The organism is Tenacibaculum sp. SG-28, assembly GCF_002954385.1.
GTDB lineage: Bacteria > Bacteroidota > Bacteroidia > Flavobacteriales > Flavobacteriaceae > Polaribacter.
Genome location: NZ_MQVY01000002.1, coordinates 167,690 through 225,360 on the forward strand (window position 1 = coordinate 167,690; position 57,671 = coordinate 225,360).

The 57,671-nt window shown below is 35.1% G+C and carries 48 protein-coding genes, 2 tRNA genes and 6 pseudogenes; 16 read left to right on the forward strand and 40 right to left on the reverse strand.

What is annotated here, in order from left to right; genetic code table 11:
- The 10 genes from BSU00_RS05705 to BSU00_RS05750 all read right to left on the reverse strand — a co-directional run.
- Positions 1-2,707, reverse strand: a 2,707-nt coding sequence (locus BSU00_RS05705) for a DUF11 domain-containing protein (RefSeq protein ID WP_105003533.1), incomplete at its 3' end; no start/stop codon positions are given.
- A gap of 894 nt (positions 2,708-3,601) precedes the next feature.
- Positions 3,602-4,138 (reverse strand): hypothetical protein, encoded by a 537-nt coding sequence (locus BSU00_RS05710; RefSeq protein WP_105003534.1) that lies wholly within the window; start codon positions 4,136-4,138, stop codon positions 3,602-3,604.
- A 54-nt stretch (positions 4,139-4,192) separates the two neighbouring features.
- Positions 4,193-5,089 (reverse strand): hypothetical protein, encoded by an 897-nt coding sequence (locus tag BSU00_RS05715; RefSeq protein ID WP_146104807.1) that lies wholly within the window; start codon positions 5,087-5,089, stop codon positions 4,193-4,195.
- Between the two features lie 1,139 nt (positions 5,090-6,228).
- Complete coding sequence (locus tag BSU00_RS05720) at positions 6,229-8,160, reverse strand: OmpA family protein (protein WP_105003536.1); 1,932 nt, start codon at positions 8,158-8,160, stop codon at positions 6,229-6,231.
- A gap of 15 nt (positions 8,161-8,175) precedes the next feature.
- A complete protein-coding gene (locus BSU00_RS05725; RefSeq protein WP_233188609.1) occupies positions 8,176-9,066 on the reverse strand; it encodes a type IX secretion system membrane protein PorP/SprF in 891 nt (296 codons plus the stop codon).
- 579 nt (positions 9,067-9,645) lie between these two features.
- Positions 9,646-11,244, reverse strand: coding sequence for a S41 family peptidase (locus BSU00_RS05730; protein WP_105003537.1), 1,599 nt, complete (start codon positions 11,242-11,244; stop codon positions 9,646-9,648).
- Positions 11,231-11,659 carry a dCMP deaminase family protein gene (locus tag BSU00_RS05735; protein ID WP_255402298.1) on the reverse strand — a complete coding sequence of 143 codons (429 nt, stop codon included), beginning with the start codon at positions 11,657-11,659 and terminating at the stop codon, positions 11,231-11,233. The genes BSU00_RS05730 and BSU00_RS05735 overlap by 14 nt, the downstream gene beginning before the upstream one ends.
- Before the next feature lie 57 nt (positions 11,660-11,716).
- A complete protein-coding gene (locus tag BSU00_RS05740) occupies positions 11,717-12,298 on the reverse strand; it encodes a HupE/UreJ family protein (RefSeq protein ID WP_105003538.1) in 582 nt (193 codons plus the stop codon).
- Positions 12,299-12,748, reverse strand: a complete 450-nt coding sequence (locus BSU00_RS05745; protein WP_105003914.1) for an Lrp/AsnC ligand binding domain-containing protein — start codon at positions 12,746-12,748, stop codon at positions 12,299-12,301.
- A gap of 158 nt (positions 12,749-12,906) precedes the next feature.
- Positions 12,907-13,317, reverse strand: coding sequence for a BrxA/BrxB family bacilliredoxin (locus BSU00_RS05750; RefSeq protein ID WP_105003539.1), 411 nt, complete (start codon positions 13,315-13,317; stop codon positions 12,907-12,909).
- A gap of 233 nt (positions 13,318-13,550) precedes the next feature.
- On the opposite strand from BSU00_RS05750, the gene BSU00_RS05755 reads away from it, so the two are divergent.
- Positions 13,551-14,306, forward strand: coding sequence for a TerB family tellurite resistance protein (locus BSU00_RS05755; RefSeq protein WP_105003540.1), 756 nt, complete (start codon positions 13,551-13,553; stop codon positions 14,304-14,306).
- A 24-nt stretch (positions 14,307-14,330) separates the two neighbouring features.
- Here BSU00_RS05755 and BSU00_RS05760 read toward each other — a convergent pair whose 3' ends face one another.
- The 15 genes and pseudogenes from BSU00_RS05760 to thiL form a co-directional block, all read right to left on the reverse strand.
- The gene (locus BSU00_RS05760) at positions 14,331-14,897 is read right to left on the reverse strand and encodes an MOSC domain-containing protein (protein WP_233188610.1); all 567 of its coding nucleotides are present in this window, start codon (positions 14,895-14,897) and stop codon (positions 14,331-14,333) included.
- Between the two features lie 266 nt (positions 14,898-15,163).
- The gene (locus BSU00_RS05765) at positions 15,164-16,660 is read right to left on the reverse strand and encodes a GH3 auxin-responsive promoter family protein (protein ID WP_105003541.1); all 1,497 of its coding nucleotides are present in this window, start codon (positions 16,658-16,660) and stop codon (positions 15,164-15,166) included.
- Complete coding sequence (locus BSU00_RS05770) at positions 16,661-17,524, reverse strand: M23 family metallopeptidase (protein WP_105003542.1); 864 nt, start codon at positions 17,522-17,524, stop codon at positions 16,661-16,663. It lies immediately after the preceding gene.
- 137 nt (positions 17,525-17,661) lie between these two features.
- A complete protein-coding gene (locus BSU00_RS05775; protein ID WP_105003543.1) occupies positions 17,662-18,534 on the reverse strand; it encodes a hypothetical protein in 873 nt (290 codons plus the stop codon).
- Between the two features lie 71 nt (positions 18,535-18,605).
- Positions 18,606-19,055, reverse strand: coding sequence for a hypothetical protein (locus tag BSU00_RS05780; protein WP_105003544.1), 450 nt, complete (start codon positions 19,053-19,055; stop codon positions 18,606-18,608).
- 53 nt (positions 19,056-19,108) lie between these two features.
- A complete protein-coding gene (locus BSU00_RS05785) occupies positions 19,109-19,486 on the reverse strand; it encodes a hypothetical protein (RefSeq protein ID WP_105003545.1) in 378 nt (125 codons plus the stop codon).
- A gap of 6 nt (positions 19,487-19,492) precedes the next feature.
- The gene (locus tag BSU00_RS05790) at positions 19,493-20,056 is read right to left on the reverse strand and encodes an RNA polymerase sigma factor (protein WP_105003546.1); all 564 of its coding nucleotides are present in this window, start codon (positions 20,054-20,056) and stop codon (positions 19,493-19,495) included.
- A gap of 119 nt (positions 20,057-20,175) precedes the next feature.
- A complete protein-coding gene (locus BSU00_RS05795) occupies positions 20,176-21,051 on the reverse strand; it encodes a hypothetical protein (protein WP_105003547.1) in 876 nt (291 codons plus the stop codon).
- Positions 21,052-21,115: 64 nt separating this feature from the next.
- The gene (gene nadD / locus BSU00_RS05800; protein ID WP_105003548.1) at positions 21,116-21,709 is read right to left on the reverse strand and encodes a nicotinate (nicotinamide) nucleotide adenylyltransferase; all 594 of its coding nucleotides are present in this window, start codon (positions 21,707-21,709) and stop codon (positions 21,116-21,118) included.
- 1 nt (position 21,710) lies between these two features.
- A pseudogene (gene gmk / locus BSU00_RS05805) lies at positions 21,711-22,309 on the reverse strand (guanylate kinase).
- A 1-nt stretch (position 22,310) separates the two neighbouring features.
- Positions 22,311-23,176 (reverse strand): annotated as a pseudogene (locus BSU00_RS05810) (YicC/YloC family endoribonuclease).
- A gap of 37 nt (positions 23,177-23,213) precedes the next feature.
- Positions 23,214-24,107 carry a DMT family transporter gene (locus tag BSU00_RS05815; RefSeq protein WP_105003549.1) on the reverse strand — a complete coding sequence of 298 codons (894 nt, stop codon included), beginning with the start codon at positions 24,105-24,107 and terminating at the stop codon, positions 23,214-23,216.
- Between the two features lie 118 nt (positions 24,108-24,225).
- The gene (gene lysM / locus BSU00_RS05820) at positions 24,226-24,696 is read right to left on the reverse strand and encodes a peptidoglycan-binding protein LysM (protein ID WP_105003550.1); all 471 of its coding nucleotides are present in this window, start codon (positions 24,694-24,696) and stop codon (positions 24,226-24,228) included.
- Positions 24,697-24,778: 82 nt separating this feature from the next.
- Positions 24,779-25,588 carry a hypothetical protein gene (locus BSU00_RS05825; RefSeq protein WP_105003551.1) on the reverse strand — a complete coding sequence of 270 codons (810 nt, stop codon included), beginning with the start codon at positions 25,586-25,588 and terminating at the stop codon, positions 24,779-24,781.
- Positions 25,589-25,651: 63 nt separating this feature from the next.
- Complete coding sequence (gene thiL, locus BSU00_RS05830; protein WP_105003552.1) at positions 25,652-26,698, reverse strand: thiamine-phosphate kinase; 1,047 nt, start codon at positions 26,696-26,698, stop codon at positions 25,652-25,654.
- A 181-nt stretch (positions 26,699-26,879) separates the two neighbouring features.
- On the opposite strand from thiL, the pseudogene BSU00_RS05835 reads away from it, so the two are divergent.
- From BSU00_RS05835 to sufD, 9 genes and pseudogenes are all read left to right on the forward strand, one after another.
- A pseudogene (locus tag BSU00_RS05835) lies at positions 26,880-28,018 on the forward strand (choice-of-anchor B family protein); the annotation flags it as partial.
- Positions 28,019-28,117: 99 nt separating this feature from the next.
- Entirely contained in the window at positions 28,118-28,342 is a 225-nt protein-coding gene (locus BSU00_RS13230) for a T9SS type A sorting domain-containing protein (RefSeq protein WP_233188663.1), read from the forward strand.
- A 6-nt stretch (positions 28,343-28,348) separates the two neighbouring features.
- Positions 28,349-29,674, forward strand: coding sequence for a hypothetical protein (locus BSU00_RS05840; protein ID WP_105003553.1), 1,326 nt, complete (start codon positions 28,349-28,351; stop codon positions 29,672-29,674).
- A 2-nt stretch (positions 29,675-29,676) separates the two neighbouring features.
- Entirely contained in the window at positions 29,677-30,432 is a 756-nt protein-coding gene (locus BSU00_RS05845; protein WP_105003554.1) for an MbnP family protein, read from the forward strand.
- 3 nt (positions 30,433-30,435) lie between these two features.
- Positions 30,436-31,491, forward strand: coding sequence for a cytochrome-c peroxidase (locus tag BSU00_RS05850; RefSeq protein ID WP_105003555.1), 1,056 nt, complete (start codon positions 30,436-30,438; stop codon positions 31,489-31,491).
- A gap of 114 nt (positions 31,492-31,605) precedes the next feature.
- Entirely contained in the window at positions 31,606-31,935 is a 330-nt protein-coding gene (locus BSU00_RS05855; RefSeq protein WP_105003556.1) for an iron-sulfur cluster assembly accessory protein, read from the forward strand.
- A gap of 21 nt (positions 31,936-31,956) precedes the next feature.
- Positions 31,957-33,405, forward strand: a complete 1,449-nt coding sequence (gene sufB, locus BSU00_RS05860; protein ID WP_105003557.1) for a Fe-S cluster assembly protein SufB — start codon at positions 31,957-31,959, stop codon at positions 33,403-33,405.
- Positions 33,406-33,470: 65 nt separating this feature from the next.
- Positions 33,471-34,223: a Fe-S cluster assembly ATPase SufC gene (gene sufC, locus BSU00_RS05865; RefSeq protein ID WP_105003558.1), complete on the forward strand. Its 753-nt coding sequence runs from the start codon at positions 33,471-33,473 to the stop codon at positions 34,221-34,223.
- Positions 34,224-34,292: 69 nt separating this feature from the next.
- Positions 34,293-35,605: pseudogene (gene sufD / locus BSU00_RS05870) on the forward strand (Fe-S cluster assembly protein SufD).
- A gap of 228 nt (positions 35,606-35,833) precedes the next feature.
- Here sufD and odhB read toward each other — a convergent pair.
- Entirely contained in the window at positions 35,834-37,039 is a 1,206-nt protein-coding gene (gene odhB / locus BSU00_RS05875; RefSeq protein WP_105003559.1) for a 2-oxoglutarate dehydrogenase complex dihydrolipoyllysine-residue succinyltransferase, read from the reverse strand.
- A gap of 71 nt (positions 37,040-37,110) precedes the next feature.
- A complete protein-coding gene (locus BSU00_RS05880) occupies positions 37,111-39,840 on the reverse strand; it encodes a 2-oxoglutarate dehydrogenase E1 component (RefSeq protein WP_105003916.1) in 2,730 nt (909 codons plus the stop codon).
- Between the two features lie 265 nt (positions 39,841-40,105).
- Between BSU00_RS05880 and BSU00_RS05885 the strand changes: the two genes are divergently transcribed.
- Together BSU00_RS05885 and BSU00_RS05890 are read left to right on the forward strand one after the other, a co-directional pair.
- A tRNA-Asn gene (locus BSU00_RS05885) sits at positions 40,106-40,179 on the forward strand.
- A gap of 49 nt (positions 40,180-40,228) precedes the next feature.
- A tRNA-Asn gene (locus BSU00_RS05890) sits at positions 40,229-40,302 on the forward strand.
- Between the two features lie 241 nt (positions 40,303-40,543).
- Here BSU00_RS05890 and BSU00_RS05895 read toward each other — a convergent pair.
- A complete protein-coding gene (locus BSU00_RS05895; RefSeq protein ID WP_233188611.1) occupies positions 40,544-42,487 on the reverse strand; it encodes a putative porin in 1,944 nt (647 codons plus the stop codon).
- A gap of 91 nt (positions 42,488-42,578) precedes the next feature.
- Between BSU00_RS05895 and BSU00_RS05900 the strand changes: the two genes are divergently transcribed.
- Entirely contained in the window at positions 42,579-43,163 is a 585-nt protein-coding gene (locus BSU00_RS05900; RefSeq protein ID WP_233188612.1) for a ribonuclease HII, read from the forward strand.
- Between the two features lie 15 nt (positions 43,164-43,178).
- Here BSU00_RS05900 and BSU00_RS05905 read toward each other — a convergent pair whose 3' ends face one another.
- Entirely contained in the window at positions 43,179-43,706 is a 528-nt protein-coding gene (locus BSU00_RS05905; protein WP_105003561.1) for a hypothetical protein, read from the reverse strand.
- A 58-nt stretch (positions 43,707-43,764) separates the two neighbouring features.
- Between BSU00_RS05905 and BSU00_RS05910 the strand changes: the two genes are divergently transcribed.
- On the forward strand, positions 43,765-44,814 hold the full coding sequence (locus BSU00_RS05910; RefSeq protein WP_105003562.1) for a nucleoid-associated protein: 1,050 nt from the start codon (positions 43,765-43,767) through the stop codon (positions 44,812-44,814).
- Between the two features lie 67 nt (positions 44,815-44,881).
- Here BSU00_RS05910 and BSU00_RS05915 read toward each other — a convergent pair whose 3' ends face one another.
- Positions 44,882-45,472, reverse strand: coding sequence for an alkylphosphonate utilization protein (locus BSU00_RS05915; RefSeq protein WP_105003563.1), 591 nt, complete (start codon positions 45,470-45,472; stop codon positions 44,882-44,884).
- A gap of 62 nt (positions 45,473-45,534) precedes the next feature.
- Between BSU00_RS05915 and BSU00_RS05920 the strand changes: the two genes are divergently transcribed.
- Positions 45,535-46,038, forward strand: a complete 504-nt coding sequence (locus tag BSU00_RS05920) for a GNAT family N-acetyltransferase (protein WP_146104808.1) — start codon at positions 45,535-45,537, stop codon at positions 46,036-46,038.
- 61 nt (positions 46,039-46,099) lie between these two features.
- On the opposite strand, the gene rimM is transcribed toward BSU00_RS05920, so the two are convergent.
- The 3 genes from rimM to BSU00_RS05935 all read right to left on the reverse strand — a co-directional run bounded on the left by rimM (position 46,100) and on the right by BSU00_RS05935 (position 47,480).
- Positions 46,100-46,627, reverse strand: a complete 528-nt coding sequence (gene rimM, locus BSU00_RS05925) for a ribosome maturation factor RimM (RefSeq protein WP_105003917.1) — start codon at positions 46,625-46,627, stop codon at positions 46,100-46,102.
- Between the two features lie 15 nt (positions 46,628-46,642).
- Positions 46,643-47,146, reverse strand: coding sequence for a 30S ribosomal protein S16 (locus BSU00_RS05930; protein WP_105003918.1), 504 nt, complete (start codon positions 47,144-47,146; stop codon positions 46,643-46,645).
- 142 nt (positions 47,147-47,288) lie between these two features.
- Positions 47,289-47,480 carry a cold-shock protein gene (locus BSU00_RS05935; protein ID WP_105003565.1) on the reverse strand — a complete coding sequence of 64 codons (192 nt, stop codon included), beginning with the start codon at positions 47,478-47,480 and terminating at the stop codon, positions 47,289-47,291.
- Between the two features lie 226 nt (positions 47,481-47,706).
- Here BSU00_RS05935 and dnaE point away from each other — a divergent pair.
- A pseudogene (dnaE, locus tag BSU00_RS05940) lies at positions 47,707-52,034 on the forward strand (DNA polymerase III subunit alpha).
- Positions 52,035-52,371: 337 nt separating this feature from the next.
- Here the strand turns inward: dnaE and gldA are convergent.
- The 7 genes and pseudogenes from gldA to BSU00_RS05970 form a co-directional block, all read right to left on the reverse strand.
- Positions 52,372-53,265, reverse strand: coding sequence for a gliding motility-associated ABC transporter ATP-binding subunit GldA (gene gldA / locus BSU00_RS05945; protein WP_105003566.1), 894 nt, complete (start codon positions 53,263-53,265; stop codon positions 52,372-52,374).
- A 2-nt stretch (positions 53,266-53,267) separates the two neighbouring features.
- Positions 53,268-53,756, reverse strand: coding sequence for a dihydrofolate reductase (locus BSU00_RS05950; protein WP_105003567.1), 489 nt, complete (start codon positions 53,754-53,756; stop codon positions 53,268-53,270).
- 223 nt (positions 53,757-53,979) lie between these two features.
- Positions 53,980-54,165 (reverse strand): hypothetical protein, encoded by a 186-nt coding sequence (locus tag BSU00_RS05955; protein WP_105003568.1) that lies wholly within the window; start codon positions 54,163-54,165, stop codon positions 53,980-53,982.
- An 87-nt stretch (positions 54,166-54,252) separates the two neighbouring features.
- Positions 54,253-55,077, reverse strand: a complete 825-nt coding sequence (locus BSU00_RS05960; RefSeq protein WP_105003569.1) for a thymidylate synthase — start codon at positions 55,075-55,077, stop codon at positions 54,253-54,255.
- A 158-nt stretch (positions 55,078-55,235) separates the two neighbouring features.
- Positions 55,236-56,585, reverse strand: a pseudogene (locus BSU00_RS05965) (NupC/NupG family nucleoside CNT transporter); the annotation flags it as partial.
- 257 nt (positions 56,586-56,842) lie between these two features.
- The gene (locus BSU00_RS13235) at positions 56,843-56,989 is read right to left on the reverse strand and encodes a hypothetical protein (protein WP_233188613.1); all 147 of its coding nucleotides are present in this window, start codon (positions 56,987-56,989) and stop codon (positions 56,843-56,845) included.
- A 19-nt stretch (positions 56,990-57,008) separates the two neighbouring features.
- On the reverse strand, positions 57,009-57,620 hold the full coding sequence (locus tag BSU00_RS05970; RefSeq protein ID WP_105003570.1) for a bifunctional nuclease family protein: 612 nt from the start codon (positions 57,618-57,620) through the stop codon (positions 57,009-57,011).
- Between the last annotated feature and the right edge of the window lie 51 nt (positions 57,621-57,671).

Genomic DNA, 57,671 nt, shown 5'->3' on the forward strand with positions numbered 1-57,671 from the left:
CCACTGGCAAATCATTGATGGTCAAAAGTACTTCCGAAGAAATAGCCTCAGTACATACGTTTTTAGTGCTTGTTAATACCAAACGATATTTATTAGAGGAGGCACTCAACGGTGGATTTGTGATAGATAATTCCGCAGTTGTAGCATTACTGTATATACCTCCATTAGTGATTGCACTCCAAGATCCAGTTCCGCCAAGCTGCACTTCCCATTGGTATTGCAATCCATTTGTTGTTTCCGTACTAATACTATAATCTGGTGTCGTGGTAGGGGGAACTCCCGTAAAAACCGTAGTACTCAAAGAGGAAGATATGGATGCAAATAAAACTTCTTCTCCCAAACAAATTTCAGCTGAACTGGGCTCTGTGTCAATTTGTATTTTAGTGGCCTCTATTTCATTTCCGGTCGTTCCATTATAACCTCCAGTCCCTCCAGTAACTTTACCATCAGAATCGTAGCCCGTGCCATCTAGAACACCATCAGAATTTGCATCTACTCCACCAGACTCTGAGGCATCAAAACAACCATCATTGTCAGAATCTAAATCTAAATAATCTGGAGTACCGTCGCCATCAGTATCCCGATTGGAAACTCCGTTCTCCTCAACGGTATCTAAAATTCCATCATTATCGTTATCTAAATCAACGCTATCTTGAATTCCATCGCCATCGATATCTCCAAAAATATTAAGTACTTCTATTGGATCATCTGGGGTATTGTTAGAATCTATTTGATCTTGTGTATTGGTTATGGTATTTGTTATGGTACTAAAAAAGGCAGGACTATCAACAGTTGCAGTAATGTTTAGCGTATGTAGATCTCCAGCATCCATAGATCCAATTATCCATTCCGAATTTGTAGTAGACCAAGTACCATGACTTGGAGACGCACTTACAAAAGTTAAACCGGCAGGAAGATTATCGGAGATTACTACATTGGTAACCTGATTTACGCCTCTACTCTCTACAGAAATATCAAAATTGACCACATCTCCTGCATTAAAAAATGTCGCGTCAGCAGATTTATTGAGAACAATATCTGGATTACAATGATATAAAGTAACTGAGTTAGAATCAAACTCACAAGTTCCTTGTGTTACCCTGAGAAAAATTTCTGCATACGATATATTTGCAGGTGGTGTATACGAAGAAGAAGTAGCTCCTTGTATTTCTTGACCATTCATAAACCACTTATAACTATCAAAATTACCTGTTGCCTCTTCAATTGTCCCTCCTGGTAAACATCCTCCATTGGTAATATTCAAATCAATAATTGGAGCGGTATCAAATCCCGAAAAATATCCTGCAATTCCAGCGGCTCCACTAAATCCTAAAAACCCAACAGATATTGGGCCAGAAGAATTTACTGTTACATCTCCATTTAACCCAGAGATATAAAATGTTTTCCAATCGTTAGTTCCGGCTACGTTAATTGGTGCAGGAAGCGTGACTGGTCCGTTATCATCGGTAACGATAATATTTCCATTCGGGGTCGAAGTTGAGGCGATAATTGTAACTCCACCATTAAAAGGTAGTCCTGCTACATCGCGAATATTCGGAATTCTATCCAATACTTTTGGCATTAAACAATTTACTGGAGCTATAAAATTTAAACCTCCTGTCGGTTCTGTAGCAGCTCCCGCAAGGGCCTGATAGGCATACACGCTTTTGGAAGTATTTATATACATATTTGCTCCAACACTATTTCCTGAGTAGTACGCAGAGGAAACTTCATAATAATCGCCATTGTTTATAGTAGTAACATAATTTCCTCCAATGTTTATATCTGTATTATTTTGTGTGGCTATAATTATAGGCTTTTCCATAGAACTGAGTCCGTTTCCTCTAACAAACACATATTCTCTACCTATAATATCTTCCGGTACTGGTTGGTCGATACCTCCATCTCTTGATGGAGAATTAGCCAAAATCATATTTAATAAGCCTCCATTACTGATAACAATATCTTTATCCGATTCGATAGAGGCTCCTAACCAGCCATCTTCATTTGCAGCTGCTGCATCAAGCACTGCCTCAAGCACATAGGATTCACCAAAATCTAGAGTAATCGTTATTTGATTTGCAGTAATTCCAGCATTATTAGTTCCTTGACGGAAAACACAATTTTGATGGTAACCAGATATCGTTATCGAGGTATTGTTTTCAGTAGCCATGATACCTAATGTTGCGGATTGTGAATTTGTGGAGGTTGACCTGAGAGGAATTCCTCCCCATTTGAATTTTTTACCCATCGCTTTTCTTCCTTTAGAGGTTAAGGATACTGCTTGCGCAGGTTGTCTTCCTCTGTAGTTCACATAAAATTTTTCACCTCCTGAAGATTCTATTCGTAATCCACTGTTAGACAAAACATTTCCAGTATTATTGTCGGTAACTAGAGAAATGTTATTATCTCCATCGGGTAAATTATAGGTTATGGAATTCGCGTTGGATAAATTTTGTAAAGTAGCATAGGGCACATTGCTATTACCTCTATATAGAGTCACCGTGAACGAATTAGTCTCTGGTGTAGAAAGATAAATTGCTTGCTCTCGAACTGCTGTTCCGTCACCGACCTGCTTTAAAGGTGGTAGATAATGTAAATCACTTAATTGTGCATATGCATTGGGTAAACTTAATACCGAAATAAGGAATAAAAGAAAGTAAAACTTTCTTGAACTCTTCTGAGAATTATGGAGATTAATAAACATAGTAACTTTGATATTGGTTAAATATTCACAAGGAAACTCATCTAAATTCGATAATTTTGAAGATGCTTACAGTCAAATATGGATAAAGTGTAAAAACCTTTCGGTGAATCTCCTAATGAGAAAGACAACCAATCAAATCCCTTAAAAGAAGAATAATTAGATTAAAGTGTTACCAGTGCGCATAAGGTAGCCCTTAAAAAAATGTATATCCTTATTAGTATTTCTAATGTAAGTTTTTGTTGTCTTAATAAACAGTACCAAGCATATGATTATATCCAAAACTTATACTTGTAATTCTAAAAAACGTAAATTTTACAATAGGTAACTTCTTTGAAAAATATTTTCATTCTTCACAAGGTATTTTAAAGAAGAAATGTAGAGGTCTTTTATCACTAATTATTGAAAAAAAGATTGTTGTATATGAAATAAAACCTATGATAGCCTCTTTGAGATTAAGGGTAAGATTTTAGAGGATATAAATTGAAAACTTAGTGATATTTATACAGGGTAAATATTCCGTTAAAAATAGTACCACTTGCCTTATCCATTCTAAAAAGCTGTTTAGGTTTTTGTATTGTACTAAAGCAATTATGAGTTATTAGCGCATTAAAAATATATTTTTAGACAGAGAGTCCCATTTCGTTCTGTGCTTTAATTAGACCACAAAATTAAGAAAATATGGAATAAAAAAACCACCTATTCAGATGGCTGGAGTTTTATTGTTAAAAATGAATTGCTCTAGAACATACATTAGCTATTTACTATAGGCGTTATTATGTTCTAGAGCAATTCATTAGTAACTCTATTGTTTATTAAGAGAGGATAGCTTTGGTTTGATATATGTATAAAACTATTCGTGTTAGTACATAGTATAAACCAAAATAAACCATAAATCTATAAATGGTTCCAACTAACCCCGATACCAAAGGATACAGATTCAGAATTGAATTTAATGGTAGGTGCAAAAAACCAGTTTTTGACACCGATAAAATATTTAACTCCAAAATCAATAAGCGTAGTTCTAAACTGCGAAACTTTATTCCTATTAATTTCACTTATGTGATTGTAGGATGTAATACCTGTTAAAAGATAAAAGCCTTTGTATGCTTCTATCCCGAAATTTAAGGAAACCCCACGCACTTGTCTCCGTAAATACTTCCTCTCACTACCTAAATTATGTTGTGTGTGAACACAATCGCAATCCTCGAAAACCTCTTCATAGCTTCCCTGGCCCTCTGACAAAGGTAATTTGTCAGAGTAGTAACCAGAGTGCTCCATTCCGAATAATATTCTGTTGGCCCATTCTCTTCCCTCTCTTTGGTTCATGTCCATAATAAAGTTAAAGCCAGCCATATACCCATTACCTAGATCCTTATCTTTGTTGGAGGATAATCCAGTATATAATTCAAAACGTTGCCCAAATGAATCCATTGTAAATAATAGAATTATAATAAGGAACAATTTCATCAATTTATTTTCCATATTTTAGCAATCCGTACAGTTTATTTCAACCCATTCTTGGAAAGTTAAATTCACTTTAGATTCTCTAAATAATTCATCATCTTTTATGATATACGAACAAGTAGTTGATGTTGAAGCTGTAACTTCAATTTTTCTTGTAAATGTGTCAATAAGTGTCCCATTTGCAGAATAAATTTCGGCTTTGATGGTAATTTCATTTCCATCTACAGCATCGTCATTTGACCAATAGTTAAAAGCCACATCATTTTCTTCTAATTTGTACTGTGTGCTCTCTACACCATTTACATCAATAAAACTAACCATGGCATAACCTTCGGTTTTATAGATAGCATCGTTTGCCCATTTTAAAGAAGAAATTCTTCTTCCGTGTTGTGTAGTTAAATCCACATTAACAATATTTGGCCCGGCTGCTTTAATTTCTTGTGTAAATGGAGTATTGTTATATAACACGTAAGGATTTATGGTCTTATAATCCTCTAATTTTTGTGTAATATTACTACTTGTAGCACCATTTTTTTCAAAATCCGTTTGAAACAACTGATCGCTGTCTGTTTTAGTAGTAACTACAACTTCATTAGGTCCAAGCGCAATATCTTTTACTACAAAGTTAGAAGCAGCTCCTGCTTTATTATTTTTTACAAGTTTAAAATTTTCAGCTTTAGCATAGGCAGAAACAGTTTGCGTGAAGGTCATGTCTACTTCACTTACCCAAGGGTAAATACTTCCTCTTTTAACATCTTTGTTAGAAGCACTAGCTCCCTTACCTGCTGTTTCTGGCGTTTGATTTACTATTGCAACAATTTCAGCTTTTGGAATTGCATTTATTCCAGTTTCATCCTCAGATTCAGAACAGCTAAAAAATAGAACTGACGCAAACGATAGTAATAATAATTTTTTCATTTTTCTTAAATTAGTAGTGGTTAACATTGTCACTTTTAGCAAATTGCAAGGCAGCAACCTAACCTTTAATGTTTATATCTTATTATTTTACAGGAAGACAAAAACCTTCCGTTACGATTTCTTGCATTTCAAAAAACCGATTTACATAATTTAAAAAATCAAGTAGTAAGCAGATATAAATATCTGACTACCAGTTAATAGTTTAATTTCGAATAAAAATAATGTTGAAATATAAATTCTAACAAACTAAGCCTAGTGCAAATAATTTTCATTTGTACTAATGGATAATAATTTTGTTTGAATATCTGGATATAAAAAGCTTGATCAAGCATATACTCCCCCCAATTATTACAAGTAGTTTTTAAAATCTAAAAAAACAATTTGAATAATTTAATTTCCCCAATTCAAAGTTAGATACTATTTTAAGTACTTTTTAAAGAAATCCTTTGATGTAAAAAAATTAAGTCATAAACGTTAAATCTTAAAGCCTAAAAGTTTGTTTTTTGTGCATTACTTTAGTAATATTTATCCTATTATATCATTTTATTGGAATACCTCTTAAGCAAAAATCCTTTGAAGTATGGAGGTATAAATCTAACGTGTGTGTTTTCTCAACACAAGTTTGTATTCCTAAAGCATCCGAATTGTAATACCACATATAGTGTTAATAATGGGAATAAAAGAATAGTAGTACATAAGTCAAAAATTAATAGAGAGAATATTTAGGCGCTGAAAATGCATCTTACTTACCTTAATTTTAAAATACAATACAGTAAATCTAACAACCTACTTCGAAGAGATAATTTTAATACGATCACTTATATAAGGAATTATGGTTTGTAAAAATTTATTAAGAATACAACTGTATTGTATACTTACTCAAGAAACAATTTTACAATTGTTTTAGAAATTGGTATAAGAGATGATGATAAACCTAACATATGATAAAAGAGTACCATAATTAGAAGAAAGTGGAAGTCTAGAAAAAGAGCGGTTGAAATAAAGTACTAGATGAGCACAAACCAATCGAAAACATAAATTACTACCTAAGTCCTAAAAATAAACACTGGTTAAAAAATCTGCCTAAAGATAATGGGCATAGGTTATTTTTCTATAGCCTAAGCGTAAAAAACATCCTATTATTTTATAGTATCACTAACTATAATAAAGTATGATCTTCTGTTCTTTGCATGTTCCTCTTCAGAGCATTTGCTCTGATTATCATCTCCACAGTCATTCAATAATTGAACCTCTCCATAGCCAATAGCACTTTCTATACGATCTGCGGATATTCCTCTAGAGACTATATAATCACGTGTTGCCTTTGCTCTTTTGTCGGATAGTGTTTTATTATAAGATCTAGACCCCCTGCTATCTGTATGAGACTCTATCTTAATGATCATATTTGGATGATTATTCATTACAGAGACAATATGCTCTAATTCATATTCTGCTTCCTCTGTGATAGTATGTAAATCATATGCAAAATAAATGGGATTAATAACAATTTGATCGTCTACAACAAGCGGAGTTATTGTAAAATCTTTTTTAACTTTTACATTCTCTTTACTTACGTATTCATTCAAATGTTGAATAGATTTATAATCCTCTTTGGAGGCTGTAATATTGTAATATTTGTCGCAATCTACATTTGAAAAAAGATAAGATCCATTATTTTTGGAATACGATTGTGCAAGAATCACTCCACTTTGATCCATTAAATTGATAGTAGCACTTTTCAAAGGTAAACCTGTTTTTGCATCGGTAACTATACCACGTATAGAAGCATTACAATAATATATTTTAAAACTATAAATATCGTCATCTCCCTTACCTCCCTCTCTGTTAGAGGAGAAAAAGCCAACTAACTTTGCCTCATTACTTACAAATCCAAAGTCGTCTCGTGGTCCGTTAATTGGAACTCCTAAATTTACAGGCCCTTTGTTATTTTCCTCCAAGGATACCTCAAAAATATCCAAACCACCCAAGCCAACATGCCCGTCGGAAGCAAAATATAACATGTTATTCGCCCCGATGAAAGGGAATAATTCTTTGCCTTCGGAATTGATAGCTTTCCCGAGATTTTCAGGTTCGGAATAACTTCCATCAGAATTTATGGATACTTTGTACAAATCTGTCTCTCCAAAACCTCCTGGTTTATCGGAAGAGAAATAAAGAGTTTTCTCATCTGCGCTAAGGGCTGGATGACCTGATGAATATTCGTCATTATTGAAGGGTAACTCTTCCACACGCCCCCATCCTTTAGAACCTTTTTTAGCCTTGTAAATTTTTAGATTTGCAACACGCCTTTTCCCACCTTTCAAGCGTTTACCATCGTTGTTATCTCTTGTAAAATAAACTGTACTTCCATCATTTGTGAAAACAGGATTAGATTCGTGAAATTTGGAACTTAAGGTTGTTACTTTTTTGACATCACCCGCGTCCAGTATAGAATTATCATTTACATATATCTGTCGCGACTGGTAAATATTCAAAAATGGTTGGTTATTCCAAGCATATAGTTTCTTGTTCTGAGCATCTGGTCTAGTAGAAGAAAAATAAAAAAAATCGTTTTGCATAAACCCACTAAACTCAGAAAATTCTGTATTGATAGACAAGTTATGGATATTGATATATTTTTTAGAGGTATTAGAGAGTTCCTCAAAATAATTGGAATTCTTTTCCAAATCAGCAACTCGGCTATCTTGGTTGTCAATCGCTTTTAGTTTTAGTAACCATTGGTCAGATAATGCAATTTTACCATTGGTTTTTAAAACCTGTGCATACCTAAAAACATGCTCTGAAGAGGCTATGTTTTCATACTTACGCATCAATTCAGCGTATGCCTTCTCTGCTTTTTGATAATCTGAAATAAAATAATACGAATCTGCTAAGCGACTCATAACCACATAAGAATTATCGCCTTTATCGTGAATAATTTGATAAAGCTCTGCTGATTTTTGATATCCAAACTCTTTAAAATATCTATCCGCTGCATACCGGCGTTGGCCATGGGTATTAGAAATATTGATTACTACCAATAAGACGAGTAAAATATATCTGGTGTTCATAAGGTCTCAAACTTTTTAAAAAAATCTTGGGGACTTCATTGGCATACCTCTAAAAATCTCATAACGCATCATGAGTTCGTGTGTTCCCGAATTGTAATTACTGTAATTAGAGGTAGTTAAATCATACGCATAACCAATTTGAAATGTATCGCTTACTTGAAATCCTAACAAAGCACTTATAGAGTCTCCCCAACGATAGGCTATTCCTGTTCTAAATTTATCATTAAACAAGAAATTGGCGGAAATATCAAGCGACAAAGGAGCTCCACTTACTATTTTGGATAAAATTGCTGGTTTAAATTTGATACTTTCATTTAAGTCAAAGACAAAGCCAGAAATTAGAAAAAAGTGGGTTCTCTCTTTGGCAACGGTCCCTCCTGTAGAATCATCATAGTGATCTGTTCTTAAAAAGTTAGGAATAGATAGCCCTACATACCAATTAGGTTGATAATAATAAATACCTGCACCTATTGTTGGTAAGAGCTCATTAATAGGAGTGGCTAATTGGTTATCGTCTTGGTCTTGGTATATTCCCTTTGTCCAATCTACGTTTAACAACCTTCCTCCTAATTTTAAACCCAAAGCAAGATTTCCCTCTTCACTCGTTCGAATCGTATACGACACATTCGCGTCTAAATAGGTTTCTGTAGCAGGGCCTATAGCATCGTTAACTAAATTAAACCCAAGCCCAACACCGCTGTAACCTAATGGCGTATCGTAACTTAATGTTTGTGTATCAGGAGCACCTTCTACACCTACCCATTGGGTTCGGGCAAGTAAATTAAAAACACTATGTCCTTTTGAACCAACATAGGCAGGATTAATACTCATAGTATTAAACATATATTGGGTGTATTGTGGGTCTTGTTGAGAATAAACTGCACTACTTATAAGTATGATAAGCATAAATACTTTTTGCAAATTTTGCCTCATTTCTTGTCTATTTTTTTTTAATATAATAACATTAAGTCTTGTAAAAAACATACTTGAAAACGTAAATAGTTGATTCATTATAGGTAATATACAAAATATTACAACACAATCTATCTAATTTATATCGATTGAATGATACTGTCGATAAAGAGTTCGAATTATGTATAATTTACCAAGGTAAATTTAGTTTGTGTGTAAACTCTAAAGTATCCCTCTAATAAATTACGTTTATAAACTTTATAACTCTCTTTTTTGGCTCTCTTAGAAAACTATCTTACAAAATACGGTGATGAATCGCTTACATTCTCAAGCTGCGAAGATACAATTATTTGCCATAATTGTAAAAATCAATTAGGGTATCGTAAAAAGCTAATAATATGGTTTTAAACTGTTTGTACTATAAAAAATATTTGTAAATCTGGAAGTAGGCGTTCCACTTCATTTCCCAAAACAAATCGAAACAAAAGAAATCATAATTTTTAACTTTGAAATTAATTTCAAAGTTACACTGCACTAACTTCCAAAGGAAAAATTCTTGGCTTAAAACTGCACTTACTCTACCTGTTCTAGACTAAAAACCTTCTGTATTACCTTGTCATATTGCTCATTAATCTTGTACAATCCTTCCTCATTAAACAAGTTTCTTCCAATTAATGTTTTCACATTTTTGCGCAATTGCTTTTTGGTCTTTTCAGATAAATCATCCTCTTTAAATTTCAATAAAAAAGCATCCGATACAGCTTGATTTTTATCAAAATTCGAAATAAAATCATCAATAGTTAAGCTTTGGAGTTCTTTTCGATTCTTGTCTACATAATCAAAAGCATAATCATCCAACGGTCCAAAGAAATATACTGGTAAATACGAGGTTGTATCTAATGGAACAAATACATCTGGAATAATGCCACCTCCTCCAAAAACAATTTTTCCCTGCGGAGTTTTATACTGTAAACTATCGTTTATTTGTATACTGTCTTTGTGAAAAAGTTCTCCATTTTCATATCGTTGGTTAACTTCATCTTGATAAGAAAAGTTTAGATTCTCTTGACCAGTTGTATTAGGAGAAATACCATTGGACCCAGACACATAGGGTTTCTGGATAGAACGTCCTGTTGGTGTGTAGTATCGGGCTGTGGTTAATCGTATTGCTGAGCCATCGCCCAAATCCATTTCTTGCTGCACCAAACCTTTTCCAAAAGACCTTCTTCCAATAATTGTACCTCTGTCATTATCTTGTATGGCACCGGCAACAATTTCAGAGGCTGAAGCTGAATTTTCATCCATTAAAACGTAAAGTTTTCCATCTTCAAATTCACCTCTGTTGGTCGCAAAAGATTCGTTTACATCCCCTTTGTTATTTTTTGTATATACTATTAACTGGTCCTCTTTTAAAAACTCATCGATAATTTTATTTGCAATATCAATAAAACCACCACCATTTCCTCTTAAGTCGAGTACTAAGCTGGTCATTCCTTGGGCAATTAATTGATCTAGTGCCGACTTAAATTCTCTATACGTATTTCTAGCAAAACGATCTAACTTAATAAACCCTATACTATCCTTCAAAATATAGGCAACTTCAACACTTTTGATATTAACTTTTCCTCGAGGAATCACTACATTGAATAAACTATCGTTTGTCTTTCTGTATATTTGAAGAGCAACTTCTGTATTTGGTTGTCCTTTCAGACGTTTCAGTATCGCATTATTTGTAAGATTTTTACCAAATAATGTATCGTTATCTGCCATCAAAATCCGATCTCCTGCTACAATACCTTTTTTAATACTAGGCCCCCCCTCGATAGGATGGATAACTGTGATGGAATCGCTTTCAATGCGAAACTGAACTCCAATACCAACGAAATTTCCTTGCATACTTTCTGTAACCAATGCCAAGTTTTCTTTTGGTATATACACCGAATGAGGGTCTAACTTCTCAAGCATTTCAGCAATAGCTCCGTCGAGCAATTTATCCGTATCTACAGCATCGACGTAGTCGCTTTGTATAAATCGAATTAAACGTCTAATCTTACGCTCATTAGCTGAAGAGGTATTTACGATGCTATCATCTCCCTTGCTGAAAAGGGTTCCTATACATATTCCGAATACTACGGCCAAGGAAAAATATATGGGTAGATTATTTTTTTTCATATGGTAAATAGGTCAATTCTACACCCGCTTTTTCTAAAAACTCCAAACCGGAAGGATCTTTATAAGCATTGGAATATACTACGCGTTTTATTCCTGCTTGATGGATTAATTTGCTACACTGCTGACATGGAGATAGTGTTATGTACAAGGTAGCTCCTTGGCAGGATTGGGTCGAAGATGCAACTTTTAATATCGCATTTGCCTCAGCGTGTAAAACATACCACTTCGTATACCCTTCTTCATCTTCACAAAAGTTTTCAAATCCAGATGGAGTTCCGTTATATCCGTCGGATATAATCATTCTATCTTTCACGATTAAAGCACCAACTTTTTTTCGTTCACAATGAGACAATTGACTCCATTCCTCTGCCATTTTTAAATAGGCAATATCATATTTACGTTGTTTTTCGTTCAAAGTCAAAATATTTAACACTTGCTAAGTTAATCAGAATAATAAAGTTGCACTAAATTTTTACCAAAAAACTCGGTCGATCATCATTTGCAGAGCAAAGCCTATTACTATGGAAGAGCTAACTAAAATCCAGTCTCTTCTATTCACTCCCAAAATACCTTGTAATAGAGACCCAATTACTAAAATTACTAAAACGATAATCACCTGAGCAACCTCAATACCCAGTGCGAATTCGAATAAGGGAAGTAATTTATCCGAAGACTTTCCTATCATCATCTTAAAATAATTTGAAAATCCTAAACCGTGAATTAGACCAAAAAATAAAGCGAATAGTAAATTTTGATTCTCTTTTCCAACGGAGGCTTTTTTTGCCGTTAAAACATTCGCAGCACCGGTTATAAAAATAGTTAATGGTATTAAAAACTCCACCAAATCTGCTCTAACGTTTATAACCCCATATGCCGAAAGCGCAAGTGTTATAGAATGCCCTATAGTAAACAGGGTGATTAACCAAAACACCTTCTTCCATTGCTTGAACTGGTATACTACCGCAAGAACAATAAGGAATAAAATATGATCGTAGGCATTTATATCTAAAACATGATATAAACCCATTTTAAAATACAGTAAAAAGTCGGTCATTTAAATTTTAATTTGCCTGTTAATTTGTTGGTCTAAAGAAATAAAAGTTTCTGTTCTCGATACCCCTTTTATGGTTTGAATATCTTTGTTTAAAAGGTGCATTAAGTCTTCGTTATTTTTACACATTATTTTAATAAATACTGCATAGTTCCCAGTAGTGTAATGACTTTCTACTATTTCTGGTATTTCATTTAAACGCTTAATTGCTGAAGAATACAAACTAGAAGAATCTAAAAAAACTCCAACAAATGCAGTGGTATTGTATCCTAATGATTTTGGGTTTAGCACCATTTTATAACCACTTATCAAATCCGATTCTTCAAGTTTTCGCAATCTTTGGTGAATCGCGGCTCCTGAAATACCCACTTCTCTGGCAATACTTAAAACAGGTGTACGGGCGTCTTTAACCAAACGTTTAATGATTATCTTATCGATTCCGTCAATTTTCATTTTTTTAGTCATGTCACAAAAATAACGAAACTATGTTAAATAAAAGACAGTCTTTTAATACCGTAAAGAAATTAAAGTGTTAAAAAAATCTTATAATCCTAAAAAAATAAAAAAACCACTCTTACGAGTGGTTTTAAGTAATTTTTATTCTCTGAAATCTAGCAGAAATCTTCGTATGCTGCTGCCAAATTTTGAGCGATCGCTTGCGCTGACCTTCCTTCAATGTGATGGCGCTCTAACATATGCACCAATTGCCCGTCTTTAAATAAAGCAATTGCTGGTGATGATGGTGGAAAAGGAATCATGTACTCTCTTGCTTTTGCAGTAGATTCTTTTTCAACTCCAGCAAACACTGTCGTTAAATTCGTAGGTGTCTTTTCAGCTCCCAAAGAAGCAATAGCACCTGGTCTTGCTGTACCTGCAGCACAACCACATACAGAATTTACCATTACTAATGTAGTTCCTTCTTTAGCTAAGGCATTGTCTACGTCTTCTGCCGTATATAGGGCGACAAAACCAGCATCGATTAATTGATCGCGCATTGGTTTTACTAATTCTTCTGGATACATGTTTAAAAAATTTTAGGCAAAGATAGTTCTTTTCATGTATTGTAACAAGAATCCAAATTCTCAAAAATAATAACCCTATAATTGTTTTCTATAGCACAAAACATTGCGCCCTTCGTTTATGACAACCTTTTGTAAACACCTTGATTTTAACAAAAAACAAAGAAGTATTTTGTTTCTTTTGAACGCAGACTTTAGTACTTTAGCATGTTATAATGAAGTTAAAATAACTAAACATGGGGAAATTTGCAAAATGGCTTGGAGCAGGTGCTGGGTTTACTTTAGGAGGTCCAATTGGTGCATTGATTGGCTTTGCTGTAGGAAGTTTTATTGACGGAGTATCTGTGGAAGACCTTTCGCAAGAACAACGAGAATACCAAAAGAGAAGACAAAGTTCAGGGCGCGAATATGTGAAGTCAGGGGACTTCGAAATTAGCTTACTAATTTTAGCCTCGATTGTAATTAAATCGGATGGAAAGATTGATAAAAGAGAATTGGATTATGTTCGTAAGTATTTTGTAAATCTATATGGAGTAAATAGGGCAAACAATGCCTTTAAGCTATTTAAAGGTATTGTAAAAAGTAAAATTTCTACTCGACAAGTATGTATGCAAATACGCCAATACATGCCACACGCTTCAAGATTACAATTACTCCACTTTCTTTTCGGAATTGCCCAGGCAGATGGTACTATCGCCATTGAGGAAGAAAACGCGATACACCAAATAGCTGGATATTTATACATTAATGACAGTGATTATACCTCTATAAAAGCAATGTTTATAAAGGAAACGGAGAGCGCCTACAAAATTTTAGAAATAACCAAAGATGCCTCTGACGAAACCGTTAAGAAGGCGTATCGGAAAATGGTAAAGAAATACCACCCAGACAAGCTAGTTGGATTGGGAGAGGAACATGTAAATGTAGGAAAACAGAAATTTCAAAAGGTACAAGAGGCCTACGAAAGCATTAAAAATTCAAGAGGGTTTTAAGTTGTACTAGACGAGACTAACAAATCACTTTTTATTACTGAACACCTCAGCAATTGTTGGATTGTCAGAACAAGTTTTTACGAGCTGCAATACATCCCCTACGTTAACATATCCGGTTTTTACTACCCTAAAATATACGCCTGAATAGGTTTCCTTTAAAAATTGCTTAACAATTTTCATAGTACCAAAACGAACCCCAAGTTTCATACATGGCTGTCGGGGTTTGGTAACTTCCAAAACTGCTTCTCCAACGGAAAAGGTATCGGCGACATGTAGTTTTGTTTCGTCTAAAGCAGAGATGGTTAAGTTTTCACCGAACATTCCATAATTCCAGTTTAGTTTTGGATATAGACTTTTCCAGTACGAATAATGTTCCTTGGAATATCCGTATACCGCCTGTAATACTCCACCGTGATATTTTCTATTACAAATTGCATCTCCCGCTACTTCCTCTTCTCCTAAAAAGATTATATCCTTTACAGGAAACTTAAATATTCCTGTAGTGATGGTTTTCCCTTTCCATAGTATTTCCTTCTGTTCTCCTATACAAGTTGCAATAATTTCCATATCCAATGCATTTATGTAAGCCATTTTATCAATTGTCTTAACGAATAAAAAGTAAAATATATTACAAAAAGCTAACACTGTAAAATTTTTACCTATTAAGTGTAAAATTGCTTCATGTAATTTGTTAGCCAAGATATCTAATTGGGAAATAAAAAAAGCCCCCCATTGGAGGCTATGTAATCAATTGTTATGACTCCCCTTAAAAATCAAAACATACTAAAATAATCATTTTTAAAAAAACAGCAAAAGGGAAAAACACCCAAAAATTAGATCTTGAAAAATAAACATAATTATATCTCTAGGAACTCTTTCAATTCTTCCGCGATTTTACGATTATCCGAGAGCTTTGGAATTTTATTTTGCCCGCCTAATTTCCCAATAGACCTCATGTAATTTTGAAAACCGCCTTTTTTAACTTTTCGAATAATCAAAGGTTGCAGAATGTTTCCTTCAATAAGATCTCTGTAATAAATGTTTTGTTTTTGCATCGAAAGGTCCATTTGCTTCGCCATTTTGTCCAGCTCTTTTGGAGCTTTTTCAAACTCGATAAACCATTCGTGATACGGCAATCCCATTTCAGGATTTACTTGTGGTGCGACAGTGAATTCACTTACAGATATAGAGGTTCCTTCTACGGCATTTTTTAAGGCATTTTCCACTTCCTTACCTATTACATGCTCTCCAAAAGCGGAAATAAAATGTTTAATTCTTCCGGTTACGCGAATTCGGTATGGCTGCAAAGAAGTAAACTCAATGGTGTCTCCTATATTGTAACCCCATAAACCTGCTGAAGTATTTAATATAATTACATAGTTAACACCCAATTGTACATCCTGTAAACAAATACGAGATGGATGTTCGTTAAAAAATTCATCGGCAGGAATGAATTCATAAAACATTCCCGAGTTAAGCTGTAACAACATCCCATCTGCTGTTTGAGAATCTTGGTAGGCAATAAAGCCCTCTGAGGCAGGATACAACTCCACAGAATCTATCTTTTTACCAATTAAAGTTTCAAATTTGTTCTTGTACGGTTCAAAATTGACACCACCGTATACAAAGAGTTCGAAATTTGGAAAAACTTCAGCTATTGGTTTTCCTGTTTTCTCCCTGAGCTTCTCAAAATACATTTGCACCCAAGATGGTATTCCACTTATGACCGTCATGTTTTCAGGCAAAGTTTCTTCTACAATTTTAGAAACTTTTATTTCCCAATCTTCAATACAATTGGTTTCCCAACTTGGCAATCTATTTTTCAATAAGTAATTCGGAACGTAATGTGCTGCAATACCACTCAAACGACCGAGTTTAATGCCATTTTTATCCTCTAGCTCAGGACTCCCTTGCAAAAAAATCATCTTCCCATCTACAAAAGTAGCTCTATTCATTTCTGCGATATACAACAATAAAGCATTCCTTGCAGATTTAATATGTGTCGGCATAGATTCTTTACTTATTGGAATGTATTTAGCTCCGGAAGTTGTTCCGGAAGTTTTCGCAAAATACAGAGGCTTTCCTTTCCATAACACATTTTCTTCACCTGCAATAATTCTATCAACATAAGAACGAATTCCTTCATAGTCATTAATGGGAACTCGCTTTTTGAAATCCTCGTAGCTATTAATCGAAATAAAATCATGATCTTTTCCAAAAGCTGTTTTACAACCTTCAGTAACTAAATACTCAAATACCTTTCGCTGGGTTTTATGAGGAGTATTCGCCCATTTGTAAACACGTTTTCTCACTTGCTTTGCAAACGGCAATGCTAGTTTTGACTTCACACTCATTTAATGAAAATCTATATAGTTAATAGGATCGACGGGATAACCATCACTCCAAAGCTCAAAATGTAAATGTGGTCCAGTAGAGAGCTCTCCTGTGGAACCTACATTGGCAATGACCTCACCCGACTTTATCATTTCTCCTTGCTCCTTCAAAAGCGTGCCGTTATGCTTGTATACAGAAATAAATCGATCAGGATGTTGAATTATAATTACATAACCTGTTTCTGCTGTCCACTCAGAAAGTATTACGGTTCCGTCTGCTATGGCTTTTACAGGCGTCCCAATTGGGGCCACAATATCTACTGCAAAATGTTTATCATTAAGGTTATACGATTGTGATATATTCCCAATTAACGGAGAAAAAAATACATTCTTTGCTCTTTCTGAACTGGCTGCTGAAATTGGAAACCTATCTTTACTTTCGATTTTTTCTCTAAAAATACTATCATTTTTTGTGGCTTGTAGTTTTCGCTGATCAAAAATAACATCTTTAGCTTCGGTAAGAATGGAATCTATTTTTTCTTCTTTTACCTCACCTGTCAATACTGGTTTTAAGGCTTTAGTGTAGTTTTCTAAAATAGCAAGTTTTTTGGATATCGAATCCGTTTCGTAGGTCAATCGCGTAGCTTTTCTCTTTAAAGCAGAGGAAGAGTACCCAGGAATATATTCTCGCAACGAGGTGAAGGCTATTAATAACGAGGTTAAAACTATTAATAAAATTGAAAATAAACCACCGAGAACAAATACATTTAGTCGGGATAACTTTAAAGAAAATCGCTCTTGAAAAGTATCCTCATTAAGAATCACTAATCTATATTTATCCGTTAGCTTTTGTTTTAATTTCTGCTTTATGTCTTTTTTAGCCACAGTAGGATATTTTGAGCTTCAAATATACAACGAAAAACAATGACTTCTTTTCATAAAACTTTTATAAAATTTTACGGTTTAAGAATTCAGAGGTAAATTTAAAGCAATAAATGAAGCCATTTCACACATACCTTCTATCAAAAAGCAAAAAGATAAGCTAGAGAAAAAACAAACGTGTTAGTAGGACTTAATGCCCCTTCTTTTTTAAGGGGTGAAGGAAAATTAAACACATAACCAATTTCAAAATCAACATTAGCAAAAGAATACAGTAAGGGTAATTTTAATTGTGTATTTAGAAATCCAAAATCATCTGTAGGATCCACTATTGTAAAAGTTCTGCCACGAAATACGATAGTTCTAGCCAACGGAATAGTTTGTTGCCCAATTTCAAGACTTAATTGAGGCCTTAGTAAAAATGCTTGTTTCTTTTTTCGGTATAATAAAATTTCAAGATATGTGGAGGAAACCAACTGTATAGATTCATCATCGCCGAATAGAAAGCTTACAGAGAGATCGGTACCAAATGTCTTTTTATCATTATCCATTCCAAAGCCAGTATTTACCGCATATCGGAAAGGATTATTTGCCGGTTGTGAAAAAAAATACCAATCGAAAGAAGCAGAACCCCAAAATTTTTTATCGTTGCCAAATCTTTTCGCATATCCAAGGGTAATTGCAGTGTAATCCCAATTCGGAGAAAGCCTCTCGTAATAGAGCCCCGATACACTCGCAAAAATTCCATTCGCATGCACATAGCTAACCTGAGGAATTAAACTGTATTGCGGTATTCCAATTTCTCTTCCAGAGAAATAGGTATTATGGTTATATTGCAAGCTAAAGGAAATAATATTTTTACTTATTACATAGGTTGATAAGTCTTGGATGGATTGATCATAAATCAAAGTATCAATAATATCATCCTCCTCATCGGAAAAGTCATCAAATATCTTTTGGGCATTTACCAAAGGAGTAAAAAATAGAAATACAATTAAAAAGTACAATATTTTCATAAAATCTTACTCTAGGAAAGTGACTGCACCCTATCCAGTCACAATAAGCGGCCACATACTTTTACATAAATTTAATTCCGAATTCCTTTTTTTCTGACTTTTTGAATTTTTCTTCTCATCCGTTTTTTAGCATTAGCATTTCCTCTTTGCTTTGCCATTCTGCTTTTTATTTGCTTCTTTTGTCTTTCAGATAAGGTAGCCCTAAATCTAGTCTTCGCTTTTTGTAAACTTGCATTATTCTTTTTAATTAACCCTTTTTGGGAGGCGTTTAAACTATTTTTTAATGCACGCTCTCTTTCGGATTTTGTTAATTTGGAATCCTTTAAAATAGCTAATTGCTCTGTTGAAAGTGTTGCCTTGAAAGCGTTTCTATTGTTTATCAATAGTTTTTTTTGTGCTTCTAACAATTCTTTTTGTTCTTTAGAAAGCTTAAGAACATCCTGCTCTTCTTGTGCTACTAGCTGCACAACACCCAGAAAAAGAAAAAATACACTTAATTTTATAATCTTCTTATACTTCATTTTAAAACTTATAATTATTACTTTTTTAGAATGTGGTTTTACAATGAATGTAACTATTCTAAAAACACCTCTTCGGTTAATAATTCATCCTGAACAAATCCATCGATAATCGCCTCTACCTCATCCTCTTCTGCCATAAGTGAAGCTATTAAAATATCACTTTCTAACACCTCATTCTTTTCAAAATAGCTACCAACAACAATGGTAAAAACCAATGCAATTGCAGCAACAGCAGACCATTTATACACCCCAGAAGAAAAGGGAAAAAGACTGATCTTTTTACTTTCCTCTACTGTTTGCTCTAGAATAGTGCGTTTTGATTGCTGAAAGTAATTTTCGGGTACACTCAGTCCTAAATCTGTTTTATGTTTTTTTTCTGAATTCACATCTAAAGTATTTCGTTGGCTAAAGTTATTGTTTTGCTTACTCATAACAAACTATGCTTTAATTTTTTCTAAATACGCTACCGTTGTTATATTGTTCTCAATGTGTTTCACTGCCGCATAATAATGCGTTTTAAGTGTGTTTTCACTAACGTCCAACAATACAGAAATTTCTCTGAATTTTAAATTGTCGTAATATTTCATATAGAAAATCTTCCTTTGTTTATCCGTTAATTCTAGCAATACTTCTTGCAATTTAATTTGTGCAGCATCTCCATCGAAAAAAGCATCTCCTTTTAGGGCATTTATATAGTGATCATTTACCTCTTGTAATGAAGAAAACTTCTTTTTATTCTCTTTTTCCAAAAATCTAATGGACTCATTATATGCTATTTTATACATCCAAGTATGCAGCGAACTATTTTGCTTAAAATTCCCTAAACTCTTGTATACTCGTAAAAAAGTATTCTGTAAAACATCGTCGGCATTTTCATGGGTTCCAACAATTTTTCTAATATGCCAATACAGCCGTTCTTGGTATAGATCTAATAATTTCGAAAAAGCTTTTTCTCGATACTTTTTAGAGGTAAGTTGTTGTATAAATTGACTTTCATTCATAGAATTAATGCACTGTCTAAACTTAGACCTTTAATTTAGGAAAAAGTTTTAATTTCTTTTAAAAAATAAGAGCACCACAAATATTCTTAGTACAGAACTACTTGCAGCGCCCCTAAAATTTACTTTTTCTTTTTGCGTAGAGTAATTTCTTTAACCCTTCCAGAGGCATCCGTTATTGTTGCCGTATTATCACACGAACCATCTCCAAAATCTACCGTATAAGTAGCTGTTCCTTTGGTTACATCTAAAGTCCCGCTTACTATATACCTGCAGGCATATTCCCTTTTTAAAGCTTTAACAACAGCTACACTTTTAATGCTTCCATCGCTTTGTTTCGTCTCCCAGTCTCCTGTAATTAAAACTACATCGTCACCTCTTTCAGGAGTTTCTGCTCCATAAACTTTCTCCTTAACTCGTTTTCCTTGCTTTACCATCGTTTCACCGGTAGCAAAAGTTACCCGTATAGCAACTTCATGAGTTCGCTCAGGATTACCATTCGTATTTTCCCTTATCTTACTAATAGTTTTTCGACCTTCAACAGCGTTCTCATCTACAAAAAAATTTTCAAAAGTTATCGTCTTCGAAAACGATGCATCTGCCTTAACATAAGAAATAATAATTTTACCCGAAAAGACACTTCCATTTTTTCCAGAACAACCCTCACCAAAATCGAGAGTTACAATTCTCCCATTTGTAGTATCTTGAACAGTTCTTCGCAAGCAATTCGGATGATTTCCTTTTGTTCGGCTAGACATGAAAATAGATGTTGTAGCGTCAGATTTACCCACGTAACTTTCTTCTAAAACAGCATCGTCTTCAATAATGTTTGCTACATCGGCTGAAATATCGTCTACTAAAACTACCTGCAATGCCTCCTCGGTTGTTAAAGTATTGGCATCCATTTCTAAATCTTCATTAGATTCACAAGATGCAAGTGCAAAAAACCCTAGTAGAGATAAGAAAAGTGAAATTCTTTTTATTAATCTTTCAGTCATAATTTCTAATTTTTAAGTTAATCAGTTCTTTGACCTAAGGATTAAAAAAAAGTTTTGCAGAAAATTAAAATTTATTTTTATAAAAATTCATCTCATCGATATACTGCCAAACAGCAGCAGGCAATAGCGGGCGAAAAACTTTCCCTTCCTGAATTAAATTTCGTATCATGGTAGAAGAAATCTCGATGATAGGCGCGTTTACTTTCTGAATTTTAGGATGCTCGCTAAACTCTCCATTAGAAACTCCTTCGGATATTCGAGGATATACATACACACTGTAATCTTCTAAAATAGCAGTGTAATTTTTCCATTTATGAAAGCTCTTTAAATTATCCTCTCCCATTATAATAGAAAAAGAATGAGACGGATACTTTTCAGAAATCTGCGCTAAGGTATTTATGGTATAATTTGGTTGTGATAGTTTAAACTCAAAATCTGAAGGAATAATCTTATGGTAATCTTTGGTAGCTAAATACACCATTTCTAAGCGTTGGTGATTGTCTAGTAGAGATTTCTTTTTCTTAAAAGGATTGTGTGGTGTTACCATCATCCAGATCTCATCCAAATCTGAATGCTCAACCATATGATTTGCGATGATAAGGTGCCCTATGTGAATAGGATTAAATGTTCCAAAGTACAATCCTATTTTCTTCCCCATATTACTTCTTATTGTGTTGTTTTAGCTCTAAGAAATCCTCCACTAAATCTTCAGCATCTTGAAGAGCCACCTCCAAGTTATAATTTTTAATTATTTTATCAAACATAGGGCTGTTGCCAATTCAATTGGAGCTTTTGCTATTCTTGCCGCAATTTTCTCATCACTTTCCTCACCTCTTTTCTTTAAGCGCTTTAAAAGTTCGTTAATGTCAGGTGGCTTTACAAACACAGCCAACGTCTCTTCAGGAAACTTTTCTTTTATACGTAAACCACCTCTAACATCAATATCGAAAATCACGTGCTTTCCTTGTGCCCATATACGCTCTACTTCTGATTTTAATGTACCATAGAAATTATCTCTATATACCTCTTCCCATTCTAGAAAAGCATTGGTTTTGATATTTTTTTTAAACTCTTCCAACGAAATAAAGTAATAGTCTTCACCGTGCTTTTCATTACTTCTGGGTTCTCGAGACGTCGCAGAGATTGAAAATGCGAGATCAAATCTTTCTTGCGCTAGCAAGTGGCGAACTATGGTAGTTTTACCAGAACCAGAAGGTGCCGAAAAAACAAATAATTTCCCTTTAAAATCGTCTGACATACTATAATACGTTTAAAATTTGTTCTTTTATTTTTTCCAATTCATCCTTCATTTGTATCACTAGTTTTTGCATCGGAGCAAAATTTGCTTTTGAACCTGTAGTATTAATCTCTCTTCCAATTTCTTGGACGATAAATCCCAATTTTTTACCATTAGAATCTTCAGTAGCTAATTGCTCTAGAAAATAATCTAAATGGTTTGCTAAACGAACTTTTTCTTCGTTAATATCTAGTTTTTCTAGGTAGTAAATTAACTCCTGCTCAAATCTATTTTCGTCAACTTCTACTTGCAATTCCGCCAAAGCTTTTTGCAAACGTTCTTTAACGTGTACAATTCGATCTCCATCTAGCTGGTTTACACTAATTAGAGCTGTCTTTATATTTTGAATTCTCTGTTTAAAATCCTCCTCTAATGAAATCGCCTCATCCTACGGTACTGTTGTAATTCTTTAATCGCTTTGTCGATGTACAAATCTATCTGTTTCCATTCCTCCGGATCTAGTTCCTCTCTTTCTGTTTTTAAAGCATCTGGCATTTTAATTGCCATGTGCAATAAGGTTACATCTTCACTAGCTCCTGTTTGTACAATGTTTCGCAATTGTTCCATATACTCTCTTACCACACCTTTGTTAACGGTTGTTACCGTCTCATCTGCAGTCATCTCTACAAAAATTGAAAAATCAACTTTCCCTCGAATGAGGCTACTGGCTAGCTTTTTACGAACATCTAATTCTTTTTCTTTGTAATACGAAGGAATACGTGCGCTAATATCAAGGTTCTTACTATTTAAAGACTTTACTTCAATGGTAATTTTTTTAGCAGGCAATTGCAAAACAGACTTGCCATAGCCAGTCATAGAATGTATCATTATTTCAATGTATTAAAGGATGCAAAGATACATTTATTTATGATTTGTTCACCTCTCTCTTTGTAACTAAAAACACTCCTATAAAGATTAAAATAGTTGCTGAAATTTTAACCATATCCAAACGATCACTACCAACAAATAGTGCATATATTGTTGCCACAACTGGTTGTAAGTAAATAAAAACACTTACCGTAGTTGGTTTTAGTTTCGACAAGGCAAACAAGTTAAAAAGATAGGTTACGCAAGTGGAAAACACAACTACAAAACCTGCCTTAAAATAAATATTTGTTGGCATGGATTCCCAAGAGACCGCTAACAACTCAGAGATTCCAAAAGGTAAAACTAAAATAAAACCAAATAAATAAAGCCATTTTACAAAAAGTATCGGATTGTACTTTTGAATTATGTCTCTTACAATTACTAAGTATAACCCGTAAGAGGCTGCATTCACAAAAACTAGAAAGTTACCTAACATCCTATTCTCAGCATCTTGCCCTGTGGCATTTCCGTAGGCGATTAATACCACTGCTCCAATTAATCCAACTATTACGCCAAGTATTTTTTTTAAAAAAAGTCGTTCTTTTAGTAGAATACTTGAGAAAATTAAAACTAGAATAGGAGTAGTAACCATCATTACCGAGGCACTAATTGGAGTGGTATAACTTAGTCCTTTAAAAAATGTGAGCATGTTTAGGGCAATCCCAAAAAAAGAGGCAAAAAAGATTCGTTTGTAATCTGCCTTTTGAATTGCACCTACTTTTAAAAAAGCACCTAAAAACCAAAAGATTGCAGTAGCACCACCTACTCGTAGCAAAATAAAACCATACGGCATAATGTAAAGTGGCATAACTTCTTTGGCTACGGTAAAAGTAGCACCGTATATCAATGTTGCAATTGAGGTTGCAGTAAGGGCTAATGCTCTCGAATTCATGTACTCATTTTTTAAAACGCAAAGATGCGTAATAAGGATTGAATTATGGAAAATAAGCACAAAAAAACACCACAATTCCAAAGTAATTGTGATGTTTATTTATCATAGTTTTAAAATCTTATTCCGCTAACGGAGGAACTCGTAACACCTGCCCTGGATATATTTTATCTGGATGTGAAAGCATTGGCTTGTTTGCTTCAAATATTACTGTATATTTCATGGCATCACCATAAAATGATTTTGCTATTTTACTAAGACTATCCCCACTAACAACAGTGTGGAATTTAGCCATTTGCTCTGCTTTCACCTCTGCTACTTCAGCCACCGTCATATTGTCTTCCACAGCGGCGATACCATTGGTATTTCCAACTGCTAAAACAACTTTTTCTTTGGTTGCTAAATCCACAGCTTGCCCGTGTATCGTTGCTTTGTCATCATCTACACTTATCGACAAATTTTTAACCATTAACCCCATACCGTTTACGGCTTCCATTAATTTGGATGCTTTTTCTGCAGCCTCCTCTTCTGATGTTTTTCCAATACCGAAAACCTTAGCTCCTGTATCTTTCATGAATGAAAAAATTCCCATTGTTTTTCTAATTTTTTTTAGTTATTACTTTTCAAATGTATACGCACAAGATACAATTTAATTATTGTTACGAAAAACCGAATCAAAAAGTATATTCTACACCTATTACACCACCGTCAAAAAGTACTCCCCCAACATCGTAATGATGGTATCCAGAATAGATAGCAATCTTTTTTAAATGTACCTTCAGTTGTGTTTTTAACAAACCTAACGCAACAGAATTATTCAATATACTTTCCTTCCATGAAAAATGAATACTCACTGGGTTCCAAGGATAAATTTCTGTTCCCACACCATAAGTAAATCCAACGCGATCGACTTCATTACCGATAAAGGTTGCTCCAACCCCCCACCAAACTGAAAAATATCGCTCCCTAAATCGATTGTAATTCACCAGAAGAGAGGAGACATCTAAGTATGTAGCTGCTCCTCGATTTTTTTCCGAGAAGTGAAGGTGGGATGCTTCGATACCTACGATTGGAATTGGCTTATATAACCCATTTAATTCTATGACTTTTACAGAATTAAACAAATAATTTGCTCCAATCCGAAAATTACTCCTCTTAGTATTTTTATTAAAAGATGTAGTAAATTCACCACCGTCGAAGTAAGGATAAGGAGTAATTCCTCTTTTCTCAGCATCACCAACAATAACTCCTAAGGAAGCAAATAGTATTACGTCGCCCAATATTCCTAAAAAAGAATTGGACAATTCGTCTGAAAAAGAGGTTGTAGATTTGGAGGTTTCTTCTTTGTCTTGTTTGCTATTGACAGAAGAAGCACTGTACATTTTAGTAGTATTTTTTGTGAGATTTTCTTTGGCTTTCTTTAATTTCTGTTGGGAAAATACCACAGAAGAACTAAATAATAATAAGTAAATGATTTTTTTCATAGAAAATTAATTTTCTATGAATTGTCAATTATTGTGCCGAAATAAATAAACTATTAAAATTAATTATTCTTGAAAGGAATTCCAACCTTGTGCTTGCAAAGGTAATTCTTGACCAGATCGTGTTACCAAATTCATCCCTTGTTGTTCCTCTGTGATATGACCGATAACCGAAAGGTTAGGATTTCCTTTTACTTTATCGAAGTCTCCTACTGGAATGGTAAATAATAGTTCGTAATCCTCCCCACCACTAAGCGCCACCATTGTAGCATCGATGTTAAACTCCTCACAAGTAGAAATAACCTGTGGGTCTAATGGGAATTTATCTTCGTATAATTTACAGCCTGCCTTGCTATTCGTACAAATATGCATAATCTCCGAGGAAAGACCGTCAGAAATATCAATCATGGCTGTTGGTTTTACGTTGAGCTCTTTTAAAAGCTTCGGAATGTCCTTTCGAGCTTCAGGCTTTAACTGCCTTTCGATGATATACGTGTACGAATCCAAATCGGGTTGATTTTGCGGGTTCACCTTAAAAACTTCCTTTTCTCTTTCTAAAACTTGTAACCCTAAATACGCTCCTCCCAAATCACCGGAAACGACTATCAAATCGGTTGGTTTCGCACCATTTCTGTATACAATTTCTTCTTTTTTTGCATGCCCTATTGCCGTTATAGAAAGTAACATTCCTTTGGTAGAAGAGGTAGTATCTCCGCCAATCAAGTCGATTTTATAGGTGTCACAGGCTAACTGAATACCAGCATACAAAGCCTCTAATGCCTCTAACGGAAATCGATTAGAAACAGCAATAGAAACCGTAATTTGACTCGCTGATGCATTCATGGCATAAACATCCGATAAATTAACCATTACAGCTTTATACCCCAAATGTTTTAAGGGCACATAACTCAAATCAAAATGAATTCCCTCTACCAATAAATCGGTAGTGATTACCGTTTCTTTTTCTGTCGGTGCCAATACAGCAGCATCATCGCCCACTCCCTTAATTGTGGTGGAGTGGTAGGTGCCAAAATTTTTTGTCAAATAATTTATTAATCCAAATTCACCCAAAGATGAGAGAGCCGTTTTTTCTTGATTTTTATCTTCTAACATGGGGCAAAGATACTACTAGATTATGAAATCTACTATGAAAAATCTAAGGATAACACAACGCGGTAGGTTACGGTTCATTGCTGTTTATTTTTTCTTTGCTCTTTTCAAAAGCATAAGGGCTAATTAATTACGATTCATTTGTTTACTTTTTATACATTTGTAGGAACCTTCAATACCAATTATGTTAAAAAATTCCCTTCCCATCTTTATCATTTGTTTCTTATTTGCCAATTCTATTCATACACAAACACCTTGTGAAAATGGATTTGCTGGAGAATACCCATGTAATGGAATAGATTTACTATCACATGTTCCAATCGCTACATTAGCCAACGAAAATAATAGCGCAAACGGAAGCCCTCCTGAGGGAAGTGATATTTGGGGATGGGTAGACAGTAGCACTCAAAAAGAATATGCCATTGCGGCTATGACCAACAGTACTGCATTTGTAGACATTACAGATCCTATAAACCCTATTTTTTTAGGACGACTGGATTCTAATGCCAATAATAATTTTTGGAGAGATGTGAAAATTTATAAAAACCATGCTTTTATCGTAGCAGACAACGTAGGAAACCACGGCATGCAAGTTTTTGACTTAACTAAGCTACGAAATGTCACAACGCCTCAAAATTTCACCGCAGATACAATATACACAGAGGTAGGAAGTTGCCATAACATCGTAATAAATGAAGACACCGGAATTGCCTACCTAGTAGGGTGTAAAAGCACCAACGGAGGAGGCCCTATATTTGTAGACATTTCCGATCCAAAAAATCCAAAAAGTCTAGGAGACTACACAGATGCAGGATATTCACACGATGCACAAGTCATTACCTATGAAGGGCCAGATACTGATTATACAGGAAGAGAAATATACCTAGGGAGTAATGAGGATGCAATAGTTATATTAGACGTTACCGATAAAGAAAACGTCAGAAATATTTCCTCGATTACATATTCGCAACTAGGATACACGCATCAGGTTGGTTTACCGAAGACCAAAAATATTTTTTACTAGGGGATGAACTAGATGAAGATAATTTTGGCATGAATACTAGAACTTTAATCTTTGACTTACAAGACCTAGATAACCCAACCTTACACACTACCTATTTTGGTGCGTCAAAAGCAATTGATCATAATGGCTATGTAAAGGATGACGAATTTTACATGGCAAATTACACTGCAGGAATTCGTATTTTAAATATAGGTAGCCTCAGCAATGAGGATAATTCAGTAAAAGAAATAGCCTATTTTGACACGTATCCAAATAACAACAACACCTCTTTCGCAGGAGCTTGGAGTGTCTATCCATATTTTCCTAGTGGTACTATAATTGTTAACGATATCAATAAAGGCCTATTCGTAGTAAGAAAAAACAACACACTTTCCACAAGTTCTAACACATTGCCCCTAGTGGAAGTTACTGTAACTCCGAATCCAACTACGTCTAACGTTAAAATATTAATTAGCGATGGGTTGTTACAATCTTTAGCCGTGTATACCATTTTAGGAAAAAAAATACTCACCAAAGAAAATATAAATGAGAACCAATTCGTTATTCCTTTAGCCAATTATCCACAGGGCATGTATATTGTTAAAGTAAATGATAGAGTTGTTAAAAAAGTAATCAAAAAATAAATCCTTTTGCGACCAAAACAAAGACTACCATTATTTTGTATAGTATTGCTTTTATTCTCATGCCAAAAAGAAACGATTACACTCGCTCCAAATTTTATTGGGGAAATTGAATTTACGACCACTTTAGGAGGAAGTAAAAATGAGGTTGCGAAATCTGTTGTCGCAACACGAGATGGAGGATACGCAATTCTCGGATATGTGCAAAGCAATGATTTTGATTTTATCGAAAAAGAAGATCTTTCTTTTGATTTTGTTGTTCTAAAATACGACAGTAATGACAGCCTTCTTTGGAAGAAAATCTTGGGTGGAAGTAATGACGATAGAGGGTCGAAATTAGTGCACACCGATGACGGAGGCTTTGTGGTACTGGGATACAGTAAAAGTAAAGATCGAGATGTCTCTAATAATTCTGGAGATAGAGACTTTTGGGTTGCCAAGATTAATGAAGAAGGAACTCTTTTGTGGGAACAATCCTATGGATACCAAGGACGAGACTTTGGAACTTCGATGATCCAAACATCCGATGACGGATTTTTATTAGTTGGAGAACTCGATGTCACTGCATCAGGAGGAGAAGGCAATAGCCGAGAAAAAATACAACATGCGGGGGGAGATTTTTGGGTTATCAAACTAAATAGTAGTGGAAAAAAAGAATGGAGTAGGTATTATGGAGGAACTTTTACCGACACTCCAAGTGCTGTTCTTGAGGCTTCCGATAACAGCTTTTTAATTGTTGGCGCTTCCGACAGTAAAGACGTAGATATCTCTAATAATTTAGGGGGATATGATTATTGGATAATAAAAATAGATGCTCTTGGGAATTTAATTTGGGAAAGAAGTTTGGGTGGCTCTGAAATTGATAGAGCAACAGCTATTGCAGCTACCGAAGACAATAATTTTTTAATTAGTGGGAATACCAGGAGTTCCGATATACAAGTAACTAACAATAGAGGAGGATCTGATGTTTGGGTCATTAAACTTAGTTCGGAAGGAAAACTACTCTGGGAAAAATCGATTGGAGGAAGTGATTTTGACGCAGCAAACACCATGAAACCAACACAAGACGGAAACTTTTTAATAGCAGGAAGTACGCGAAGTTCCGATGCTGCAATAGAGAATAAAGGACAAAATGATGCGTGGGTGGTAAAAATAGACCCAAATGGAATTGTCCTCTGGCAAACCAGCATTGGAGGTAGTGAAATTGACGTTTTCTACGATGCCATCGAACTTCCCAATAGAAAAATAGTGGCCGTCGGAGAAAGTAATAGTAGTAATAATGATATATTTGTAAATCGCGGGTTTTCTGATATGTTAATTTCTAAATTAAAATAGACATGAAAAAAATTATTCTTCTACTTTTCGTAAGCCTAAGTATCGCTTGCAGCTCTGATAACGATACATTGGTAAATGAAATTTCTGTCACTCTTCGTTTCACACATAATTGGGATGGAGCGATAGTTACTGTGGATGATTTTAATGTTCTTGATTTCACCAATAAAAAAGGAACAAAATTAAGCATCGAAAGATTGCGGTATTTAATCTCTAGAGTAGAATTGATTAATTCTGCTAACGACACCCTATCTTTTGATGGCTACAAACTGGTAGATCTCGCGTCAGAGGAAGATATTCTATTTAATCTTCCAAATACGATCCTTGAGGGTCCTTACAAACTGGAATGTACCTTTGGATTTAACAATGAAGATAATATTGATAATGCATATCCTGATTTAAACAGTGCCAATTGGAACGTTCCAGAAAATCTTGGTGGCGGCTATCATTTCATGCAACTAGACGGCAAGTTCAAAGATTCTCTTTTTAACGAATCTCCCTATAATTTCCATGCTATCCAAGCCTATGATATGGCTACTCAAGAATCAAAAGACACGTTCTTTAGAGTAAACTTTGGAACGATTTCCATTTCTAAAAATGCTACCATTGAATTAAAGATGAATATAGCGCAATGGTTTAAAGAACCCCATGAGTGGGATTTAAACGAACTAAACACACAATTAATGATGAATTTTGAGGCACAAAAACAAATTTCAGACAACGGAAGAAATGTATTTAGTTTAGGAACTGTATCGCAGTAGCAAATGAAGAAATTTCTATTCCCTTTTATTTTGCTTTGCTACAGTTGCTCTTCAGATAGTAATATGGAAGAATATTCGCCTACTCCTTATCAACTTCAAATACCAGAAATTTTTAAAAGGACTATTATCAACCCAGTGATTCCAAAGGACAATCCTTTAAGTGTAGAAGGAGTTCGTTTGGGTAAAAAACTATTTTTTGAAAAATTATTATCTGAAGATAATAGTATTTCCTGTGCGAGTTGTCATACTCCAAAAAATGCATTTACCGATCAAAATCGATTTAGCACAGGAGTTGATAACAGCATGGGAACAAGAAATTCCATGCCGCTTTTTAATCTTGCATGGAACTACGACGAACGCTTTGCTTGGGACGGCAAAGAGATCAGTTTAGAAAGGCAAGCAAAAGAACCTGTGAACAATCCGCATGAGATGAACAGTAGTTGGAGCGAGGTTCTTAAAAAATTAGAAAACCATCCCGAATATCCCTCGCTTTTTGAAGAGGCTTTTGGCAAAAATAAACTGACTCAAGAATCAATAACCAAAGCCATAGCGCAATTCGAAAGAACACTCATATCTGCAGATTCTAAATTTGACAGATATTTACTTGGTACGACAACATTATCACAAGAAGAATTAAATGGGTTTTCGGTTTTTATTAGTGAAGATAAAGGAGATTGTTTTCATTGTCATGGAGGAAAAAACAACCCCTTATGGACCGATAATGAATTCCGAAATAATGGTTTGGATGCGGTTTTTTCCGATCTTGGTTTAGGAAACGTTACAGGAGACCCCAATGATAATGGTAAATTTAGAACGCCTTCACTTCGCAATTTAATTTTCACAGCTCCATACATGCACGACGGCAGGTTTGAGACCATTGAGGAGGTAATTAATTTCTATTCCGAGGGATTGAAAAAATCGTCAACAATTGATCCGCTAATGAAAAACGTTAATAAAGGTGGTGCAAATTTAAGTGGGCAAGATAAGTCTGACTTAAAAGCTTTTTTGCTAACTCTGACGGATAATAACTTCGTAAACAATCCAGATTTTAGGGAATAAAGAACTATTATCGATAAATTCTATCTAAACATAAGCGATATTCATTCAAAAAATTACAAAAATCATTTATTGTGATTATCTTTGCAGTTGATTAAAACCTAATCGTTAAATAATATGATAAAAGTTTCAGACACTGCAAAAAGAAAAGTTGTCGAGTTAATGACAGATGATGGTTTCGATGCTACCGAAGATTATGTAAGAGTTGGTGTTAAGAGTGGAGGTTGCTCAGGCTTATCATATGATTTAAACTTTGACAAAAGTCAACAAGAAAATGACAAGGTTTTCGAAGATAATGGTGTAAAAATTATTGTAGACAAAAAAAGCTTTCTTTACCTTGTTGGTACAACATTAGAATATTCAGGAGGATTGAATGGTAAAGGATTTGTTTTTAACAATCCTAATGCCAATAGAACCTGCGGATGTGGCGAGAGTTTTTCGCTTTAATATACAGCAAACACAGAAGTAATGAGTAAATACACAGAAGACGATTTACGAGAAGAACTAAAAGACAAAGAATATGAGTATGGATTTTATACTGATATTGAAAGTGACACCTTCCCAAAAGGATTGAACGAAGAGGTAGTTCGTGCTATTTCAAAAAAGAAAAACGAACCAGAATGGATGACCGATTGGCGCGTTGAAGCGTTTAGAATTTGGGAGAAAATGGAAGAGCCAGAATGGGCAAATGTGAATTATACTAAGCCAAACTTCCAGGATATATCGTACTATTCTGCTCCTAAGAAAAAACCAAAATTAGAAAGTTTAGATGAAGTAGATCCTGATTTACTCGATACCTTCAAAAAACTTGGTATTTCACTAGACGAGCAAAAACGATTGGCTAACGTGGCGGTAGACGTAATTATGGATTCCGTTTCTGTAGCGACCACGTTTAAGGAAACCCTAGCAGAAAAAGGCATTATTTTTATGCCAATTTCAGAAGCGATAGAAAAACATCCGGATTTGGTAAAGAAATATATAGGATCCGTTGTTCCGCCAACAGATAACTTTTATGCCGCTCTAAATTCGGCAGTATTTTCAGATGGTTCATTTTGCTATATTCCGAAAGGCGTTCGTTGCCCTATGGAGTTGTCTACCTATTTTCGCATAAATGAAGGAGGAACAGGGCAGTTTGAAAGAACGCTTGTAGTGGCTGATCAAAGTAGTTATGTGTCCTATTTAGAAGGATGTACTGCTCCGCAAAGAGATGAAAACCAATTACATGCCGCAGTGGTGGAGTTGATCGCTTTAGACGACGCTGAAATAAAATACTCAACGGTACAAAACTGGTTTCCTGGAGATGCTTTCGGTAAAGGAGGCGTATACAACTTTGTAACCAAACGCGGTATTTGTGAGAACAATGCCAAAATTTCTTGGACACAAGTTGAAACTGGATCAGCTGTAACCTGGAAATATCCAAGCTGTATTTTGAAAGGAAACAATTCTGTCGGAGAATTTTACTCTATCGCTGTAACGAACAATCATCAACAAGCCGATACCGGAACTAAAATGATTCACATTGGTAAAAATACCAAGTCGACGATTATTTCAAAAGGAATTTCCGCTGGTAAATCACAAAATAGTTACAGAGGTTTGGTACAAATAAACGCAAGAGCTGAAAATGCACGTAACTTTTCACAATGTGACAGTTTACTGATGGGAAATGCTTGTGGTGCACATACCTTCCCATACATAGAAACCAAAAATAAGACGGCACAAGTTGAGCATGAGGCAACGACAAGTAAAATCGGAGAAGACCAATTATTTTATTGTAACCAACGAGGAATTGATACGGAAAAAGCCATAGCACTTATCGTAAATGGCTTTAGTAAAGAAGTATTAAATAAACTTCCAATGGAATTTGCCGTTGAAGCACAAAAACTATTAGAAATTTCCCTGGAGGGAAGTGTTGGATAATACACTCCAACTAAAAAAAACAAAAACACGAAGCTAAAGTTTCCACTTAAATAGGATATATTAGGATGTTAAAAATAGAAAACTTACACGCAGAAGTAGAAGATAAAGCCATACTAAAAGGAATTAATCTAGAAGTAAAAGCTGGTGAGGTACACGCCATTATGGGACCAAATGGTGCCGGTAAAAGTACCTTGTCATCGGTAATCGCAGGAAAAGAAGAATACGAAGTTACCTCGGGTACAATTGAACTTAAAGGGAATGACATTAGTGAATTAGCACCTGAAGAAAGAGCTCATGCGGGTGTATTTTTATCGTTTCAATACCCTGTAGAAATCCCGGGTGTTACCGTAACAAACTTCATTAAGACAGCGATTAATGAATCTCGTAAGGCGCAGGGATTAGAGGAAATGCCAGCGAAAGAAATGTTAAAGAAAATACGAGAAAAATCAGAATTGTTGGAAATTGATCGCAAGTTCTTATCGCGCTCTCTTAATGAAGGTTTTTCCGGTGGAGAGAAAAAGAGAAATGAAATATTCCAAATGGCAATGTTAGAACCTAAATTAGCCATTTTAGATGAGACAGATTCTGGATTAGACATAGACGCGCTTCGAATTGTTGCAAATGGCGTTAACAAACTAAAGTCTGAAGACAATGCTGTGGTTTTAATTACGCACTACCAAAGATTATTAGACTACATCGTTCCCGATTATGTTCACGTTTTATACGATGGAAAAATTGTAAAAACAGGAGATGCTTCCCTAGCTTTAAAATTAGAAGAGCAAGGATATGACTGGATTAAAGAGGAAGTAAACAGTTAATACCTTTACAATTAACACGAAATACCAAAAGTATTTGTATTCAAATTGTAAATCTTACAACGCGTAACAATGGAGTTAAAAGAAAAATTATTGTCGTCATATGTAGCTTTTGAAAATGGAATAAACACCAATTCAGACTTGCATAACATTCGTTCAAAAGCTTTAAAAAACTTTGAAGAACTAGGTTTTCCCTCTAAAAAATTAGAGGCATGGAAGTACACCTCCTTAAATTCTGTTTTAAAGGAAGACTATAGTATATTTCCAGAAAATGATGCAGCGATTACCTTAGCAGATGTAAAAAAATATTTCATTCATGATATCGACAGTTATAAAATTGTCTTAATTGATGGAAAGTACAACTCTTTTTTATCGGAAACCACCCATGAAGGGTGGATATCTGTCTCTTATCTGCTGCACTCACAAAATCAAAATTTAAGCCTGTTATCGAAAACTATTTTAACAAAATAGCAAAACAAGATAACATGACTTCTTTAAATACAGCATTTGTCACGGAAGGTGCTTTCATTCACATTCCTAGAGGTGTTGAAGTGGATAAACCAATTCAAATTATCAACTTTACCACGGGGAAAGAATCGGCCACTATGGTGCAGCCAAGAAATCTAATCGTGCTTGACAATAACGCACATGTGCAAATCATCGAACGACATCAAAGTTTAACGGACAATGCCGTATTGACCAATGTAGTTACTGAAATATATGCCGATGTTCATGCGACCTTAGATTACTATAAAATCCAGAACGATAACAAGAATGCTTCTCTTGTAGATAATACCTATATCGAACAACAACGAGAAAGTGAATGTGCGGTTCATACTTTTTCTTTCGGAGGAAATATTACAAGAAATAATTTAAACTACTTTCAGAAAGGAGAACACATAAATTCTATTTTAAAAGGCATTACCATTATCGAAGGTAAACAACACGTAGATCATCATACACTTGTGCACCATATCGAGCCAAATTGTGAAAGTCATCAAGACTATAAAGGTATATACGATGACAAGTCTACTGGTGTTTTCAATGGGAAAGTAATAGTAAATAAGGAGGCACAGAAAACAAATGCGTACCAGCAAAATAACAATGTATTGGTAAGTGATAAAGCAACCATAAACGCTAAACCCCAATTAGAAATTTTCGCAGATGATGTTAAGTGTTCGCATGGGTGTACCATAGGACAATTAGACGATCAAGCATTATTTTACATGCAACAACGAGGTATTCCTAAGAAAGAAGCGAAAGCCTTATTAATGTACGCTTTTGCTAATACTGTATTAGAGAGTGTTAAGATTCCTGAAGTAAAGAAAAGAATTACCAAGTTAATCGCTAATAAACTTGGTGTTAATATCGGATTTGAACTTTAATACTACAAACCTTAGAACATAAAAAAAGCTCTGCTGGTGCGGAGCTTTTTTGTCAAAATACCTAAGAAGCAAAGCTACAATTACTAGATAATATTACATGGAGAACATACGTATAGCATAACAAAGGATACCGTTATAACCAATGAAAACCGAAAGACTGTGTTTTTATCCATAAAAAAAGCCTACTGAATCCAGTAGGCTTTTCTGTATTTCAAAAAATAATAAGGTTTACATTTCTAGTGCTTTGGTAGGATTGTTGTCCATCAATAATTCCACTGGATTCTCTAAGGCCTCTTTAACTGCAACTAGGAAACCAACAGACTCTCTTCCATCAATAATTCTATGATCGTATGATAAGGCAACATACATGATAGGTTGAATTACTACCTCTCCATTTACGGCCATAGGACGATTTACAATATTATGCATCCCTAATATACCGCTTTGCGGAGGATTTATTATTGGTGTCGATAACATAGAACCAAAAACGCCTCCATTGGTAATAGTAAATGTACCTCCGGTCATTTCATCCACAGTAATTTGACCTTCACGAGCACGAATAGCCAATCTTTTTACTTCACTTTCTACACCTCTAAAGGTTAAATTTTCGGCATTTCTTATTACTGGTACCATTAATCCTTTTGGTCCTGAAACTGCTATAGAAATATCTTGGAAATCGTGCTTAACCTGGAAATCACCATCGATCATAGAATTCACGTCTGGATACATTTTAAGAGCCCTAACTACTGCCAAAGTAAAAAAGGACATAAACCCTAAACCAACACCATGCCTTGCTTTAAATGCTTCTTTATATTCGTTACGTAAATCAAATATAGGCTGCATATTTACCTCGTTAAAGGTAGTTAGCATCGCTGTTTCATTTTTAACAGAAACTAAACGCTGTGCAACTTTTCTACGCAACATAGATAATTTTTTACGCTCTGTACTGCGAGCGCCATTTCCTGGAGTTCCCATAGAAGGCACCGCTTTAACAGCATCCTCTTTGGTCACACGTCCATCTTTACCAGTTCCTTTTACATCAGAAGCTTTTATACCTTTTTCAGCCAGCACTTTCTTAGCTGCTGGAGAAGCAGTACCGGATGCATAGGTTTCTTTTACTGGTGCTGCTGATACAACTTCTTTCTTCTCTACTTTTGCAGGAGCTTCTTTTTTAGACTCTGCTCCTTCGGGTTTCGCAGCACTTCTATCAATAAGACATACAACAGCCCCAACTTCAACAGCATCTCCCTCTTCCGCTTTTAAAGTAATAATACCACTTTCTTCTGCTGGTAATTCAAGGGTTGCTTTATCAGAATCTACTTCGGCTATCGGCTGATCCTTTTCCACATAGTCGCCATCTTCTACCAACCAAGTTGCTATTTCTACTTCGGTAATTGATTCCCCCGGAGAAGGAACTTTCATTTCTAAAACCATCAGTTCTAAATTTTATATCTGCGTTTATTTTATGTTTCTATTATTCAAATTTGCTGGTACAAATGTAACAATTAATCAAAAACTTTATCGATTACTGCTTGATGACGGCGTTTAAACCTCGCACTAGAACCAGCTGCTGGTGCGGAATGGTACCCTCTTGAGGCACATTCTAAGGTGGCGTTTTCAAAACGCTCTAGCATATGTGTCCAAGCTCCCATATTTTTAGGTTCTTCTTGTGCCCATACGTAACGCTCTACATTTGGATACAAATCCATTATTTCTTTAATTTTTTCATTATGCAGAGGAAATAATTGTTCTATTCTAACTAGAGCAACATCTTCTCTACCTAAGCTTTCTCGAGCTTCTAACAAGTCATAGTAAAATTTACCCATACAGAACACCATCTTTTTAACCTTCGATTTTGTTACAGATACATCATCAATGACTTCCTGAAAAGTTCCTTCCGCAAGCTCTTCCATCGTACTTACTGCTTTAGGCAAGCGCAATAAACTTTTCGGTGTAAAAACTATAAGTGGTTTTCTGTAATCACGCTTCATTTGACGACGAAGAATGTGATACATATTAGCAGGAGTTGAACAATTGGCAACAATCATATTATCAATAGCACAAGATTGTAAAAAGCGTTCCATCCTTCCAGAAGAATGCTCTGGACCTTGCCCTTCATAACCATGCGGTAGTAATACAACCAACCCATTTTGCAACTTCCACTTGTCTTCGGCAGAAGAGATGTACTGGTCGAACATTATTTGTGCTCCATTTGCAAAATCTCCAAATTGTGCTTCCCATATCGTTAGGGTATTCGGCGCAGCCATAGCGTACCCGTAATCAAACCCTAAAACTCCGTATTCGGATAGGTGGGAGTTATAGATAGTCATAACTCCTTTGTTGTTCTTATTGGTATTTAAAAGATTAATTCTTTCCTCCGAAACCTCATCTCTTAATATAGCATGACGATGAGAAAAAGTTCCTCTTTCCACGTCTTCCCCTGAAATACGAACATCAAATCCTTCTTCTAGTAACGTTCCGTAGGCTAATGTCTCTGCAACCCCCCAATCTAGAGCATTTGTTTCAAAAACTCTTTTAGAACGATCATTTAAAATACGTTCTGCTTTCCTTAAAAACTTAACCCCTTCTGGAACAGTAGAAACTACCTTTGCAATATTTTTAAGTTTTGAAAGGCTATACGTTGTGTCTGTTGGCTGTAACATTGTTTCCAACTTCTTACGTAGAAAACCTGTCCAAACCTCTGGCATGAATTCGTTTACTCGAGATACTTCTTGTTTTTTAGACTCTTGAAATTCAAGTTCTAGCATCTCCTTAAACTCGTCGGTAATTTGCTTAACATAAGAGGCGTCTACGACGTTCTGCGCAATTAATGCATCGGCATAAATCAGTTTTGGATTCTTGTGTTTTGCAATAGCCTTGTATAATTTAGGTTGGGTAAATCTTGGTTCGTCTCCCTCATTATGTCCGTATTTACGATATCCTAACAAATCGATAAATATATCCCGCTTAAACTTCATTCGAAACTCAACAGCTAACTGCATCGCGTGACAAACCGCTTCAGCATCATCTGCATTCACGTGAAGTACAGGTGATAAGGTAACTTTAGCAATATCTGTACAATAGGTACTAGATCTTGCATCTAAGTAATTCGTTGTAAACCCAACTTGATTATTAACAACAACATGAATTGTCCCTCCCGTTTTGTATCCGTTTAACTGCGCCATTTGCACAACCTCATAAACAATACCTTGCCCAGCTATAGCAGCATCTCCATGCACTAAGATAGGAAGTATTTTACTAGCGTCTCCCTCGTAATCATTGTCTACTTTAGCTCTTACAATCCCCTCTACAACCGCGTCTACGGTTTCCAGATGCGATGGATTTGGCACTAAATTCATTTTAATTTCTTCTCCGTTCTTGTATTGCTTGCTTAGTGTTAACCCTAAATGGTACTTAACATCACCCGCTATAGCTTGGTCTTCGAAATCCTTGCCCTCAAACTCGCTAAATAAATCTCTAACTGGTTTTTTAAAGATATTAACTAGTGTATTTAATCGTCCTCTATGGGCCATACCCAAAACACACTCTTTAACACCATACTTTTCTGCAGCATCCCGAAGCGCTATACTTATTCCAGGAATCAGAGTTTCTCCTCCTTCGACCGAAAAACGCTTTTGCCCAACGTATTTGGTTTGCAAAAAGCTTTCAAATCCAACGGCCTGATTCAATTTGGAAAGAATATACTTTTTAGTATCTGCAGAGTACTTTGGGTGGTTATCGTTTTCATTCAAACGATTCTGCCACCATTTAAGTTCTTCCGGATTTCTCAGGTACATATATTCAACGCCAATACTATCACAGTATATGGCTTTTAAATGATCGATGATCTGAGAAAGAGTTTTAGGACCAATTCCTAGAATCTCACCAGCATTAAAAACGGTAGACAAATCACTTTGAGATAACCCAAAATTCTCTATATCGAGAGTTGGAGTGTATTTTCTCCTTTCTCTAACTGGATTTGTTTTGGTAAACAGATGTCCTCTTGTACGGTATCCGTTTATCAAATCTATTACTAAAAATTCTTTGCGTACTTCTTGTGGAATCTCAACTGAAACTTCTTCATCGGTGAGAAGATAATCTTCATTAGCTAAATCATAACCTTGAAAAAAACTTCTCCAACTTGGTTCTACCGCATCCGGATTATTTTGATATTGCTCATACAAATCACCAATAAATCCGGCATGTACTGCGTTTAAGAACGAAAACTTGTCCATATTTTTGTTATACTTTTCTTTGTGTAAGAATAATGAAAACAAAAGTACAACTTTTAGTAAAAACACGTATTTTTTTTAGTTATAATTTGATTTTTTTACCAAAAAAAACTTCTTGTAAAAAAAATAAACACTTACTAAATTATTTATTTACAAGATATTTATCAAAAGCCCTTAAGTAAAGACTGTTTTTTTATAGTATTTTATTTGGAGAACCAAAAAAAACACTTAAATTTGCACTCGCATTTTAAAACAATTAGTTTTAAATTCCTCCTTAGCTCAGTTGGTTAGAGCATCTGACTGTTAATCAGAGGGTCCTTGGTTCGAGCCCAAGAGGAGGAGCAAAAGGTCATTAGAAACCTTTAATTCTAAACAAGTTCTAGAGGAACATTCCTCCTTAGCTCAGTTGGTTAGAGCATCTGACTGTTAATCAGAGGGTCCTTGGTTCGAGCCCAAGAGGAGGAGCAATTTAATAAAAAGTTCAACAGTAATGTTGAACTTTTTCTTTTTATGGTGTTCGCGTATTTCCTGTGATCGCCTTACCATATGGCTCTGCCTAATACACCTATGAAAAAGCACAGCATTACCTATTAAAAAAATAAGCATACAGAAATCCATCTAGCAGTAGAATTCTTGTGCGTGTGGTTTCAATGGCAATCATTTTTATTGCCAGGACTGAAAAAAAAATTAAAATATTTATAGAAGTTTATATAAACCAATTCCAAACCAATCCGAATCGGATAACAAAGTCACGATACGGATAATTTGGTGCAGACAAGTAATTTTTCTTTAAAAAGAAAGAACTCACATTATCTGCCTTGAAGTAAATTCGTGTTCTTTTCACACGTCCGTTAAAAAATAGATCCAACATTGGATATCCTATTTCGCTATCATTTTGAAGCGTAAACTCCCCTAGGAGTGGATTAAATGCATTGGCATTGTATTTCGAGAAATATTTGAATGTAGCTCCTATTTGTACGTAGATAGGATCTCCCTTAAACCAATTGTCAGCGTAATAAAAAGTATTCCTAGTTACGAAATCAGGCACTCGTAAAACACTACTTCCATTTGCGACATTTTGATACATCAAGGTATTATCTAATGCAAATTTTCCAAACTTAAACTCCTTAGAGACCTTAGCTTTTAAATAGTTAACCGGACCATCGTATTGTGATGGAAGACCATTTTCATCAAAATAGGCATGGTTGTTAATATTTGTTATATCTAAAGAGGCACTACCCCATTTCGTATCTATCTCCCCTCCTATAACTCTTGTTCCAACAATTGCCATATTGGTTTCCCAGTTGTATTTGTTGTAGTTACTTTGTAAAAGTTGAAAATTAAAGTTTGGCAACCTGTTATTGATCTTCAATCGGGCCTTTACTTTTAAAAGACTATCCTTTTTGTACAGTGCTTCTGCGTAAAAATCATTCCCTGCTAATCTAGCTTTCCCTGGAGTTATTGATGTCGAGGCATTAATGTAAAAATTCTTAATTCTACCATTCCAATTAGCTCCAAAAGAGACCGCATTTCCTCGTAACTGGTTTCTCGTCATAGAAACCGTATTGTTCTGCAAGCTTTCGTAACCATACGTGTAGGTCTTATAGGTCGTTTTTACTCGAAATTTACCCAAAACATATTTAGAATTAAAATCGAGAAACAGTTGGTTGTCGTATAAGAGATAATTGGTTCTGTTATTTACCGATCCGGTAATTCTATTTACATCTATCAAATCAGAGGGAGTGGTTTGACTGAAGGTAAAAAACTTGGAGTCTCGTGTAAACGCATGCCCTATCTTAAGGTTGGAAAAGTCTTTATCTCCAAGACTATCTTTGGAGGATAGTATTTTAAAATCGTGCTCAAAATACAAACGCTTACTTTCAAACAAACTTTCTGCGTCGTTAAAATTAACGTCTAAACGACCTCTATCATTGCTAAAAGTAGGATCATCATTCAAAAAATATTGCATGGAAACTTCTGTTAATCCCCCGCTTTCTTGGTTTAAAAAATCTTGATTTACTGCATGCCCTCGAATACTATATTGACTTTCTGGTGTTTCATAGTGAAAACTCAATCTAAAATTTCCAGTACTAGATAAAGATCTTCTGTAAGCTCCTAAGGAGCGAAGCCCTTTATAGGCCAATGCAACGTTTAATCGCTTAGAGAAATTTGCAGTAAAAACAGCATCCACAACCTGCCCTTGCTCCAATCCGGTTCGATACATAATCTCTGTAGTTGGTGTGGGAACTTGGTAGTATTTAACATCTTCTATACCGATGTAATTGAACTGTTTCGCTGTAAATCCAATATCCGGAATGATAGAATTTTTACTAAAATCATACGCCAAACTATTAAATGTTTGTCCTTGGTTATGAAATGCTAATAACTCGAAATCATCTTTTCTCAAAAAGTTAAATCGGTAGTGTTTTTGGAGTGTTAGGGTAGTATCTACAATCGTAGTATCCTTTCGATGGGAAATGATTTTATAATCTGTATATTTCGTCTTTCCGTCTAATATTACCTCCAGCTCGCCATTGTTTAACGAATCCATGCGTTTGCTTGTAATATTATTTTTATTAGGATTCTTATACCCTCCCTCTACGGTTCTTATTTGCGAGAATACGGAAGCACCAAATATACAGAAAACCAAAATCAAAAACATTTTCTTCATAACGACAAAAGTAAAATAATAAAATGAGAAAAATCGCCAATATTTACTTGTAAAACTGTTAATTTGTATTGTGTTAAAATCAAATTACAGCGGCACTTTACTCGAGGCAGGTGCAGATGAAGCAGGAAGAGGATGCTTATCTGGCCCTGTAGTTGCCGCTGCAGTAATACTTCCCGAAAAGTTTAATCATCCCCTATTAAACGATTCAAAGCAAATTTCAGAAAAAAACCGTAAAATTCTTCGCCTTTTCATTGAAGAGCAAGCTATCGCTTACGGAGTTGCATTTGTCCATGAAGAAGAAGTAGACAAGATAAATGTATTACAAGCCTCCATAACCGGCATGCATAGAGCTATCGCAAAGCTCGATACAACACCGACCTTTATTATTGTGGATGGCAATAAGTTCAATCCTTATCCTGAAATACCACATAAGACAATTATAAAAGGAGATGCTAAATACCAAAGCATCGCTGCAGCTTCAATTTTAGCAAAAACATATCGAGATGATTTTATGCAAAAAATTGATGCAGAATTTCCGGAATATAATTGGAAAAAAACAAAGGTTACCCAACTAAAGAACACCGAAACGCAATTCGAAAATATGGCGCTACAAGGTACCACAGAAAATCATTCAAATTACTTCCGGAACAACTAAAACTTCCTTTCTGATTTAGGTCGATTTCACGCCAACAAAATGATCTGATTTTAACTTAAACAAAACATTAAAAGTTGTTAAACTACCATATATTCTTGTAATGTATTGTTGTAAATCAATTTTATCTTGATCATCTAACTGTTTGTTGGCATTGATCTTTTGCTCCATAACACGAATTCGATCTCTTACCATCACGATTTTATGAAAAAAAGTGTCGATGGGAATTTCCTTCGACGTTAAATTTGTATCGGAAGGCTCTATAATTAACTTACCCCCTTTAAATTTATCTGCAATAGGTACAATCTCACTAACATCACTCCATTGTTTTAGTATTTTTCGCAACGAAGTTTCCACTTCGTAAAAACTAACAGTGTCTACCTCTTGATTAACCAATTCAATAAGCTCAAAATCATCATCTAATGCAATAGTTTCTAATCCTTTTTCTTGAAATGTTACCCAATAATGTTTGCTATCTACATTGGTTACTACACCAAAACCAAACTCTGGATGATTTAATCGTGACCCTATTCCTAATAATTTCATAATCTATTATTTTTTGAGACTCTAAAATACTTATTTTTGCCTTCTAATTTAATATAAAATGATTAAAAGAACACGAGCAGAACTTAGCAAATGTATAATCCATAAGGTAGCGAATAAGTACAACAGTGGACAGAATGCTTTTTCAGAAAACCTAGTTCGCTTTGATGAAGAAAGTTATGAATTGCTCGTACCCTTTTTACTGAAGCCTTTTGGATCAATCACACAAAGTTATCGCTTTAACCACCATGCAGATGTTCGTTTAAATGAGCTAAACAAATATTCTTCTGATATTTTTGAAGACGAAGCTACGTTCATTACCCATTCTAAAAATATTGTTACCCATTTATACGAGCAATCTAACTCTGCCAACATAAAAACAGGGGATGTTATTGTAGCGTACTTTGAAGGTATTGAATACAAAGACATCCAAACAGAGGCCGTTGGGATTTTTAAAATTGAAAGTAAAGTCGATTTTTTCCAAACCTATTTAGACGAGGAAAGTTTTGATGTGGTGGTTCAAAAAGGAATTTCAACTAAAAAACTAGACAAAGGCTGTTTAATTCTTAATACAACAGATACTGAAGGGACTGTTGTATTGTCTGTAGACAACAATAATTATGATGCCCAATATTGGATTAAAAATTTCTTAAGTGTAAAATATGCCGACGACAGAAACCTTCACACCCAAAACTATTTGGAACTTTGCAAGGAGTTTTCAGAAGAAATTATCAAACCAGAACTTGGAAAACAAGAACAAAGTACATTTTTAGCCAACACCGTAGATTATTTTAAGGAACACGAAAGCGTGGACTATCATAATTTTAAAGACGATGTTTTTGTAGAAGACAAACATAAAGACATGTTTGAAGACTATAAAAAGCACTTTGAAAAACTTAACGATGTTCTTATTCGAAATAATTTTGAGGTATCGGATGCAGTATTAAAAAAAGAAAAGAGCAAATTCAAAACGGAAATAAAACTAGATACTAATATTCAAATTAAAATTGATGTAGATGCTCCAGACGCCTCTTCGGAATATTTAGAGAGAGGCTTTGATGAGGAGAAAAAAATGAAATATTACAAAGTGTATTACAATGCAGAAAAATAAAAGGTTAACTTCAATAAAGGTGATAGATACTTATACCTTGTATTAAAATTTTATGCTGTTCCAGTAACTATTCTTTTTCCGCCATCTTTTTTACGTAATCGGTTACAATTACTATCTGTGTTGGTCCTACTCTTCCTTCAATAAACTTGTCATTCTCGTGATCTAGTGCAATTCTGCGAACCACGGTTCCCTGTTTTGCAACCATACTAGACCCTTTTACCTTTAAATCTTTTATCAAAATAACACTATCTCCAGACTTAAGAACAACGCCATTAACATCGCGATGAATTACCTTATCCGTATCTTCAAGATGATCGCCACTTGCCTGGGCAAAACGCAGTTCTTCTTCTTCCATATACATCATATCTAACAAATCACGCGACCATCCTTCCGGCTTTAATCGATGTAACATTCGCCATACAACCACTTTTACAGGAGTGTATGGACTCCACATACTATCGTTGAGACAATGCCAATGGTTCACTTCAATATTTGTATCCTCTTCTATTTGAGAAACACATGCAGAACATGCGAATATACTACCATCAACACCACCAGTAGAAACAGGCTTTACCTCGTAAACTTCTAAAGAACTAGTTGCCCCACACAATTCACACTTTTTGTCACTTCTATTTTGTAACTCTTGGATTAAACTCATTTCTATTGACTATTTTAGTGGTCAAAAGTACAGTTTTAATTGCACTAAATTATAACCAAGGTATGCGAATACAAACAGAAAGATTAATCCTAAGAGAAGTAAAAGCTAGCGACGCCGCTTTTTACTTAGATTTATTTAAGGATCCTGGTTTCATTGCAAACATCAATGATAAAGGGCTGAATAACGTGCAACAGGTAAAACACTATTTAGAGAAAAAGGTAATTCCAGAATATTGCGTTGCAGGAATGGGTTTTTTTACTGTAATTGAGGCTAGTTCTAATAAACCAATTGGTGTCTCTAGCATCCTACAAAGAAAAGAAACAGCCTATAAAGATATCGGTTATGCATTTCTTCCAGCAGGAAGAGGAAAAGGTTATGCGACTGAGGCTACACGTCATATGATGTATTATGCAAATAACGTTTTAAAAGAATCGAAAATTATAGCCTTAACCTCTCCAAAAAACACAGCATCACAACGCGTCTTGGAAAAATTACACTTTACTTATGTAGGGCTAAAAGAAATTCAAAAAGAAAAAATGGATTGTATGTACGAGTACAACTTTTAGCGAGATATGATAAAAGATTACAATTTGGGAAGTAGTAAAAAGAAATAAAAAACCTTTACTATTATTCTAAATACAAAGCAATCAGACCATCAGGAGTAGTTACCGCAATCGTTTTATTTTGACGGTCTACCTTTTTAATGAAATCGTCAATTAACGGAATAAAAACCTCTTTACCATTGTAATCTATCTCAAAAAGTGGTTGGGCTGCAGTATCGTTAATACTTTTAACTATTCCTAACGCTCCAAACTCACTATCGATAACTCGAAATCCAATTACCTCATGATAGTAGAATTGATTTCCAGATAATTCAGGCAATAAAGTTAACGGAAGGTAAACGCCAGCTCTAATAATTGCCTCTGCGTCTTGTTCCGTATTAACATCCTCAAACTTTACACGAAACATGGTGCTTTTGCTCAACGATGACTTTTCAATAAAAAAAGGAATCAGATTATTGCCTAAGTCGACAAAAACTGATTCCAAATTTTCATATAGATAAGGTTCGTCTGTATCCAATTTGATAACGACTTCCCCTTTAAAACTATGTTTTTTTACGATTTTGCCTAAGTAAAAACAATCTTTCTTTTGCATCATCGTTTTCGAATTTTACTCTTCGCTATCTGCTCCTGCTTCTTCAGCAACTTCTTCTGTATCTGCAACTTCTGGTGTTTTAGCTGCGATACGAGCTTCATTAACTGCTTTTTCGGCTTCTAATGCTTGTTTCTTAGCTTCTTCTTTTGCTTTTTCAAGCCCCTCACTCTTACTAGAAACTTTACCAGCTTTTTCTTCCAACCAAGCAGTAAACTTCGCTTCTGCTTGCTCTTCTGTTAGCGCTCCTTTTCTTACTCCACCAGCGAGGTGGTTTTTTAATAGTGCACCTTTGTAAGATAAAATAGCTCTCGCTGTATCTGTTGGTTGTGCTCCATTTTGCAACCATTGCACCGCTGAATCAACGTCTAAGTTAATCGTAGCAGGATTAGTATTTGGATTGTAAGTTCCTAATTTCTCTAAGAAACGTCCATCTCTTTTGGATCTTGAATCGGCTGCTACTACCCAGTAAAATGGTTTTCCTTTTTTACCGTGTCTTTGTAATCTAATTTTTACAGGCATAATTTTAATTTTTAAGGTACGCGTACCTTGATTATTAATTTGAGTGCGCAAATTTAAACAATTATTTTTAGATAACTAGTCTTTATTGCAACAAAAAAGCACCTGAAAAACAGATGCTTAAAAAAATTAAATTGTGTGGATATTATATTAATCTAACACTTACTGCGTTTAATCCTTTTTTTCCCTCTTTTAATTCGAACTCTACAGTATCTCCTTCTCTAACTTCGTCAATTAGACCTGAGATGTGTACAAAATGTTCTGCGTTTGAATCTGATTCGATAATGAATCCAAAACCTTTAGACTCATTGAAGAACTTTACCGTTCCTTGTTTCATTGTAAAAAATATTATATTAAAGTGCAAATGTACTTTTATTAAATTGATATACAGCTTCTTTTTCTATCTTTTTTCAAAAAATAATTATTATTTCAAGACAACTGCAAATTGTAAACCTAAAGTACCAAACGTGTTTGCACCATAGTAATTAATTCCTCGGTAAACTTAAATTCTTTGTACTTTTGTTTATCTATAGATTTAAAACACAATCTACAAAACATCTTTCATGTATTTAATATTCGACACCGAAACTACTGGTCTTCCAAAAAGCTGGAACGCTCCAATAACAGACACTGACAACTGGCCAAGAGCAATTCAGATCGCATGGCAATTACATGATGAATTCGGTGCTTTGATAGAACACAATGACTTCCTTATAAAGCCAAATGGCTTTAACGTACCTTACGACGCAGAACGAATTCATGGAATTTCAACAGATTTAGCGCTAGAGCAGGGGATAGAACTAGAAGAGGGAGCGCGTCTATTCAAGGAGGCTCTAGATAAAACAAAATTTATTGTTGGGCAAAATGTTGGGTTCGACATCAACATTATGGGCTGTGAATTTCACCGTATCGGAATGGCTACTAAACTTGCCGAACTTCCCATTTTAGATACTTGTACAGAACATACGGCAAAGCTGTGTCAGATTCCTGGTGGTCGTGGCGGAAAATTCAAACTCCCTACCCTTACAGAATTACACCAGTATTTGTTTGGAACTGGATTTGGAGAGGCACACAATGCTACTGCGGATGTAGAAGCGACGACGAGATGTTTTTTGGAGCTTATACGACAAGAACAATTCACCAAGGAACAGCTCGAAGTTTCCCAAGACTATTTTAACAACTATAAAGAAGCCAATCCTTTACCTATAAAGGTCATTGGACTACAACATGTAAATCTTAAAAAGGAGAGTGAAAAGATTCGAAAAAGAAAAACTTCAGAATCCGAAACTTCTTCAACAAAATCAAAACAGGAAGGTTTAGCAAATCTTAAAGACGTAAAATTTGCACATTTACACAACCACTCTCAATTTTCTGTGTTACAATCTACGATTCAAATAGGGAATATTATAAAAGCAGCCGCAAATGACGGAATGTCTGCAGTAGCGCTTACCGATACGGGAAACATGATGGCAGCATTCCATTTTGTGAATGAAACGGTAAAACACAATAAATCTGCCGAAAACCAAATAAAACCTATTCTAGGATGTGAATTTTTTGTTTGTGAAAATCACTCCGATAAAACTAGAAAAGATAACGGCTATCAAATTGTTTTACTAGCCAAAAATAAAAATGGATACCACAATTTAGCCAAGATGTCTTCTATTGCGTTTGTAGATGGTTTCTACTACGTTCCTAGAATAGACAGAGAAATAATTAAAAAATATAAAGACGACATTATTGTATTAACCGGTAATTTATATGGAGAGGTTCCCAGCAAAATCTTAAATATCGGTGAACAACAAGCAGAAGAAGCATTACTTTGGTGGAAAGAAGAATTTGGAGAAGACCTTTACATTGAAATGATGCGCCACGGGCAAGAAGATGAAGAGGTTGTTAATAAGACACTTTTAGCATTTTCTAAAAAACACGATATTAAAGTTATAGCTTCCAACAATACTTTTTACCTAAACAAGGAAGACGCTAATGCACATGACATTCTTCTTTGTGTTAAAGATGGAGAAAAACAAGCAACTCCAAAAGGTAGAGGAAGGGGGTATCGCTATGGTTTACCAAATAACGAGTATTATTTCAAGTCCTCGGAGGAAATGAAGACTCTCTTTGCAGATGTTCCTGAATCGATTATTAATATTCAAGAGATCGTTAATAAAGTAGAGGCTTTTACGCTTGCACGCGATGTTTTGTTACCTGCGTTTGATATTCCAGAGGAATTCACAGATACTAAAGACAATGAAGATGGTGGAAAAAGAGGGGAAAACAACTTTCTTCGCCATCTTACCTATGAAGGAGCTAAAAAACGATATGGAGAAATAACGGACAGTATACGAGAACGTCTAGACTTTGAACTCGAGGTAATCGAAAAAACAGGATATCCAGGATATTTTTTAATTGTAGAGGATTTTATTCGTGAGGCTAGGAATATGAATGTATCTGTTGGGCCCGGTAGAGGATCTGCAGCAGGAAGTGTAGTAGCATACTGTTTATGGATTACCAACATAGACCCAATAAAATACGATCTACTTTTTGAGCGATTTCTCAATCCGGAACGTGTGTCTATGCCGGATATCGATATTGATTTTGACGACGAAGGACGAAGTAGAGTCCTGGACTATGTTATCGATAAATATGGTGCCAATCAGGTAGCTCAAATCATCACCTACGGGACAATGGCAGCAAAGAGCTCTATCCGAGATACAGCAAGAGTTCTCGATTTACCGCTTTTTGAAGCAGATCGAATTGCCAAACTTATTCCTGGAATGAAGTTGAAAAAGATATTTTCTCTAGATGAAAAATCTCTTAAAGAAAAACTTCGTTCTGAAGAAATGGAACTGGTAAACGAACTAAAACGACTCTCTGACGGTTCCGATTTAACAGCAGAAACTATTAATAAAGCCAGAATTCTAGAAGGCTCCGTAAGAAATACAGGTATTCATGCCTGTGGTGTCATTATTACACCAGACGATATCACAAAGTTCGTTCCTGTGGCACTAGCTAAAGATTCCGACATGTATGTTACTCAGTTTGACAACAGTGTTGTAGAAAGTGCTGGCCTTTTAAAGATGGATTTTTTGGGATTAAAAACCTTAACACTTATTAAAGACACTGTCAAGATCGTCAAAGCAAGACATAATGTTACTTTAGACCCGGAAGCATTCCCTATTGACGATACCAAAACATACGAGCTTTTCCAGCGAGGAGAAACCGTTGGAATATTTCAATACGAATCCCCAGGAATGCAAAAATACATGCGCGAGCTAAAGCCTACTGTTTTTGCAGATTTAATTGCCATGAATGCCTTATACCGTCCTGGACCCTTAGAATACATTCCTTCCTTTATTCGCCGAAAACACGGTGAAGAGGCCATAGAGTACGACCTTCCAGCTATGGAAGAGTACCTTGCGGAAACCTATGGTATTACCGTGTATCAGGAACAAGTAATGTTATTGTCACAAAAGCTAGCAGACTTTACTAAGGGGGAAGCAGATGTACTTCGAAAAGCGATGGGAAAGAAACAGATTGCTGTTCTGGAAAAAATGAAACCTAAGTTTATTACACAAGCTGCCTCTAATGGACATAATGAAGAAAAATTAGAGAAAATCTGGAAAGATTGGGAAGCCTTTGCTTCTTATGCTTTTAACAAGTCGCACTCTACCTGTTACGCCTGGGTTGCCTACCAAACAGCATATTTAAAAGCTCACTATCCTGCAGAATATATGGCGGCTGTCTTATCAAATAATATGAATGACATTAAAACCGTGTCGTTTTTTATGGAAGAGTGCAAACGTATGGGACTCGAAGTACTTGGCCCTGATGTGAACGAATCGTTCTCAAAATTCTCAGTAAATAAAGAAGGAGCGGTTCGTTTTGGTATGGCCGCGATTAAGGGGGTTGGTGGTAGTGCTGTAAAAGCAATTATTAACGAAAGAAAAGAAAACGGAAATTTCTCTTCTGTTTTTGACCTTGCCAAGCGAGTAGACTTACGCGTTGCTAATAAAAAAGCATTTGAAGGTTTAATTCTTGCCGGTGGTTTTGATTCTTTCACTAAAACCCATAGAGCGCAATACTTTGTACAAGATGAAAAATCCCAGACGTTTTTGGAAAAAGCACTTCGATTTGGCAATAAATTTCAAGAAAATAAAAATTCGTCTCAGGTTTCTTTATTTGGAGAGGCTTCGGCAGTAGAACTTCCAGAACCAATAATTCCAGAATGTGATACCTGGGGAACTATGGAATTATTAGCCAAAGAAAAAGAAGTTATAGGAATGTACATTTCTGCACATCCACTAGACGACTTTAAAAACGAAATAAAGTTCTGTAACGCAACACTAGCATACTTCAAAAACTTACCCAAATACGAGGCATATCGCTTAGTTTTGCCGGAATTATCTCTAGTGTAGAGCACAGAATCTCAAAAGCAGGAAAAGGCTGGGCCTCCTTTATAATAGAAGATTATAACGACAGTTTTGAATTTAGAATTTTTGGAGAGGAGTACCTAAAATTCAAACACTTTTTAGTACCTAATTCCTTTATTTTTGTAAAGACTACCATTAAACCAGGCTGGACCAACCGAGAAGGAGTAAAAGGTGACCCGAGAGTTTCTTTCGTGGAGTTTACCCTATTGCACGACATCATGGATAAAATGTGTAAGAAGATCACCATTAAAATACCATTAAAAGACATTCAAGAGAGTCGTATCAAAAATTTACAGCATTTATTTGTCACGAATAAAGGAGTGCAAAATTTACACTTTACCATATGGGATTCGGAAGAGAAAATAGAACTAAATTTACCGAGTAGAAATACCAAGATCAAAATTTCTAATGAATTCTTAAAAGCCTTAGACGAACAATACATACAATACAAACTAAACTAATGTAGGAATTGCGAAGCCCTCTCAGGTTTTGGGTAGATCGAGCAGTATAATTAAATAAAGCACTACAGCTAGTGCGGGATAATTACAAATATGTAACCCTCTAATCGGATATCTACTAAAAACATGCCTTCACAAGAGACCAAAGGGAGTCGAAGGTAACATGGAAGCTCGTTTAGTATAATTTACACCTAAGGATGGGAACTGTTTTTAAATTGGTTTGAAAGTATTGGACCCAATTTAGATACGATTTAGGATGGTATGTCAAACAAACATTTGCCATTCGATAGCGATAGCGTAGTGCAACAATTCACCATAAACTTTGTTAGCGATGATGGTATTAACTGGTAAGTTCTTGAAAAAGTCCTTCTAAATTTTTATTTTCTCTATTTAAGCCTAAAATTTTTAAGCCATTTTCCTGTGCAAAATCAAAAATAACAGGTCGCATATCCTCCGAGGTCTCAAATACAAGAATCCAGTTATTCTCTATTGGATTCTTAAACGAAATAAGATGCGGTAATCGTTTAATGAATTGCTCTTCTATTTTGTAATCAAAGGTTGCTCGAATTGTCTGTTTGGAATTTACCTGCAATTCTCGCAATGGCTTATCAAATACCAATTGTCCCTTTTTTACAATTAGAACTCGATCACAAATTGCCTCTACCTCTTGCATAATGTGTGTTGAAAACAATACTGTTTTATCCTTACCTAATGCTTTAATAAGTTGTCGTATTTCAACTAACTGATTAGGATCTAGGCCCGTAGTGGGCTCATCTAAAATCAAAACTTCAGGATTGTGTAAAATAGCAGCAGCTAAACCAACGCGCTGTCGATAGCCTTTCGATAATTGTTGAATCTTTTTATGTGCCTCGGTTACTAATCCAACCGCCGCAATAGTCTCCTCAATTTTTTCTAATCCTACTTTGTGTATCGATCCATGAAATTGCAGATACTCACGAACATACATTTCCGTATACAATGGGTTATGCTCCGGTAAATATCCAATTTTCTTTTGCCCTTCGATAGGATTCGTAATCATATCAATACCACAAATAGATACTGCTCCACTAGTTGGCTTTAAAAAACCAGTTAAGATTTTCATTGTGGTGGATTTTCCAGCTCCATTTGGCCCTAAGAAACCAACAATTTCTCCTTTTCGCGCAGCAAATGATATCCCCTTAAGCGCTTTTTGCGCACCATAGTTTTTTACTATATCCTCTAATTGTATAGACATATTTAAATTCTTTGGTAAGAAACAAAACTATAATCGTACTTGTTTTTTTCATCGGCTTTAAAATCTTCCCTAGCTACTTCCTTCCAGGTGGCTTCTTTAATTTCAGGGAAATAAACATCTGCCTCAAAAACATCGTGAACATGCGTTATATCTAAGGTGTCTATAAGGTTTTTGGCCAATACATACTGGTATATTTGCGCCCCACCAATAACAAATATCTTTTGACCTTTTGGCGCTGATGCAATAGCTTCCTCAACACTATTCACTATTATACATCCTTCCTGTGCATAGGTTTTATCTCGAGTAATGATAATCGTAGTTCTGTTTGGCAGTGGTCTTCCTATACTTTCAAATGTTTTTCGCCCCATTACAATCGTATGACCAGAAGTAACATTTTTAAATCGTTTTAAATCGGCTGGTAAATGCCAAATTAAATCATTTCCCTTCCCTAACTCATTATTTGTTCCTATAGCAGCAATTACTGTTATCATCTAAAAATACTATTAATTTAACGAGAAATCTCGTCTATTATTTGTCCTTTCGTTTGTAAAAACAAAGATAAAAAAGAATCTTCTTGGTTTTAGACTCGTATGCTTAATAAGCTGTTACTTCCTGTAAAAAAGAAGAAAAAGGCAGCTGCCAATAATACAACAGTTACAATTTCCGTTTATTACGGTTCCGTGTAGACCTAAAAAAATAGCGGTTTATTCTAGGCTACATATTTTTAACCCATTCACGGATATAAGAATTAAAGTCTTGTTTACTGGTCACAAAGTCATCACTTCTTTTTTCAATACTTTCTACAATAGTTTGAATTGCTCTTAATATATTAACATTTTCAATATCTGCAATTTTATCATAAAGAGTCTCTTTAATTAAATCTATTTCAGTGGTTGTCATGGCGTTTATTGCATTTAGTTTAGGCTTCCTAAGTTAAAAACAATGATTTAATTTTAATAATAAATAACACAGAAAAGAACGTTAAAGTTAAATGGCAACTTTTCCTTTAATATGTGGGTGAGGATTGTAGTCTACTAGCTCAAAATCAGCAAAGGTAAAATTTTCAATATTTGTAATGTTTGCATTCAATTTCATTATTGGCAATTTTCTTGGCTCTCTTGATAGTTGTAATTCTAATTGTTCCCTGTGATTGTTGTAGATGTGTGCATCTCCAAAGGTATGGATAAAATCCCCATATTCATATCCACAAACTTGCGCAACCATCATAGTAAGTAATGCATAGGAGGCTATATTAAATGGGACTCCTAAAAAGATATCTGCACTTCTTTGGTAGAGCTGGCAGGATAATTTTCCATCGGCAACATAAAATTGAAAAAAAGCATGACATGGTGGTAAAGCAGCCTTCCCTGCTGCTACATTTTCCTCAAAAGACTTGGCGGTATTCGGCAGTACTGACGGATTCCAAGCGGAAACAAGCATCCTTCTGCTATTTGGATTCTTCTTCAAAGTTGCAATTACTTCTTGCAATTGATCAATTTCATCACTATTCCAATTACGCCACTGATGGCCGTAAACTGGACCTAAATCACCATTTTTGTCTGCCCACTCATTCCAAATTCGCACACCATTCTCTTGAAGATATTTGATATTAGTATCCCCTTTTATAAACCACAATAACTCATATATGATAGATTTTAGGTGTAGCTTTTTAGTAGTAACCATGGGGAAGCCTGCACTCAAATCAAAGCGCATTTGGTATCCGAAAACACTTTTTGTTCCCGTTCCTGTGCGATCACCTTTTTCGTTACCGTTTTCTAAAACATGTTTTACTAAATCTAAATACTGTTTCATAATTCGATTTTTTTACATAATACAAGCTCAAGTTGCCTATATCCTTATCTATTATTTCTCATACCTACTATTTATTCTTTTTCATTAAATAGTCTTGTAAAAATAGAAAAGCATTAGCACTTATGTCTAAAGCTTACAATATTTATATTCATAAGTTATTAACCGATAATCATTCCTGCGATAGTAGCAGACATTAAAGATGCTAAAGTACCACCTATTAAAGCTTTCATTCCAAACTCCGATAAGGTTTTTCGCTGCGTAGGTGCTAAAGAACCAATACCACCTATTTGAATTCCGATAGAAGCGAAATTGGCAAATCCACACAACATATAAGTTGCCATGATAATGGATTTATTATAGGTTAAATGTATTGCATTTGTTGCGTTCTTTAATTCTGCTAATTGAATATATCCTACAAATTCACTTGCAGCTAATTTAATACCCAACAGTTGGCCCATAAGCGCCATGTCTTCACTCGCGACACCTACTAACCACATCAAAGGAGCAAATAAATACCCAAGAATAAACTCTAATGAAAGTGAATCGTAGGCAGTGGTATCGGCTATAATTTGATTTAGTGAGGTGAATTTCCAATCCAAATAGGCGATGCCATCAAAACCACCCAAAGCACCAAGAACCCCATTTATCATTGCAATAAACGCAACAAAAACCAAAAGCATTGCCCCTACATTTAGCGCCAACTGAAGCCCTTCCGTCGTACCGTTTGCAATGGCATCTAAAATATTGGAACCAATTTTTTCCTGGGAAACCTTTACGTCAGTATTTACGGATTCTGTTTGGGGGTATAAAATTTTAGAAATAATAATTGCACCAGGAGCAGCCATTACAGATGCTGCCAAAAGGTGTTTTGCATAGAGTTAACGAAGGGCCTCATCATTACCTCCCAAAAAACCAATATAAGCTGCCAATACGGCACCAGCTACAGTAGCCATTCCCCCTATCATTACCAATAATATCTCAGACCTATTCATTTTTTCTAAATAGGCTTTTATCAGAAGCGGAGCTTCTGTCTGTCCTAAAAATATATTTCCTGCAACCGAGAGACTCTCCGCTCCAGAAATTTTTAATATTTTACTTAACGACCAGGCTAAAACACGAACTACTTTTTGAATAATCCCCAAATAAAATAACAGAGAGGTTAGAGCAGAAAAGAATATTATAGTTGGTAGTATTTGAAACGCAAAGATAAACCCAAACGTATCCATATCGGAAATAAGACCTTCAAATAAGAATTTACTCCCAGCTTTGGTGTATTCTAAAATTTCTACGAATCCTTTTCCAATGAAGTTAAAGATTGCCTGGACAAAAGGAATTTTTAAAACTCCGATGGCGATAAAAATCTGAAAAGCAAGACCAATACCAACTATTTTCCAATCAATTGCCTTGCGATTAGCACTAAATAAAAATGCCAATACAATAAGTACAAACATCCCGAGAACACCTCGTAATACACTTTGTAAAGTAATTCCTTTACTTGGAATTATAGTAGATTTCGTAATAGCAATTTCACTTTTAAGGGCTAACACGTCTTCTGTTGGTTCGTCTTCAGACAGTGAAAATTTATACAAAATATTATTCTCAGACAAGGTGAGTTTACCATCCTTTGCGGCAATAATATTGTAATACCTAACCGTGTCTTTTGGCTCGCTATACTTAAAAATTAAGAGATTATTTTGATGTATGTAACTCCCTTTAGCTTGTAAACTATCCTTATGAAGTAAAGAATAGGAAAAATTACCATCTGCTAGATGAAAAACATCTCCCTTATGTGTGGTACTACCTCAACACCTTCTATGGTAGTAATTTCTGAAAACACCCAATTATTTTCAAACTCCTGACCATAAACCAATAGAGAGGTCCAAAGTATTAAAAACGAAAACACCTTCTTCATTTCTGTTGTTTTAAATTATCTAAGACCGTTTGCTAATTTCATCTCGAATTTTTGCCGCCAATTCGTAATCTTCATTCAAGACAGCGTCTTTTAGCTGCTCTTGTAACTGCGATAATGTCATTTGAGAATAGGCATTCGATGCGGAAACTTCTTCCTCTTCAAAAGTAAGTTCAAATTCTTCATCTACTTCCTCCTCTTCTTTAACGAGTTCCTCATCAATTTTCAAGAATATCCCAGCTTTATCCAAAATATTTTCATAGGTAAAAATAGGTGCTTGAAAACGAACTGCTAGTGCTATTGCATCAGAAGTTCTTGTATCTATAACTTCTTCTCTCCCATCTCGTTCGCATAGAAGGCTTGAAAAAAATACACCATCCACCAACTTATGAATAATGACTTGTTTTACAGATATGGAAAAACGATCTGCGAATGTTTTAAATAAATCATGCGTTAAGGGTCTTGGCGGTCGAATTTCTTTTTCTAGTGCTATGGCAATGGACTGGGCCTCAAAGGCACCTATTATAATTGGCAACGTTCTTGTTCCATTGATTTCACTCAAAACCAGAGCGTATGCACCACTCTGGGTTTGACTATATGAAATTCCCTTAATTGTAAGTTTTATTAGGCTCATGTAACAGTAATAAAAACAAAAAGACTGTCTAAATCAGATTTATTAAGGTTT

Bases quoted from the DNA above. Each gene is read 5' to 3' on its own strand.
- BSU00_RS05710 (WP_105003534.1), bottom strand. From the start codon at position 4,138: ATGGATTCATTTGGGCAACGTTTTGAATTATATACTGGATTATCCTCC.
- BSU00_RS05715 (WP_146104807.1), bottom strand. From the start codon at position 5,089: ATGAAAAAATTATTATTACTATCGTTTGCGTCAGTTCTATTTTTTAGC.
- BSU00_RS05720 (WP_105003536.1), bottom strand. From the start codon at position 8,160: ATGAACACCAGATATATTTTACTCGTCTTATTGGTAGTAATCAATATT.
- BSU00_RS05725 (WP_233188609.1), bottom strand. From the start codon at position 9,066: ATGCTTATCATACTTATAAGTAGTGCAGTTTATTCTCAACAAGACCCA.
- BSU00_RS05730 (WP_105003537.1), bottom strand. From the start codon at position 11,244: ATGAAAAAAAATAATCTACCCATATATTTTTCCTTGGCCGTAGTATTC.
- BSU00_RS05740 (WP_105003538.1), bottom strand. From the start codon at position 12,298: ATGACCGACTTTTTACTGTATTTTAAAATGGGTTTATATCATGTTTTA.
- BSU00_RS05745 (WP_105003914.1), bottom strand. From the start codon at position 12,748: ATGAAAATTGACGGAATCGATAAGATAATCATTAAACGTTTGGTTAAA.
- BSU00_RS05750 (WP_105003539.1), bottom strand. From the start codon at position 13,317: ATGTATCCAGAAGAATTAGTAAAACCAATGCGCGATCAATTAATCGAT.
- BSU00_RS05755 (WP_105003540.1), top strand. From the start codon at position 13,551: ATGGGGAAATTTGCAAAATGGCTTGGAGCAGGTGCTGGGTTTACTTTA.
- BSU00_RS05760 (WP_233188610.1), bottom strand. From the start codon at position 14,897: ATGGCTTACATAAATGCATTGGATATGGAAATTATTGCAACTTGTATA.
- BSU00_RS05765 (WP_105003541.1), bottom strand. From the start codon at position 16,660: ATGAGTGTGAAGTCAAAACTAGCATTGCCGTTTGCAAAGCAAGTGAGA.
- BSU00_RS05775 (WP_105003543.1), bottom strand. From the start codon at position 18,534: ATGAAAATATTGTACTTTTTAATTGTATTTCTATTTTTTACTCCTTTG.
- BSU00_RS05780 (WP_105003544.1), bottom strand. From the start codon at position 19,055: ATGAAGTATAAGAAGATTATAAAATTAAGTGTATTTTTTCTTTTTCTG.
- BSU00_RS05785 (WP_105003545.1), bottom strand. From the start codon at position 19,486: ATGAGTAAGCAAAACAATAACTTTAGCCAACGAAATACTTTAGATGTG.
- BSU00_RS05790 (WP_105003546.1), bottom strand. From the start codon at position 20,056: ATGAATGAAAGTCAATTTATACAACAACTTACCTCTAAAAAGTATCGA.
- BSU00_RS05795 (WP_105003547.1), bottom strand. From the start codon at position 21,051: ATGACTGAAAGATTAATAAAAAGAATTTCACTTTTCTTATCTCTACTA.
- nadD (WP_105003548.1), bottom strand. From the start codon at position 21,709: ATGGGGAAGAAAATAGGATTGTACTTTGGAACATTTAATCCTATTCAC.
- BSU00_RS05815 (WP_105003549.1), bottom strand. From the start codon at position 24,107: ATGAATTCGAGAGCATTAGCCCTTACTGCAACCTCAATTGCAACATTG.
- lysM (WP_105003550.1), bottom strand. From the start codon at position 24,696: ATGGGAATTTTTTCATTCATGAAAGATACAGGAGCTAAGGTTTTCGGT.
- BSU00_RS05825 (WP_105003551.1), bottom strand. From the start codon at position 25,588: ATGAAAAAAATCATTTACTTATTATTATTTAGTTCTTCTGTGGTATTT.
- thiL (WP_105003552.1), bottom strand. From the start codon at position 26,698: ATGTTAGAAGATAAAAATCAAGAAAAAACGGCTCTCTCATCTTTGGGT.
- BSU00_RS05845 (WP_105003554.1), top strand. From the start codon at position 29,677: ATGAAAAAAATTATTCTTCTACTTTTCGTAAGCCTAAGTATCGCTTGC.
- BSU00_RS05850 (WP_105003555.1), top strand. From the start codon at position 30,436: ATGAAGAAATTTCTATTCCCTTTTATTTTGCTTTGCTACAGTTGCTCT.
- BSU00_RS05855 (WP_105003556.1), top strand. From the start codon at position 31,606: ATGATAAAAGTTTCAGACACTGCAAAAAGAAAAGTTGTCGAGTTAATG.
- sufB (WP_105003557.1), top strand. From the start codon at position 31,957: ATGAGTAAATACACAGAAGACGATTTACGAGAAGAACTAAAAGACAAA.
- sufC (WP_105003558.1), top strand. From the start codon at position 33,471: ATGTTAAAAATAGAAAACTTACACGCAGAAGTAGAAGATAAAGCCATA.
- odhB (WP_105003559.1), bottom strand. From the start codon at position 37,039: ATGGTTTTAGAAATGAAAGTTCCTTCTCCGGGGGAATCAATTACCGAA.
- BSU00_RS05880 (WP_105003916.1), bottom strand. From the start codon at position 39,840: ATGGACAAGTTTTCGTTCTTAAACGCAGTACATGCCGGATTTATTGGT.
- BSU00_RS05905 (WP_105003561.1), bottom strand. From the start codon at position 43,706: ATGAAATTATTAGGAATAGGGTCACGATTAAATCATCCAGAGTTTGGT.
- BSU00_RS05910 (WP_105003562.1), top strand. From the start codon at position 43,765: ATGATTAAAAGAACACGAGCAGAACTTAGCAAATGTATAATCCATAAG.
- BSU00_RS05915 (WP_105003563.1), bottom strand. From the start codon at position 45,472: ATGAGTTTAATCCAAGAGTTACAAAATAGAAGTGACAAAAAGTGTGAA.
- BSU00_RS05920 (WP_146104808.1), top strand. From the start codon at position 45,535: ATGCGAATACAAACAGAAAGATTAATCCTAAGAGAAGTAAAAGCTAGC.
- rimM (WP_105003917.1), bottom strand. From the start codon at position 46,627: ATGCAAAAGAAAGATTGTTTTTACTTAGGCAAAATCGTAAAAAAACAT.
- BSU00_RS05930 (WP_105003918.1), bottom strand. From the start codon at position 47,146: ATGCCTGTAAAAATTAGATTACAAAGACACGGTAAAAAAGGAAAACCA.
- BSU00_RS05935 (WP_105003565.1), bottom strand. From the start codon at position 47,480: ATGAAACAAGGAACGGTAAAGTTCTTCAATGAGTCTAAAGGTTTTGGA.
- gldA (WP_105003566.1), bottom strand. From the start codon at position 53,265: ATGTCTATACAATTAGAGGATATAGTAAAAAACTATGGTGCGCAAAAA.
- BSU00_RS05950 (WP_105003567.1), bottom strand. From the start codon at position 53,756: ATGATAACAGTAATTGCTGCTATAGGAACAAATAATGAGTTAGGGAAG.
- BSU00_RS05955 (WP_105003568.1), bottom strand. From the start codon at position 54,165: ATGACAACCACTGAAATAGATTTAATTAAAGAGACTCTTTATGATAAA.
- BSU00_RS05960 (WP_105003569.1), bottom strand. From the start codon at position 55,077: ATGAAACAGTATTTAGATTTAGTAAAACATGTTTTAGAAAACGGTAAC.
- BSU00_RS13235 (WP_233188613.1), bottom strand. From the start codon at position 56,989: ATGAAGAAGGTGTTTTCGTTTTTAATACTTTGGACCTCTCTATTGGTT.
- BSU00_RS05970 (WP_105003570.1), bottom strand. From the start codon at position 57,620: ATGAGCCTAATAAAACTTACAATTAAGGGAATTTCATATAGTCAAACC.